General features: G+C 61.2%; 54 protein-coding genes and 2 pseudogenes (1 of these 56 only partly in view). 25 read left to right on the top strand and 31 right to left on the bottom strand.

Annotated elements, in window-relative coordinates:
• The 4 genes from ubiD to AC07YV_RS04425 all read right to left on the bottom strand — a co-directional run.
• A protein-coding gene (gene ubiD, locus AC07YV_RS04440; RefSeq protein ID WP_102699649.1) for a 4-hydroxy-3-polyprenylbenzoate decarboxylase crosses the window boundary here: on the bottom strand, nt 1–475 show its 5' portion. The gene continues 992 nt to the left of window position 1, outside the view; the window shows 475 of its 1,467 coding nt (coding positions 1–475); its start codon is at nt 473–475; its stop codon lies beyond the left edge, outside the window.
• Between the two features lie 297 nt (nt 476–772).
• Nucleotides 773–2,032, bottom strand: coding sequence for a transcription termination factor Rho (rho, locus tag AC07YV_RS04435; RefSeq protein WP_003206716.1), 1,260 nt, complete (start codon nt 2,030–2,032; stop codon nt 773–775).
• Nucleotides 2,033–2,279: 247 nt separating this feature from the next.
• Nucleotides 2,280–2,609 (bottom strand): thioredoxin TrxA, encoded by a 330-nt coding sequence (gene trxA / locus AC07YV_RS04430; protein ID WP_003206727.1) that lies wholly within the window; start codon nt 2,607–2,609, stop codon nt 2,280–2,282.
• A 121-nt stretch (nt 2,610–2,730) separates the two neighbouring features.
• Nucleotides 2,731–3,438 (bottom strand): FadR/GntR family transcriptional regulator, encoded by a 708-nt coding sequence (locus AC07YV_RS04425; RefSeq protein ID WP_102699680.1) that lies wholly within the window; start codon nt 3,436–3,438, stop codon nt 2,731–2,733.
• A gap of 256 nt (nt 3,439–3,694) precedes the next feature.
• Between AC07YV_RS04425 and AC07YV_RS04420 the strand changes: the two genes are divergently transcribed.
• From AC07YV_RS04420 to ppx, 5 genes are all read left to right on the top strand, one after another.
• Nucleotides 3,695–4,480: a transporter substrate-binding domain-containing protein gene (locus AC07YV_RS04420; RefSeq protein WP_102699651.1), complete on the top strand. Its 786-nt coding sequence runs from the start codon at nt 3,695–3,697 to the stop codon at nt 4,478–4,480.
• Between the two features lie 22 nt (nt 4,481–4,502).
• Nucleotides 4,503–5,171: an amino acid ABC transporter permease gene (locus AC07YV_RS04415; RefSeq protein WP_007978873.1), complete on the top strand. Its 669-nt coding sequence runs from the start codon at nt 4,503–4,505 to the stop codon at nt 5,169–5,171.
• Nucleotides 5,168–5,818, top strand: coding sequence for an amino acid ABC transporter permease (locus tag AC07YV_RS04410; RefSeq protein WP_102699652.1), 651 nt, complete (start codon nt 5,168–5,170; stop codon nt 5,816–5,818). The genes AC07YV_RS04415 and AC07YV_RS04410 overlap by 4 nt, the downstream gene beginning before the upstream one ends.
• Nucleotides 5,805–6,542: an amino acid ABC transporter ATP-binding protein gene (locus AC07YV_RS04405; RefSeq protein ID WP_102699653.1), complete on the top strand. Its 738-nt coding sequence runs from the start codon at nt 5,805–5,807 to the stop codon at nt 6,540–6,542. The genes AC07YV_RS04410 and AC07YV_RS04405 overlap by 14 nt, the downstream gene beginning before the upstream one ends.
• A 192-nt stretch (nt 6,543–6,734) precedes the next feature.
• Nucleotides 6,735–8,237 carry an exopolyphosphatase gene (gene ppx / locus AC07YV_RS04400; protein ID WP_102699654.1) on the top strand — a complete coding sequence of 501 codons (1,503 nt, stop codon included), beginning with the start codon at nt 6,735–6,737 and terminating at the stop codon, nt 8,235–8,237.
• A 142-nt stretch (nt 8,238–8,379) separates the two neighbouring features.
• On the opposite strand, the gene ppk1 is transcribed toward ppx, so the two are convergent.
• Together ppk1 and hemB are read right to left on the bottom strand one after the other, a co-directional pair.
• A complete protein-coding gene (gene ppk1 / locus AC07YV_RS04395) occupies nt 8,380–10,602 on the bottom strand; it encodes a polyphosphate kinase 1 (protein WP_102699655.1) in 2,223 nt (740 codons plus the stop codon).
• Between the two features lie 18 nt (nt 10,603–10,620).
• Entirely contained in the window at nt 10,621–11,634 is a 1,014-nt protein-coding gene (gene hemB / locus AC07YV_RS04390) for a porphobilinogen synthase (protein ID WP_007978864.1), read from the bottom strand.
• Between the two features lie 207 nt (nt 11,635–11,841).
• Between hemB and AC07YV_RS04385 the strand changes: the two genes are divergently transcribed.
• Nucleotides 11,842–12,474, top strand: coding sequence for a DedA family protein (locus AC07YV_RS04385; protein ID WP_007978862.1), 633 nt, complete (start codon nt 11,842–11,844; stop codon nt 12,472–12,474).
• Here the strand turns inward: AC07YV_RS04385 and AC07YV_RS04380 are convergent.
• Nucleotides 12,455–13,690, bottom strand: coding sequence for a sterol desaturase family protein (locus AC07YV_RS04380; RefSeq protein WP_102699656.1), 1,236 nt, complete (start codon nt 13,688–13,690; stop codon nt 12,455–12,457). The genes AC07YV_RS04385 and AC07YV_RS04380 overlap by 20 nt on opposite strands.
• Nucleotides 13,691–13,805: 115 nt before the next feature.
• Between AC07YV_RS04380 and elbB the strand changes: the two genes are divergently transcribed.
• The gene (gene elbB / locus AC07YV_RS04375; protein WP_007978857.1) at nt 13,806–14,474 is read left to right on the top strand and encodes an isoprenoid biosynthesis glyoxalase ElbB; all 669 of its coding nucleotides are present in this window, start codon (nt 13,806–13,808) and stop codon (nt 14,472–14,474) included.
• Nucleotides 14,475–14,559: 85 nt separating this feature from the next.
• On the opposite strand, the gene AC07YV_RS04370 is transcribed toward elbB, so the two are convergent.
• From AC07YV_RS04370 to AC07YV_RS04350, 5 genes are all read right to left on the bottom strand, one after another.
• The gene (locus AC07YV_RS04370) at nt 14,560–15,015 is read right to left on the bottom strand and encodes a YaiI/YqxD family protein (RefSeq protein ID WP_102699657.1); all 456 of its coding nucleotides are present in this window, start codon (nt 15,013–15,015) and stop codon (nt 14,560–14,562) included.
• Nucleotides 15,016–15,122: 107 nt separating this feature from the next.
• The gene (locus tag AC07YV_RS04365; RefSeq protein ID WP_102699658.1) at nt 15,123–17,021 is read right to left on the bottom strand and encodes an FTR1 family protein; all 1,899 of its coding nucleotides are present in this window, start codon (nt 17,019–17,021) and stop codon (nt 15,123–15,125) included.
• 161 nt (nt 17,022–17,182) lie between these two features.
• On the bottom strand, nt 17,183–17,815 hold the full coding sequence (rhtB, locus tag AC07YV_RS04360; RefSeq protein WP_007998964.1) for a homoserine/homoserine lactone efflux protein: 633 nt from the start codon (nt 17,813–17,815) through the stop codon (nt 17,183–17,185).
• Nucleotides 17,816–18,009: 194 nt separating this feature from the next.
• Nucleotides 18,010–18,591, bottom strand: a complete 582-nt coding sequence (locus AC07YV_RS04355) for a mechanosensitive ion channel family protein (RefSeq protein WP_007978849.1) — start codon at nt 18,589–18,591, stop codon at nt 18,010–18,012.
• Nucleotides 18,591–20,501 carry an ATP-binding cassette domain-containing protein gene (locus AC07YV_RS04350; protein WP_102699659.1) on the bottom strand — a complete coding sequence of 637 codons (1,911 nt, stop codon included), beginning with the start codon at nt 20,499–20,501 and terminating at the stop codon, nt 18,591–18,593. The genes AC07YV_RS04355 and AC07YV_RS04350 overlap by 1 nt, the downstream gene beginning before the upstream one ends.
• A 50-nt stretch (nt 20,502–20,551) precedes the next feature.
• Between AC07YV_RS04350 and AC07YV_RS04345 the strand changes: the two genes are divergently transcribed.
• Nucleotides 20,552–21,016: a TIGR02444 family protein gene (locus AC07YV_RS04345; protein ID WP_102699660.1), complete on the top strand. Its 465-nt coding sequence runs from the start codon at nt 20,552–20,554 to the stop codon at nt 21,014–21,016.
• A 209-nt stretch (nt 21,017–21,225) separates the two neighbouring features.
• On the opposite strand, the pseudogene AC07YV_RS04340 reads toward AC07YV_RS04345, so the two are convergent.
• A pseudogene (locus tag AC07YV_RS04340) lies at nt 21,226–22,227 on the bottom strand (AlgP family protein); the annotation flags it as partial.
• 192 nt (nt 22,228–22,419) lie between these two features.
• On the opposite strand from AC07YV_RS04340, the gene AC07YV_RS04335 reads away from it, so the two are divergent.
• On the top strand, nt 22,420–23,085 hold the full coding sequence (locus AC07YV_RS04335; protein WP_102699662.1) for an FKBP-type peptidyl-prolyl cis-trans isomerase: 666 nt from the start codon (nt 22,420–22,422) through the stop codon (nt 23,083–23,085).
• Nucleotides 23,086–23,145: 60 nt separating this feature from the next.
• Here AC07YV_RS04335 and AC07YV_RS04330 read toward each other — a convergent pair whose 3' ends face one another.
• The 8 genes and pseudogenes from AC07YV_RS04330 to AC07YV_RS04295 form a co-directional block, all read right to left on the bottom strand.
• Nucleotides 23,146–23,604 (bottom strand): Rsd/AlgQ family anti-sigma factor, encoded by a 459-nt coding sequence (locus AC07YV_RS04330; protein WP_015097328.1) that lies wholly within the window; start codon nt 23,602–23,604, stop codon nt 23,146–23,148.
• Between the two features lie 177 nt (nt 23,605–23,781).
• The gene (locus AC07YV_RS04325) at nt 23,782–24,333 is read right to left on the bottom strand and encodes a disulfide bond formation protein B (protein ID WP_102699663.1); all 552 of its coding nucleotides are present in this window, start codon (nt 24,331–24,333) and stop codon (nt 23,782–23,784) included.
• 263 nt (nt 24,334–24,596) lie between these two features.
• A complete protein-coding gene (locus AC07YV_RS04320; RefSeq protein ID WP_102699664.1) occupies nt 24,597–25,835 on the bottom strand; it encodes a heme biosynthesis HemY N-terminal domain-containing protein in 1,239 nt (412 codons plus the stop codon).
• Nucleotides 25,832–26,992, bottom strand: a complete 1,161-nt coding sequence (locus AC07YV_RS04315) for a uroporphyrinogen-III C-methyltransferase (RefSeq protein WP_102699665.1) — start codon at nt 26,990–26,992, stop codon at nt 25,832–25,834. The genes AC07YV_RS04320 and AC07YV_RS04315 overlap by 4 nt, the downstream gene beginning before the upstream one ends.
• Before the next feature lie 16 nt (nt 26,993–27,008).
• Entirely contained in the window at nt 27,009–27,776 is a 768-nt protein-coding gene (locus AC07YV_RS04310; protein ID WP_102699666.1) for a uroporphyrinogen-III synthase, read from the bottom strand.
• Nucleotides 27,773–28,714: a hydroxymethylbilane synthase gene (hemC, locus tag AC07YV_RS04305; protein ID WP_102673521.1), complete on the bottom strand. Its 942-nt coding sequence runs from the start codon at nt 28,712–28,714 to the stop codon at nt 27,773–27,775. The genes AC07YV_RS04310 and hemC overlap by 4 nt, the downstream gene beginning before the upstream one ends.
• A gap of 138 nt (nt 28,715–28,852) precedes the next feature.
• Entirely contained in the window at nt 28,853–29,599 is a 747-nt protein-coding gene (locus AC07YV_RS04300) for a LytR/AlgR family response regulator transcription factor (protein WP_102699667.1), read from the bottom strand.
• A pseudogene (locus tag AC07YV_RS04295) lies at nt 29,596–29,712 on the bottom strand (sensor histidine kinase); the annotation flags it as partial. The gene AC07YV_RS04300 and the pseudogene AC07YV_RS04295, both read right to left, overlap by 4 nt.
• 410 nt (nt 29,713–30,122) lie before the next feature.
• Between AC07YV_RS04295 and argH the strand changes: the two are divergent.
• Nucleotides 30,123–31,517 carry an argininosuccinate lyase gene (argH, locus tag AC07YV_RS04290; RefSeq protein WP_007978825.1) on the top strand — a complete coding sequence of 465 codons (1,395 nt, stop codon included), beginning with the start codon at nt 30,123–30,125 and terminating at the stop codon, nt 31,515–31,517.
• A gap of 111 nt (nt 31,518–31,628) precedes the next feature.
• Here the strand turns inward: argH and AC07YV_RS04285 are convergent, their stop codons facing one another.
• Nucleotides 31,629–32,288, bottom strand: a complete 660-nt coding sequence (locus tag AC07YV_RS04285) for a glutathione S-transferase family protein (RefSeq protein ID WP_102699669.1) — start codon at nt 32,286–32,288, stop codon at nt 31,629–31,631.
• Nucleotides 32,289–32,412: 124 nt separating this feature from the next.
• On the opposite strand from AC07YV_RS04285, the gene AC07YV_RS04280 reads away from it, so the two are divergent.
• The 3 genes from AC07YV_RS04280 to AC07YV_RS04270 all read left to right on the top strand — a co-directional run bounded on the left by AC07YV_RS04280 (nt 32,413) and on the right by AC07YV_RS04270 (nt 36,162).
• The gene (locus AC07YV_RS04280; RefSeq protein WP_007978820.1) at nt 32,413–32,697 is read left to right on the top strand and encodes a hypothetical protein; all 285 of its coding nucleotides are present in this window, start codon (nt 32,413–32,415) and stop codon (nt 32,695–32,697) included.
• A 181-nt stretch (nt 32,698–32,878) separates the two neighbouring features.
• Nucleotides 32,879–33,124, top strand: coding sequence for a TIGR02647 family protein (locus AC07YV_RS04275; RefSeq protein ID WP_007980796.1), 246 nt, complete (start codon nt 32,879–32,881; stop codon nt 33,122–33,124).
• A gap of 194 nt (nt 33,125–33,318) precedes the next feature.
• Complete coding sequence (locus AC07YV_RS04270) at nt 33,319–36,162, top strand: class I adenylate cyclase (RefSeq protein WP_102699670.1); 2,844 nt, start codon at nt 33,319–33,321, stop codon at nt 36,160–36,162.
• A 7-nt stretch (nt 36,163–36,169) separates the two neighbouring features.
• Here AC07YV_RS04270 and rnk read toward each other — a convergent pair whose 3' ends face one another.
• The 3 genes from rnk to cyaY form a co-directional block, all read right to left on the bottom strand.
• The gene (rnk, locus tag AC07YV_RS04265; protein ID WP_007980800.1) at nt 36,170–36,580 is read right to left on the bottom strand and encodes a nucleoside diphosphate kinase regulator; all 411 of its coding nucleotides are present in this window, start codon (nt 36,578–36,580) and stop codon (nt 36,170–36,172) included.
• Between the two features lie 263 nt (nt 36,581–36,843).
• Entirely contained in the window at nt 36,844–37,065 is a 222-nt protein-coding gene (locus tag AC07YV_RS04260; protein ID WP_015097337.1) for a DUF1289 domain-containing protein, read from the bottom strand.
• A gap of 4 nt (nt 37,066–37,069) precedes the next feature.
• Nucleotides 37,070–37,402, bottom strand: coding sequence for an iron donor protein CyaY (cyaY, locus tag AC07YV_RS04255; RefSeq protein ID WP_007980802.1), 333 nt, complete (start codon nt 37,400–37,402; stop codon nt 37,070–37,072).
• A gap of 330 nt (nt 37,403–37,732) precedes the next feature.
• Between cyaY and lptM the strand changes: the two genes are divergently transcribed.
• Genes lptM through AC07YV_RS04225 form a run of 6 tightly spaced genes read left to right on the top strand, consistent with a single transcriptional unit; the run spans nt 37,733 to nt 42,349 of the window.
• Entirely contained in the window at nt 37,733–37,909 is a 177-nt protein-coding gene (gene lptM, locus AC07YV_RS04250) for an LPS translocon maturation chaperone LptM (RefSeq protein ID WP_007980804.1), read from the top strand.
• A gap of 12 nt (nt 37,910–37,921) precedes the next feature.
• Nucleotides 37,922–39,169 carry a diaminopimelate decarboxylase gene (gene lysA / locus AC07YV_RS04245; protein ID WP_102699672.1) on the top strand — a complete coding sequence of 416 codons (1,248 nt, stop codon included), beginning with the start codon at nt 37,922–37,924 and terminating at the stop codon, nt 39,167–39,169.
• Between the two features lie 4 nt (nt 39,170–39,173).
• Nucleotides 39,174–40,004 carry a diaminopimelate epimerase gene (dapF, locus tag AC07YV_RS04240; protein WP_095964313.1) on the top strand — a complete coding sequence of 277 codons (831 nt, stop codon included), beginning with the start codon at nt 39,174–39,176 and terminating at the stop codon, nt 40,002–40,004.
• Nucleotides 40,005–40,017: 13 nt separating this feature from the next.
• A complete protein-coding gene (locus AC07YV_RS04235; protein ID WP_007980809.1) occupies nt 40,018–40,743 on the top strand; it encodes a DUF484 family protein in 726 nt (241 codons plus the stop codon).
• Between the two features lie 2 nt (nt 40,744–40,745).
• On the top strand, nt 40,746–41,645 hold the full coding sequence (xerC, locus tag AC07YV_RS04230; protein ID WP_102699673.1) for a tyrosine recombinase XerC: 900 nt from the start codon (nt 40,746–40,748) through the stop codon (nt 41,643–41,645).
• Nucleotides 41,642–42,349, top strand: coding sequence for an HAD family hydrolase (locus AC07YV_RS04225; RefSeq protein WP_102699674.1), 708 nt, complete (start codon nt 41,642–41,644; stop codon nt 42,347–42,349). Before xerC ends, AC07YV_RS04225 begins: the two co-directional genes overlap by 4 nt.
• A gap of 200 nt (nt 42,350–42,549) precedes the next feature.
• Here the strand turns inward: AC07YV_RS04225 and sutA are convergent, their stop codons facing one another.
• From sutA to glnK, 4 genes are all read right to left on the bottom strand, one after another.
• Complete coding sequence (gene sutA, locus AC07YV_RS04220; RefSeq protein WP_007989490.1) at nt 42,550–42,873, bottom strand: dormancy-specific transcriptional regulator SutA; 324 nt, start codon at nt 42,871–42,873, stop codon at nt 42,550–42,552.
• Between the two features lie 101 nt (nt 42,874–42,974).
• On the bottom strand, nt 42,975–43,400 hold the full coding sequence (locus AC07YV_RS04215; RefSeq protein WP_007980818.1) for a secondary thiamine-phosphate synthase enzyme YjbQ: 426 nt from the start codon (nt 43,398–43,400) through the stop codon (nt 42,975–42,977).
• Nucleotides 43,401–43,614: 214 nt separating this feature from the next.
• Entirely contained in the window at nt 43,615–44,952 is a 1,338-nt protein-coding gene (locus AC07YV_RS04210; protein ID WP_102699675.1) for an ammonium transporter, read from the bottom strand.
• A gap of 35 nt (nt 44,953–44,987) precedes the next feature.
• Nucleotides 44,988–45,326 (bottom strand): P-II family nitrogen regulator, encoded by a 339-nt coding sequence (gene glnK, locus AC07YV_RS04205; RefSeq protein ID WP_002555808.1) that lies wholly within the window; start codon nt 45,324–45,326, stop codon nt 44,988–44,990.
• 419 nt (nt 45,327–45,745) lie between these two features.
• Here glnK and AC07YV_RS04200 point away from each other — a divergent pair, with 419 nt between their 5' ends.
• The 3 genes from AC07YV_RS04200 (at nt 45,746) to AC07YV_RS04190 (ending at nt 48,691) form a co-directional block, all read left to right on the top strand.
• On the top strand, nt 45,746–46,006 hold the full coding sequence (locus AC07YV_RS04200) for an accessory factor UbiK family protein (RefSeq protein WP_007980822.1): 261 nt from the start codon (nt 45,746–45,748) through the stop codon (nt 46,004–46,006).
• Between the two features lie 384 nt (nt 46,007–46,390).
• The gene (locus AC07YV_RS04195) at nt 46,391–46,912 is read left to right on the top strand and encodes a BRO-N domain-containing protein (RefSeq protein WP_102699676.1); all 522 of its coding nucleotides are present in this window, start codon (nt 46,391–46,393) and stop codon (nt 46,910–46,912) included.
• Between the two features lie 285 nt (nt 46,913–47,197).
• Complete coding sequence (locus AC07YV_RS04190) at nt 47,198–48,691, top strand: YifB family Mg chelatase-like AAA ATPase (RefSeq protein WP_102699677.1); 1,494 nt, start codon at nt 47,198–47,200, stop codon at nt 48,689–48,691.
• 171 nt (nt 48,692–48,862) lie between these two features.
• On the opposite strand, the gene AC07YV_RS04185 is transcribed toward AC07YV_RS04190, so the two are convergent.
• Nucleotides 48,863–49,783 carry a LysR substrate-binding domain-containing protein gene (locus tag AC07YV_RS04185; RefSeq protein ID WP_015097348.1) on the bottom strand — a complete coding sequence of 307 codons (921 nt, stop codon included), beginning with the start codon at nt 49,781–49,783 and terminating at the stop codon, nt 48,863–48,865.
• A gap of 158 nt (nt 49,784–49,941) precedes the next feature.
• On the opposite strand from AC07YV_RS04185, the gene AC07YV_RS04180 reads away from it, so the two are divergent.
• Nucleotides 49,942–51,339, top strand: coding sequence for a NorM family multidrug efflux MATE transporter (locus tag AC07YV_RS04180; RefSeq protein WP_095964442.1), 1,398 nt, complete (start codon nt 49,942–49,944; stop codon nt 51,337–51,339).
• A 135-nt stretch (nt 51,340–51,474) separates the two neighbouring features.
• On the opposite strand, the gene AC07YV_RS04175 is transcribed toward AC07YV_RS04180, so the two are convergent.
• A complete protein-coding gene (locus AC07YV_RS04175; RefSeq protein ID WP_102699678.1) occupies nt 51,475–53,148 on the bottom strand; it encodes a putative bifunctional diguanylate cyclase/phosphodiesterase in 1,674 nt (557 codons plus the stop codon).
• A gap of 264 nt (nt 53,149–53,412) precedes the next feature.
• Between AC07YV_RS04175 and rep the strand changes: the two genes are divergently transcribed.
• Nucleotides 53,413–55,422 (top strand): DNA helicase Rep, encoded by a 2,010-nt coding sequence (rep, locus tag AC07YV_RS04170; RefSeq protein ID WP_102699679.1) that lies wholly within the window; start codon nt 53,413–53,415, stop codon nt 55,420–55,422.
• 55 nt (nt 55,423–55,477) lie between these two features.
• Nucleotides 55,478–56,050, top strand: a complete 573-nt coding sequence (locus AC07YV_RS04165) for a xanthine phosphoribosyltransferase (protein WP_007975145.1) — start codon at nt 55,478–55,480, stop codon at nt 56,048–56,050.
• Nucleotides 56,051–56,142: the final 92 nt, after the last annotated feature.

Below are 56,142 nucleotides of genomic sequence, written 5' to 3'. Positions count from 1 at the left end.
CCCAGGTGATCAGCGGCGCGACGTCGCCTGGCCAGCAGGTCTGCACCGGCAACTTCGAGAGGTCAACATCGTCGCCTTCGATGACCACTTCCTGGCAGATCGCGTCTTTGACCACCTTGGGCGCCATCGAGATGATCTTGCGGAAGATCGGCAGCTTGGACCAGGCATCCTTCAGGCCTTTCGGCGGCTCGGGTTCCTTGAGGAACGCCAGAAGCTTGCCGATCTCGCGCAGTTCGCTGACTGCTTCCGCGCCCATGCCCAGCGCTACGCGCTCAGGCGTACCGAACAGGTTGCCGAGCACCGGAATGTCAAAACCCGTGGTTTTTTCGAAAAGCAGGGCCGGGCCTTTGGCGCGCAAGGTGCGGTCGCAGACCTCGGTCATTTCCAGGACTGGGGACACCGGAACCTGAATGCGCTTGAGTTCGCCGCGCTGTTCCAGCCCGCTGATAAAGTCGCGCAAGTCGCGATACTGCATGCGTAAGCCTCGTGTTGGCCGTGGCGTTCGGGGCAGGCAGTTTAGCGCCGAACCCTTCGGTTCAGAACCACGAACTGCCACCTGATCAAAAATCGGATAGCAAAAAGCCGGGTTTCCCCGGCTCTAGTGCCCTGTATGGCTGTCTCTGTTAGTCAACTTCGGCGCCGCTAGCTCATATCCTGCGTTGCTGCTCCTCGCCATAGCGGGCTATGACTCGTCGCAGCGCCTTGGCTATGAGCCAGCGGCATCCGAATTTGAACTAACGAGACAGCCACACAGGGCACAGCCCTGCTCGACTTACTTGCGTTTCATCGACAGGAAGAACTCATCGTTGGTCTTGGTCGTTTTCAGCTTGTCGACCAGGAACTCGATGGCAGCGACTTCATCCATCGGATGCAGCAGCTTACGCAGGATCCACATACGCTGCAGCTCGTCGTCGGCGGTCAGCAACTCTTCGCGGCGGGTGCCGGAACGGTTGATGTTGATGGCCGGGAATACGCGCTTTTCAGCGATGCGGCGATCCAGAGGCAGCTCCATGTTGCCGGTGCCTTTGAATTCCTCGTAGATCACTTCGTCCATCTTCGAGCCGGTTTCAACCAGCGCGGTGGCGATGATGGTCAGCGAGCCGCCTTCTTCGATGTTCCGCGCGGCGCCGAAGAAACGTTTCGGTTTCTCCAGGGCGTGGGCATCGACACCACCGGTCAGTACCTTGCCGGAGCTCGGGATCACGGTGTTGTAGGCACGGGCCAGACGGGTGATGGAGTCGAGCAGGATCACCACGTCTTTCTTGTGCTCGACCAGGCGCTTGGCCTTCTCGATCACCATTTCGGCAACCTGCACGTGACGGGTTGGCGGCTCGTCGAACGTCGAGGCAACCACTTCGCCGCGCACGGTGCGCTGCATTTCGGTTACTTCTTCCGGACGTTCGTCGATCAGCAGCACGATCAGGTGAACTTCAGGGTTGTTACGCGCGATGTTCGCGGCAATGTTCTGCAGCATGATCGTCTTGCCCGCTTTCGGCGGAGCAACGATCAGACCGCGCTGGCCTTTACCGATCGGGGCGCACAGGTCGATGACACGACCGGTCAAGTCTTCGGTGGAACCGTTACCGGCTTCCATCTTCATGCGTACGGTCGGGAACAGCGGGGTCAGGTTCTCGAAGAGAATCTTGTTTTTCGCGTTTTCCGGACGGTCGAAGTTGATCGTGTCGACCTTGAGCAGCGCGAAATAACGCTCGCCTTCCTTTGGAGGGCGGATCTTGCCAACGATGGTGTCACCGGTGCGCAAGTTGAAACGACGGATCTGGCTCGGCGAGACGTAGATATCGTCTGGACCGGCGAGATAGGAAGCGTCAGCGGAGCGCAGGAAGCCGAAGCCGTCCTGGAGAATCTCCAGCACGCCATCACCGGAGATTTCCTCACCGCTTTTCGCGTGCTTCTTGAGCAGGGAGAAAATCACGTCCTGCTTGCGCGAACGGGCCATATTTTCTATGCCCATCTGTTCGGCCAATTCGAGCAGTTCGGTAATCGGCTTTTGCTTGAGTTCAGTCAGATTCATATAGGAATGACGTAATCATTTATGGAGGGGGGAAATTAAGCTTTTGGCTTAATGAGGCCGCGCCGCAGAGAAGGCGACAGGATCGCGTACTTATTCGAAAAGGAGTGCGTCGGCGACGGCTAGCAGGGGGCAATGGAGAAACCAGTGCGGGGCCGAATGTACCACCTGAGTTTAGGAGCGTCTAGCCCTGAATACGCAAAAAGCCCCGCTATTTGCGAGGCTTTTTCAGGACACTTTGCAGCGACGCTTAGATGTTGGCGTCGAGGAAAGCAGCCAGTTGCGACTTCGACAGTGCGCCGACCTTGGTCGCTTCAACGTTGCCGTTCTTGAACAGCATCAGGGTCGGGATACCACGCACGCCATGCTTGGCCGGGGTTTCCTGGTTTTCGTCGATGTTCAGCTTGGCGACGGTCAGCTTGCCTTTGTAGGTCTCGGCAATTTCGTCCAGAACAGGAGCGATCATTTTGCAAGGGCCGCACCACTCAGCCCAGTAATCGACCAGTACAGCGCCTTCAGCCTTGAGTACGTCGGCCTCGAAGCTAGCGTCGCTAACGTGTTTGATAAGATCGCTGCTCATGGAATTCTCCAGGGTTGTAAGCAAAAAAACGTGGCCCATCATAGCTGCCCTTCCCTCGTTCAGGAAGGTGCAGTTGATTGAGTCTCGCTATGGTGTTCCATGAGTTTGGGTATAGCCCGTGTCACGCCGTCGCGGGAGCGACGAAGGCAATTCCGGTGCGCAACGCCGCGTTGCGCACATGTTCGTGCATGGCTTTTTGCGCGGCGCCTGAGGCACGGCGAGCCAGCGCGCGAAGGATCTTGCGGTGCTCCTGCCAGGTTTCCATGGCCCGCTCGGCCCGGATGAACGGTAGTTTCTGGCTTTCCAGGAAGATATCGGCGCTGGCAGTGAGGATACTCAACATTGCCTGATTGCCGCTGGCCAGCAGGATGCGCCGGTGGAATTCGAAGTCCAGGCGCGCCGCCGCTTCGAAATCAGCGGCCTTGAGTTCGTTACGCATGGCGGCGACGTTGTCTTCCAGGGCATCGAGCTCCTCGGTGCTCAAGGTCACGGCCGCCAACCCCGCGGCAAACCCCTCCAGCGCGTAGCGCAACTGGAAGATATCCAGCGGCGAAGCCTGTGCCGCAAACGGCCAGCCCGCTGCGACCTCGCCTCGCGGCAGCTCCACCGGCGCCTGCACGAACACGCCTTTGCCCGGCTGGATGCTGATGACGCCCAGCGCACTCAGGGACGACAACGCCTCGCGCAAAGAAGCCCGGCTTACGCCCAACTGGACCGCCAGGTCCCGTTGCGAGGGCAAGGCATCCCCCGGCCCGAAGCCCTGCTCGGTAATCAGTTTGCGGATGGCTTGCAGCGCCACTTCGGGTACGGCGCGGGAGATCGAGTTCATGGTTTTCCAGACGAACCAGGCCAATGTGCGCTCAGTTGTAAAGCTATTCGCGACGCCCGGCAAGTCGTGCCCCATGGGGGTTCGGTGATTTTCCCGGCTGCGCCATCGGGGTGCGAAACACAACCTGACTGTTCAGACCAGTAAGACCGTTCGACGCCAGCAAAACCGCGCTCTGGCGCCCCCAAAACCCCATGTTGGCATGGCCCATGCTCTGTCGATCGGCAGAAATCACTTCTTGCCGATTTGGAGATTTGCCATGACCCAGCGTTTCAGCGCCCTCCTCGCCGCCCTGTTTGCCAGTCTGATGCTGACCCAGGCACCCGCCCACGCCGACGGTCTGGAGGATGTGGTCAAGCGCGGCGTCCTCAAGGTGGCCGTGCCCCAGGACTTCCCGCCCTTCGGCTCGGTCGGGCCGGACATGAAACCCCGTGGCCTCGATATCGACACCGCGAAACTGCTGGCCGACCAGCTCAAGGTCAAACTCGAACTGACCCCGGTCAACAGCACCAACCGCATCCCGTTCCTCACCACCGGCAAGGTCGACCTGGTGATCTCCAGCCTCGGCAAGAACCCGGAGCGCGAGAAGGTCATCGACTTCTCCCGCGCCTATGCGCCGTTCTACCTCGCCGTGTTCGGTCCGCCAGACGCCGACATCAAGACTCTGGACGACCTCAAGGGCAAGACCATCAGCGTCACCCGCGGCGCCATCGAAGACATCGAGCTGACCAAGGTCGCCCCCGAAGGCGTGACCATCAAGCGCTTCGAAGACAACAACTCGACCATCGCCGCGTACCTGGCGGGCCAGGTCGACCTGATCGCCAGCGGCAACGTGGTGATGGTCGCGATCAGCGAGAAAAGCCCGAAACGCGTGCCGGTGCTGAAAGTGAAGCTCAAGGATTCGCCGGTCTACGTCGGTGTGAACAAGAACGAGCCGGCGCTGCTGGACAAGGTCAACCAGATCCTCGTCACCGCCAAAAGCGACGGCGCACTGGAGAAAAACGCCCTGACCTGGCTGAAAGAACCACTGCCGGCCGACCTCTGATCTCGCGCGCAGGAGAGACGTTATGGCTTATCAGTTCGACTTCTTGCCGGTGGTGAACAACACCGATCTGTTGCTGCGCGGTGCGTTGTTCACCCTTGAACTGACCGCCATCGGCGCTGTGCTCGGTGTGGGGCTGGGCATCGTCGGGGCGCTGGTGCGGGCGTGGAACATCCGGCCTTTCGCGGGGATTTTCGCGGTCTACGTCGAGTTGATCCGCAACACGCCCTTCCTGGTGCAGTTGTTTTTCATCTTCTTCGGCTTGCCGTCCCTGGGCGTGCAGATTTCCGAATGGCAGGCGGCGGTGCTGGCGATGGTGATCAACCTCGGCGCCTATTCGACCGAGATCATCCGCGCCGGCATCCAGGCGATCCCCCGAGGTCAGCTGGAAGCCGCGGCGGCGTTGGCGATGACGCGCTTCGAAGCGTTCCGCCATGTGGTGCTGCTGCCGGCACTGGGCAAAGTCTGGCCGGCCCTGAGCAGCCAGATCATCATCGTCATGCTCGGCTCGGCGGTGTGTTCGCAGATCGCCACTGAAGAACTGAGCTTCGCCGCCAACTTCATTCAGTCGCGCAACTTCCGCGCCTTTGAAACCTACGCCCTGACGACCTTGCTCTATCTGTGCATGGCGCTGCTGATCCGCCAGTTGCTGAACTGGATAGGCCAACGGTTCATCGCAAGGAGCAGCCGATGAGTGATTTCACTTTCTGGGACATCGTGCGCAACCTGCTCACCGGCCTGCAATGGACGCTGGCGCTATCGCTGGTGGCGTTCATTGGCGGCGGGCTGATCGGCTTGCTGATCATGGTCATGCGCATCTCGGGCAAATCCCTGCCGCGCAGCTTTGCCCGCACCTACATCGAATTGTTCCAGGGCACGCCGCTGTTGATGCAGCTGTTCCTGGTGTTTTTCGGCGTGGCCCTGGCCGGACTGGAGATTTCTCCGTGGATGGCGGCGGCGATTGCCCTGACGCTGTTCACCAGCGCCTACCTGGCGGAGATCTGGCGCGGCTGCGTCGAATCGATCCCAAATGGCCAATGGGAAGCCTCGGCGAGCCTGGCGCTGAACCCGCTGGAACAATTGCGCCATGTGATCCTGCCCCAGGCATTGCGCATCGCCGTGGCGCCGACCGTGGGCTTCTCGGTGCAAGTGGTCAAGGGCACCGCCGTCACCTCGATCATCGGCTTCACCGAACTGACCAAGACCGGCGGCATGCTCGCCAACGCGACCTTCGAACCCTTCATGGTCTATGGCCTCGTCGCCCTCGGCTATTTCCTGCTCTGCTACCCCCTGTCGCTCAGTGCGCGCTATCTGGAAAGGAGACTGCATGCCTCTGCTTAGAATTTCCGCCCTGCATAAATACTACGGCGACCATCATGTGCTCAAAGGCATCGACCTGAGCATCGAGGAAGGCCAGGTGGTGGCGATCATCGGCCGCAGTGGCTCGGGCAAATCCACCCTGCTGCGCACCCTCAACGGCCTGGAGTCGATCAACGACGGTGTGATCGAAGTCGACGGCGAATACCTCGACGCCGCCCGCGCCGACCTGCGCAGCCTGCGACAGAAAGTCGGCATGGTGTTCCAGCAGTTCAACCTGTTCCCGCACCTGACCGTGGGTGAGAACGTCATGCTGGCGCCGCAAGTGGTGCAGAAGGTGCCAAAGGCCAAGGCCGCCGAACTGGCGCGACAGATGCTGGAACGGGTCGGGCTGGGGGAAAAGTTCGATGCCTTACCGGATCGACTGTCCGGCGGCCAGCAACAGCGGGTGGCGATTGCCCGTGCCCTGGCGATGTCGCCGAAAGTGTTGCTGTGCGATGAAATCACCTCGGCCCTGGACCCGGAGCTGGTCAATGAAGTGCTGAGCGTGGTCCGGCAACTGGCCAGGGAAGGCATGACACTGATCATGGTCACTCACGAAATGCGCTTCGCCCGGGAGGTTGGGGACAAGTTGGTGTTCATGCACCAGGGCAAGGTGCATGAGGTGGGGGATCCGAAAGTAGTGTTCGCCAATCCACAGACGGCGGAGCTGGCGAATTTCATCGGGACCGTGGAAGCAACGGCCTGAACCCTGGTAGGAGCTGCCGAAGGCTGCGATCTTTTGACTTTGCTTTAAAAGATCAAGATCAAAAGATCGCAGCCTTCGGCAGCTCCTACGCAAGCTCGAGCAGTGAGCCGGATCAATGCATTGAATCGTGCGCGTTGGCGGCAGCCTTTGATCGTGGCACGATGTCGAGGTTATCGACCGAGACCCCCGACCATGCCGCAATCCCAAGCCAAGAATCTGTCCCTGATCGCCGCAATCGACCTGGGCTCCAACAGCTTTCACATGGTCGTGGCCAAGGCCCAGAACGGTGAAATCCGTATTCTCGAGCGTCTCGGGGAGAAGGTTCAGCTGGCCGCCGGCATCGACGACGAGCGCCATCTCAACGAAGAATCCATGCAACGCGGGCTCGATTGCCTCAAGCGCTTTGCCCAACTGATCAACGGTATGCCCACGGGTGCTGTGCGCATCGTTGGCACCAATGCCTTGCGTGAAGCCCGCAACCGCGCCGAATTCATCCGTCGCGCCGAAGAAATTCTCGGCCACCCGGTGGAAGTCATTTCCGGTCGAGAAGAGGCGCGCCTGATCTATCTCGGCGTGTCCCACACCCTCGCCGACACCCCGGGCAAGCGCCTGGTGGCCGACATCGGCGGCGGCAGCACCGAATTCATCATTGGCCAGCGCTTCGAACCGCTGCTGCGCGAAAGCCTGCAGATGGGTTGCGTCAGCTACACCCAGCGCTATTTCAAGGACGGCAAGATCACCCCGGCCCGCTACGCCCAGGCGTACACGGCGGCGCGGCTGGAGATCATGAGCATCGAGCACGCCCTGCACCGCCTGACCTGGGATGAAGCCATCGGCTCCTCGGGCACCATCCGCGCCATCGGTCTGGCGCTGAAGGCTGGCGGCCACGGCACCGGCGAGGTCAACGCCGAAGGCCTGGCCTGGCTCAAGCGCAAACTGATGAAGCTGGGCGACGTCGAAAAAATCGACTTCGAAGGTATCAAGCCGGATCGCCGGGCGATTTTCCCGGCTGGCCTGGCCATCCTCGAAGCGATCTTTGACTCCCTCGAACTGCAACGCATGGATCACTGCGAAGGCGCCCTGCGCGAAGGCGTGCTCTATGACTTGCTGGGCCGCCATCATCACGAGGACGTGCGCGAACGCACCCTCACCTCGCTGATGGAGCGCTACCACGTCGATCAGGAACAGGCGGCACGGGTCGAGCGCAAGGCGTTGCACGCGTTTGACCAGGTGGCCGAAGACTGGGACCTGGAAGACGGTGTCTGGCGCGAACTGCTCGGCTGGGCGGCCAAGGTCCATGAAGTGGGCCTGGACATCGCCCACTACCAGTATCACAAGCACGGCGCCTACCTGATCGAGCACTCGGACCTCGCCGGGTTCTCCCGCGAAGACCAGTTGATGCTCGCGCTGCTGGTACGTGGCCACCGGCGCAATATTCCCAAGGACAAGTTCGCCGATTTCGGCGACGACGGCGTCAAGCTGATTCGCCTGTGCGTGCTACTGCGCTTTGCGATTCTGTTCCACCACATCCGCGGCACCCAGCAAATGCCCCAGGTGGAACTGAACGCCTATGGCAACCACCTGGAAGTGGTGTTCCCGGAGAACTGGCTGGACGAAAACCAGCTGACCCAAGCCGACTTTGAAATTGAAGCGCAATGGCTGACCCGGGTCGACATCGTGTTGACCGCCCGCTAAGCCACCGCCCCTTGTAGGAGCTGCCGAAGGCTGCGATCTTTTAAAGCAAAATCAAAAGATCGCAGCCTTCGGCAGCTCCTACAGGGGATGGGTCTGGCGCAAATGAAAATGGCGATCCCTGGGGATCGCCATTTTTCTTGCCTCAGCGGACCGTGAGAATCGGACTGCCCAAACGCTCCAGCAATGTCGCCTGGGCGCTGCGCGGGTTCTGGTTGCCGGTCGGTGTGTTACGGACGTAACGACCGTCCGGCTGCAGGCTCCAGCTGTGGGTGTTATCGGTCAGATAAAGCTCCAGCTCTTTCTTGACCCGCATGATCAGCTTCTTGCCTTCCACCGGGAAGCAAGTCTCGACGCGCTTGTCGAGGTTGCGTTCCATCCAGTCGGCACTGGACAGGAACATCTGCTCATCGCCGCCATTGAGGAAGTAGAAGACCCGGGTGTGCTCCAGGAAACGGCCGATGATCGAACGCACATGGATGTTGTGGGAAACCCCGGCGATGCCCGGCCGCAGGCAGCACATGCCACGCACCACCAGATCGATGCGCACGCCTGACTGGCTGGCCTTGTACAGCGCGCGGATGATCTTCGGATCGGTCAGCGAGTTGAACTTGGCGATGATGTGCGCCGGTTTGCCGTCGAGGGCGAACTGGGTTTCCCGGGCAATCATGTCCAGCATGCCCTTTTTCAAGGTGAACGGCGCGTGCAGCAGCTTCTTCATGCGCAGCGTCTTACCCATGCCGATCAACTGGCTGAACAGTTTGCCGACGTCTTCGCACAGGGCATCGTCGGAGGTCAGCAGGCTGTAGTCGGTGTACAGGCGGGCATTGCCGGCGTGGTAGTTACCCGTGCCGAGGTGCGCATAACGCACGATCTCGCCCGCTTCGCGACGCAGGATCAGCATCATCTTGGCGTGGGTCTTGAAGCCGACCACACCGTAGATCACCACCGCACCGGCCGCTTGCAGGCGGCTGGCCAGTTGCAGGTTGGACTCTTCATCGAACCGCGCACGCAATTCGATCACCGCCGTGACCTCTTTGCCGTTACGCGCCGCATCCACCAGCGCATCGACGATTTCCGAGTTGGCGCCGGAACGGTACAGCGTCTGGCGCACCGCCAGCACGTGGGGATCCTTGGCGGCCTGGCGCAGCAGGTCGACCACCGGGGTGAACGACTCGAACGGGTGCAGCAGCAGGATGTCCTGCTTGCTGATCACACTGAAAATGTTCTCGCTGTTCTGCAGCAGTTTCGGGATCTGCGGGGTGAACGGCAGGTATTGCAGCTCGCGCTGGCTGTCCAGGCCGGTGATGCTGAACAGCCGCGTCAGGTTCACCGGACCGTTGACCTGGTACAACTCGGTTTCGCTCAGGTTGAACTGCTTGAGCAGGTAGTCGGACAGGTGTTTCGGGCACGTGTCGGCCACTTCCAGGCGCACTGCGTCACCGTAGCGACGGGAGAACAGCTCGCCGCGCAAGGCGCGGGCCAGGTCTTCGACGTCTTCGGAGTCCAGCGCGAGGTCGGCGTTACGGGTCAGGCGGAACTGGTAGCACCCCTTGACCTTCATGCCCTGGAACAGGTCATCGGCGTGAGCGTGGATCATCGACGACAGGAATACATAGTTGTCGCCGGCACCGCCGACTTCTTCCGGCACCTTGATGATGCGCGGCAGCAGGCGTGGCGCCGGGATGATCGCCAAACCGGAGTCGCGACCGAAGGCGTCGATACCTTCGAGCTCGACGATAAAGTTCAGGCTCTTGTTCACCAGCAAAGGGAACGGGTGCGTAGGGTCGAGACCGATGGGGGTGATGATCGGTGCAATCTCGTCGCGGAAATAGCGGCGCACCCAGGTCTTGAGCTTGGTCGTCCAATTGCGGCGACGGATGAAGCGGACCTGATGTTTCTCCAGCTCCGGCAACAGAATGTCGTTGAGGATCGCGTACTGACGGTCGACGTGACCGTGTACCAGCTCGCTGATGCGCGCCAGTGCCTGATGCGGTTGCAGACCATCGGCGCCCGCCTGTTCACGGGCGAAGGTGATCTGCTTCTTCAGGCCGGCAACGCGAATTTCGAAGAACTCGTCCAGGTTGCTGGAGAAGATCAGCAGAAACTTCAACCGCTCCAGCAATGGGTAGGACTCGTCCAGCGCCTGCTCCAGCACGCGGATGTTGAACTGCAGTTGCGACAGTTCGCGGTGAATGTACAGGCTGCTGTCATCCAGACCGGGAATGGCCACCGCAGGCGCTGTCGCAGTAGGTTCGACGACCGCCGCGGGCGGAGCTGGCTCCAGCTCCGGCGGGGTCTCGTCGACTTGCTCCACCACAGGTTGAGCGTCTTTTACGGCAACTTCAGTGAGTACTTCGGTATTCATCGAATGTTCCTGGGAGGGCTATTTCTGCTCTCGTAACAATTGAGCGGCACGAACGGCAAAGTACGTCAGGATGCCATCGGCGCCTGCACGTTTGAAAGCGGTCAGCGACTCGAGGATAACCCCTTCGCTCAACCAGCCATTCTGGATCGCCGCCATGTGCATGGCGTATTCGCCGCTGACTTGATAGACAAACGTCGGCACTTTGAATTCTTCTTTGACCCGGCACAGGATGTCCAGGTACGGCATGCCTGGCTTGACCATGACCATATCCGCACCTTCTGACAAGTCCGCCGCGACTTCGTGCAGGGCTTCGTTGCTGTTGGCCGGGTCCATCTGATAGGAGGCCTTGTTGGCCTTGCCCAGGTTCAGCGCCGAACCGACCGCATCGCGGAACGGGCCGTAATAGGCGCTGGCGTACTTGGCCGAGTAGGCCATGATCCGCACATTGACGTGACCGGCCACCTCAAGGGCTTCGCGAATCGCCTGGATGCGACCGTCCATCATGTCCGATGGGGCCACGACCTGAGCGCCGGCCTCGGCGTGGGACAGGGCTTGCCTGACCAGTGCATCGACGGTGATGTCGTTCTGCACGTAGCCTTCTTCATCAAGAATGCCGTCCTGGCCGTGGGTGGTGAACGGATCCAGGGCCACGTCGGTGATCACGCCCAGCTCTGGGAATTGCGCACGCAGCGCACGGGTGGCGCGCTGGGCGATGCCCTCCGGGTTCCAGGCCTCTTCAGCATCCAGAGACTTGAGTTCCGAAGGCGTCACCGGGAACAGCGCCAGCGCCGGAATCCCCAGTTCGACCCACTTGGCCGCTTCCTCCAGCAACAAGTCGATGGTCAGGCGTTCGACGCCCGGCATCGAAGCCACCGCTTCGCGACGGTTTTCACCGTCCAGAACGAACACCGGCAGGATCAGGTCATCGACGGTCAGGACGTTTTCACGGACCAGTCGACGCGAGAAGTCGTCACGACGGTTGCGGCGCAGGCGGGTTGCGGGGAACAGACGGTTGGCGGGGGTAAAGCTCACGGCAGACTCCTGAGCCCGCGCAGACGGGCGAGCGTGACAGTTATAAGTGCCCATTATGACGAACGTATGACAGTTATGTGCACCCTGCGACGTGTAGCCGCATTCCATTGTCGTTGTAGGAAATGTTCACGTCGAGACACATTTGGACACTTTCCTGAATGTGTCCGAAGGGTTAGGCTGCGCGTTCATTTCGCCAGCACCCAGACAATGCTCCAACAATTTCTGCATGACTTCGGCTACTTTGCCCTTTTTCTAGGCACGTTCTTCGAAGGCGAAACCATCCTGGTACTCGCGGGCTTCCTCGCGTTCCGTGGATACATGGACATCAACCTGGTGGTGGTCGTGGCCTTCTTCGGCAGCTATGCCGGCGACCAACTGTGGTATTTCCTGGGGCGCAAGCACGGTCGAAAACTGCTGGCACGCAAGCCGCGCTGGCAGATGATGGGTGACCGGGCACTGGAACACATTCGCAAGCATCCGGACATCTGGGTACTGAGCTTCCGCTTCGTCTACGGTTTGCGTACAGTCATGCCGGTGGCCATCGGGCTGTCGGGCTATCCGCCGGGGCGTTACCTGCTGCTCAACGGCATTGGCGCGGCGATCTGGGCCGCAGCCCTGGCGGCGGCCGCTTACCATTTCGGCGCAGTGCTCGAAGGCATGCTCGGCAGTGTGAAGAAGTACGAACTTTGGGTGCTCGGCGCCCTGCTGGTCCTGGGCCTCGTGCTGTGGCTGCGCCGGCGCTTCAAGAATGCCCGCCTGGCCAAGCAGGTCTATGCCGACGAGCAGGCCCTGAAAGCTGCGCGGACCAATACCGAAGGCCCTACGACGCCAACCGAGTGATGCGGTTTCTGCAACAGTAGAGACCGATGCCGCTCAACAGGCTGTAACTGAGCAGGCCGACCCAGCCCACGGCGCTGGCCGGCCACAGCCCCACCATCGGGGCCAGCCATGCCAATGGCAGATTCGACGCCAGCCGCACCAGCTCCAGCTTCAACGCCCACGGGCGATTCTCCAGGGCTACGCCCAGCACAAACAGACCGAATACCACCGCCCCCCAGCCCAGCACCAGGGCGGCGACTGACAGCTTCGGTTCGAGATTCATCAAGTAGCTGCCCAGTGCGATATAGACGCAGAACTGCAACAGGACGTAGCGCTGCTGACGCCCGTCCAGCGGCACCTCGAATTTGCGGAACTGGCTCAGGTCCGGCTTGTTCATCGGGTATCTGGCCGCCACGTCCGCCGGGCGCCAGCCCGTGCGCATGAACCAGATCCGCAGCTTGTCCCAGGTGCTTTCGGCACGCCGCGCATCGGCCCACAACTGCGCGTAGAACTGCACGTTCGCCCACAGGGGATTCCAGCTCGCCAGCGGCGTGGTCACGCCGAAGACCACCGGCTCGTTGTCGTCTTCTTCCTGGAACGAACCAAACAGACGGTCCCAAATAATGAACACGCCGCCGTAGTTGCGATCCATGTAGAGAGCGTTCTGTGCATGGTGAGCCCGATGATTGGATGGCGTGACAAAAAACCATTCGAACCAGCCAAGCTTGGGAATGTGCCGCGTATGCACCCAGAACTGATACAGCAGGTTCAACGCCGCGACACTGACGAACACCAGCAGCGGCACGCCAAACACCGCCATTGGCAGATAGAAGATCCAGCCCAGGAGGAATCCGGTACTGGTCTGGCGCAACGCCGTGGACAGGTTGTAGTCCTCGCTCTGGTGATGCACCGAATGCGCGGCCCAGAGAATGTTGCGCTCGTGGCCCAGGCGATGCAGCCAGTAGTAGCAGAAATCGTAGAAGACGAAGGCAAACACCCAGGTCCAGACGCTGTCGGCCGACAACTCGAACAGCGCCAGATGCTTGAAGGCGAACGCGTAGGTCACCAGTCCAATGCCTTTGGTCAGCAATCCCGTGGTGGTCGACAGCACGCCGGTGCTGATGCTGTTGATCGCGTCAGCCACCCGATAGTTGCTCACCCCGCGCCTGCGGTCGGCCAGCAGCTCGAGGGCGATCAGCACAAAGAAGAACGGCACCGCGTACAGAATGAAGTCCATGACGCGCCCTGATCGGAATCCCGAGGACAAATGCTATGTGTAACCGCGAATTAACCCTATGGCAACGAGTGACAAATTAGTGGACATTTAACGCCATGAATCTGGAGAAAAGCCCATGAGCAAAAAAGTTGCAGTGATCCTTTCCGGTTGTGGCGTGTACGACGGCGCCGAGCTCCACGAGAGCGTCATCACCCTGTTGCGCCTGGATCAACGCGGGGCGCAGGTGCAGTGCTTCGCACCAAACATCGCGCAGTTGCATGTAATCAATCACCTGACCGGCGAAGAAATGCCCGAATCGCGCAACGTGCTGGTCGAGTCGGCGCGGATTGCCCGGGGCAACATCCAGGACATTCGTGACGCGAACGTCGATGACTTCGACGCGTTGATCGTGCCCGGCGGCTTCGGCTCAGCCAAGAACCTGTCCAACTTCGCCATTGAAGGCGCCGGCTGCACCGTTCAACCGGATGTCCTGGCACTGACCGAAGCCTTTGCCGAGGCCGGCAAGCCGGTGGGGTTGATGTGCATTTCCCCTGCCCTGGCGGCCAAGATCTACGGTCCCGGCGTCACCTGCACCATTGGCAATGACACCGACACCGCTGCCGCGATGAACAAGATGGGCGCGACCCATACCGACTGCGCGGTCAGTGACATCGTCGAAGACAAGGCACGCAAACTGGTGAGCACCCCGGCCTACATGCTGGCGCAATCGATCAGTGAAGTGGCGTCGGGGATCAACAAGCTGGTAGACCGGGTGCTGGAACTGACCCACGAAAACGACGCGTAAAAACAAGATCAAAAGATCGCAGCCTGCGGCAGCTCCTACAAGGGGCAGTGTGCTGCTGTAGGAGCTGCCGCAGGCTGCGATCTTTTCAGGCCTTGTGGGATAACCTGGTCAAGATCCGGTCCAGCGCATTGGCGAACGCCTGCTTCTCACGCTCGCCAAACGGCGCTGGCCCGCCCCCCATCTGCCCCTGTTCGCGCAAATCGGTAAACAGGTTGCGCACCGCCAGGCGCTCGCCCATGTTCTGCGCATCAAATTCCTTGCCCCGTGGGTCGAGCGCTGCCACGCCCTTCTTCACCAGACGATCGGCCAGCGGCACATCGCTGCAGATCACCAGTTCACCAGGCACCGCGTGCTCCACCAGGTAATCATCCGCCGCATCCGGGCCGCTCGGCACCACGATCAGCTTGACCAACGCCAGCCCCGGCTTGGTCTGCGGCTGCCCGGCCACCAGCACCACTTCGAACTGGCGCTTGAGGGCGAACTTCACCACCAGATCCTTGGCCGCCCGCGGACAGGCATCGGCATCGATCCATACACGCATGTTTTTATCCTTTCTGAAAAAGCTTCGCGAGCAGGCTCGCTCCCACAGGTACAACACGATCCTTGTGGGAGCGAGCCTGCTCGCGAAAATGAGCGCAGCGAATGCTTTTAGGAAACCTGCACCCGCTGCTTCTCAACCACCCGGCTACGACCATACAACACGACAATCGCAATGATCGCCACGGCCTGGGCGCTCAACGAATACGCATCGGCGTGGATCCCCAGCCAGTCAAAGTCAAAGAACGGCACCGGCCGCGTGCCGAAAATCCCGGCTTCCTGCAGCGCTTTCACGCCATGCCCGGCAAACACCACCGACAAGGCGCACAGCAGACCCGCGTTGATGCTGAAGAACAGCGCCAGCGGCAACTTCGCCGAACCGCGCAAAATCACCCAGGCCAGGCCGACCAGCAGCACCACCGCCGTGGCCCCACCGGCCAACACGGCGTTGTGCCCTGCGGGACCTGCCTGCAACCACAGGGTTTCGTAGAACAGAATCACCTCGAACAGTTCGCGATACACCGAGAAAAACGCCAGGGTCGCAAAGCCGAAACGCCCACCGCCCCCCACCAGGCTGGTCTTGATGTAATCCTGCCAGGCCGCCGCGTGACGACGGTCATGCATCCACACGCCCAGCCACAGCACCATGACACTGGCAAACAACGCCGTCGCGCCTTCCAACAGTTCGCGCTGCGAACCGCTGACATCGATCACATAAGCTGCCAGCGCCCAGGTGCCCAATCCGGCCAGAAATGCCAGCCCCCAACCGACGTTGACGCTGCGCACCGCCGCCTGTTGGCCCGTGTTACGCAGGAAGGCCAGGATCGCCGCCAGCACCAGGATCGCTTCCAGACCTTCGCGCAGCAGAATCAGCAAGCCGGAAATGTAACTCAGCGACCAGCTCAAACCGTCGTTGCCCAACAAGCCGGCCGATGCCTTCAACTTGTCCTTGGCCACGTCCAGGCGTTGCTCGACCTCGCTCACCGGCAAGCCGTCCTGCAACGACTGACGGTAGGCCATCAGGGATTTTTCCGTGTCTTTACGCACGTTGGCGTCAATGTTGTCCAGCGAGCTCTCGACCAGCTCGAAGCCTTCCAGATACGCCGCTACCGATAAGTCATAAGCCTGATCATGCTCGCCGGCACGATACGCCGCGATGCTCTTGTCCAGGGTGGCCGCCGTGTAGTCAAGCAGTTGCGCCGGGCCACGCTTGACCTGGGGCGGTTGCGCCCGCTGGGCACGGAAGGTCGCGGCGGCTTGCGGGCCTTCGACGGCCTGTACTTCGACCGGGGTCTGACGAGCGAGGTCGGCGATGTTGTAGGTCTTTTCAGCCTTGGCCGTCGCCGGGTCAACACTGAAACCGGCGATATAGGTGGCCAGGTCCCAACGCTGACGATCATCCAGCTGGTCGGCGAAGGCCGGCATGTCAGTGCCCTCAATGCCTTGGCCGAGGGTGCTGTAGATCGCGTAGAGGCTCAGGCGGTCCAGCCGTGAGGCATCACGCAGATCGGTCGGCGTTGGGGTCATGCCGACGCCCGCAGGGCCGTCGCCGGCCCCTGTATCGCCATGGCAGACCGAGCAATGCTGAGCGTACAGCGGCGCGCCCCGTAGCGGGTCCGGCGTAATGACCGGGGCCTGGCTGACTTCATAGGCCACGGCCAGCTTCGCCCCCAGTTGCCGGGCCTGGCGCGCGACGTCGGCACCGTCCTGATGGGCGCCGATGGAATTTCCCAGCGCGGCCAGACTTTGCTCCAGCGCGGCTTTTTCCGATGTGGCCGGCAGGGCTGCAATCAGGCTTCCCAGCGTCTTGACCGAGTCTTGCTGCGCGCGAAATCCGGCCTGGTCCGTGATGCTGCCCGCCTGCACCGTGTCCGGGTAATCCGCGCCGATGTAGTCGAGCAAGTGCAGCGCCTGCGGCGTACCTTCGACGGAGGCGGCCAGCAGTTGAAAGCTGCACGCAGCCAACAGCGGCAGCAACAGCCAGGCCAGGAAACGGGAGGGGGCAATCATGAATGAATCTCAATTGGAAATACGAAGTTACACATTGTTAACGCCTGACGGGTTTCGCTCAAGCTTTGTTGATACTTCTTCGTAATTGCATCGGTTTCGGGAACGGCTCCCCAAACGAAAAAGGCGACCATCAGGGCCGCCTTTTTTTATCAGTCGCCGTATTACACGGCGGCCCTGCGCAACGTCGCCATAAACGCCGCCGCGCCGATGAACAGCCCGGCAAAGGTCCGGTTCATGCGCTTTTGCTGTTTCGGTGTGCGCAGTAGACGCAGCACTTTGGACGCCAGACCGGTGTAGCCCGCCATGACAATCAGATCGACGCAGACCATGGTCACGCCGATCACCAGGTACTGGATCAGCAGCGGAGCATGGGGGTCGATGAACTGCGGCAACACCGCCAGCATGAACACCAGCGCCTTGGGGTTGCTGATGTTCACCAGAAAACCACGGAACACCAGGGCCATCGGCTTGCCGATCTGGCGCACCGCTGCGTCATCGCTCATATCGCTGGGCAGCGCACGCCATTGCTTGATCGCGAGGTAAACCAGGTACGCCACGCCAAACCATTTGATGGCGTAGAAGGCCGTGGCCGAAGCCGTGAGGATAGCGCCGACACCGGCACCGACGATGGCGATCTGCAAAGCCAGGCCCAGTTGCAGGCCCAGGGCATTCCAGTAGCCGCGCCAGAAGCCGTATTGCAGACCGCTGGACATCGACGCAATGGCGCCGGCACCGGGGGACAGGCTGATCACCCAGCAGGCGGCAAAAAACGCCAGCCATGTTTGAAGCTCCATTGCACACCTCGACTCGGACTCGTGACAGATGTCTAAGCTAATGCGGCTTTGGGTTGGTGACTACCGATTTTTTGTGGGGAGCCGACGATCGTTAAACGGCAAAAGCAAAAGATCGCAGCCTCCGGCAGCTCCTACATTGAAATGCGATTCCCTGTAGGAGCTGCCGAAGGCTGCGATCTTTTCCGCAAGCCTGCTTACTTTTCGAACCCGCTCGAAGGGAACACATCAGTTCCCCGCCAGCGCCGTACCGAACGCTGGAAGAACAGGCTATTGGGCACTTGCACCATGGCGCTACCGGTGCCGACTTCTTCGGCCTCGAGCAACGTGGTGTAAAGAAGATTGATCGCCACCACCCGACCTTTGACGCCGGGCTTGTCGGTGGTGTCCACCAACTCGACCACGTCACCGATGCGGAACGGGCCGACGGTAAAGATCAGGATCGCGCACAGCAGGTTCGAGAGCACGCTCCACATGGCAAAAAACGCCACCGCCGCGACCGCGACGAAACCGGACAACGCGGTCCAGAGCACCGTGGCCGATACACCGAGTCGCTCCAGCACGAAAATCAGCGCGCTGCCCATGATCAGCCAGCGCAAGCCGCCCCGCAGCGGCATCATCAATTGCGGCGGAAACGGGTAACGCTCACCGAGACGGGTCAGGCCTTTGGCGACGAAGCGCTGGGTGAAGTAGCCGGCGAGCAGGATCAGCAGGATTTGCACGCCAAGCCAGATCGGCTCGACCCACACCGCCGGCAACGGCAGTTTGAAGGCGTCCATCAGGACAGCGCCTCCAGCTCCGCCTGCATGCTTTCCAGCAATTCCAGGGCCTCCATCCACGCCTCTTCCAGCTCCGCTTCACGCACTTTCAGCCTGGCCTGCTCGGCCAGCAGATCACGCAACTCGTTCTTGCGTGCCGGCTCGTAGATGTCACTGTCGCCGAGGCTGGTATCGACCTTCGCCAGTTTTTCGTGGAGCTTGCCCAGTTCGGCTTCGAGCTTGTCAGCCTCACGCTTGTGTGGGGCCAGTTGCTGACGCAACGCCGCGGCGGCCTGACGCTGGGCTTTCTTGTCGGTCTTGTCCGGATTGACCGGGGTGCTGCTGACCGGGGCATTGCGCTGGCGATACTCCACCAGCCAGCGGGTGTAGTCCTCCAGGTCGCCGTCGAACTCCTCGACCTTGCCATCTGCCACCAGAAAGAAATTGTCGGTGGTGCTTTTGAGCAAATGACGATCGTGAGAGACCACCAGTACCGCACCACTGAACTCCTGCAAGGCCATGGTCAGCGCCAGGCGCATTTCCAGGTCCAGGTGGTTGGTCGGTTCGTCGAGCAGCAAGAGGTTCGGCCGGTCCCAGGCAATCAAGGCCAAGGCCAGGCGCGCCTTTTCACCACCGGAAAAATTCAGCACCGGCTCGTCGATCCGCGCGCCACGGAAATCGAAACCGCCGAGGAAGTCGCGCAGGGCCTGTTCACGCTCGGTCGGTGCCAGGCGCTGCAGGTGCAGCAACGGGCTGGCCTTGGAATCCAGAGAGTCGAGCTGATGCTGGGCGAAGTAACCGACCACGGTGTTCTCGCCACGGGTCAAGCGACCGGCCAATGGCGAGAGCTCACCGGCGAGGTTCTTGATCAGGGTCGATTTACCGGCACCGTTAGGGCCGAGCAGACCGATGCGCGCACCCGGGGTCAGTTGCAGCTTGACCTTCTCCAGCACGGTTTTGTCACCGTAACCCAGGCGGGCATCGGACAGGTCGATCAGCGGGCTGGAAATTTTCTGCGATTCGCGGAAGACAAAGTCGAACGGCGAATCGACGTGGGCAGCGGTCAGCTCTTCCATCCGCTCCAGGGCCTTGATCCGGCTCTGGGCCTGACGGGCCTTGGTGGCCTGGGCCTTGAAGCGGGCGATGTAGCTTTCCATGTGCGCACGTTGCGCCTGCTGCTTCTCGTACGCTTGCTGTTGCTGGGCCAGGCGTTCGGCACGGGCACGCTCGAAGGCGCTGTAGCCACCGCGGTACAGGGTGATCTTGCGCTGATCGACGTGGGCCACGTGGTCAACCACGGCATCGAGGAAGTCCCGATCGTGGGAGATCAGCATCAGGGTGCCCGGATAGCTCTTGAGCCATTCCTCAAGCCAGATGATGGCGTCGAGATCCAGGTGGTTGGTCGGTTCGTCGAGCAGCAGCAGGTCCGATGGGCACATCAAGGCCTGCGCCAGGTTCAGACGCATCCGCCAGCCACCGGAGAAATCTCCGACCTGGCGATCCATCTGCTCGTTGGTGAACCCAAGACCGGCCAGCAACTTGCGTGCCCGGGCGTCGGCGGTGTAACCGTCGGCGCTGTCGAGTTCCGAATGCAGGCGGGCCTGTGCGGCACCGTCATGGGCCGCTTCGGCTGCCGCCAGGTCGCGTTGCACCTGGCGCAGGCGCAGGTCGCCATCGAGCACGTAGTCGACCGCCAGGCGTTCGAGGGTGTCGACCTCCTGGCGCATGTGGGCGATACGCCAGTCGGCCGGCAGGAAGCAATCACCCGAGTCCGGGTGCAGCTCGCCCCGAAGCAAGGCGAACAGGCTCGATTTGCCGGCGCCATTGGCACCGATGAGGCCGGCTTTCTGGCCGGCGTGCAGGGTCAGCTCGGCGTCTTCTAGCAGACGTTGCGGGCCACGCTGTAAAGTCAGGTTCTGAAGTCGAATCATAATGGCGGCGGAGTCTACCAGCTTCGCTCGCAACTGGCGCGAGTAGCACTATGTCCTCTGACCTGTGGAGCTTTTCCCTGACCACTTACGCCCGTCCCGGTGTTGAGCAGGCATGCCTGCAATTGCAGTCGGCGGGGGTCAATGTGTGTCTGCTGCTGTGTGGTGCGTGGTTGGGACACCGAGGCGTGGCCTGCGATGAGCAGCGCTTGCAGCAACTGCGCAGTGTGGCCACCTCGTGGGACATCGAAGTCGTGCGGCCGTTGCGCACCTTGCGCACACAGTGGAAAGCCGCGGCCACGGAAGACGCCGACTTGCAGACCTTGCGTGAACAAGTGAAGGCACTCGAGCTGGAAGCCGAACGGCATCTGTTGTTGCGGCTGGAGAGTGCGGCGCAGAGTTGGCCGAAAAATGCCGAGACCGATCTGGCGGCCTGGCTGGAAGGTGCGGCGGCCGAGGCCGCCCACCTGCACCGCGACGCGCTGCATCAGCTGCGCGTCGCGGTAACCGGCACTTAGGAAGCGCTGGTTGGGGTGGTTGCTGCGATCGATGCGGCGGCCGGCGTTGGCGCTGGCGTGGCTGTCGAGGTGGCTGCTGCCAAAGTAGACGTTGCTACCGGAGCCGGGTTGGCTGGCTTGGCAGCCGGTGCGGTGGCTGGCTTGGCAACCGGAGCGGTGGCTGGCTTGGCGGCAACCGGCTTCTTCACAGCAGGTTTGGCTGCGGGTTTTGCAGCAGGTTTTGCAGCAGCAGGTTTGGCAGCTGGTTTAGCCGCAGCTGGTTTAGCAGCTGGTTTGGCCGCTGCTGGCTTGGCGGCAACGACTGGTTTTGCTGCAGCTGGTTTGGCGGCTGGTTTAGCAGCAGGTTTGGCAGCCGCTTTTACAGCAGGTTTTGCCGCTGGCTTGGCTGCTGGTTTAGCGGCCGGTTTTGCAGCGACAGGTTTTGCAGCCGGCTTGGCAGCAGGTTTCGCAGCAGCGGTGCGGGCAGCTGGTTTGGCGGCTGGTTTTGCCGCGGTTTTTGCAGCTGGTTTTGCAGCTGGTTTTGCAGCCGGTTTAGCAGCAGCGGTTTTAGCAGCGGCTGGTTTGGCAGCCGCAGTTTTTGCAGCGGCAGGACGTGCAGCGGCAGGTTTGGCAGCCGTGGTTTTAGCAGCCGGTTTTGCGGCGCTGGCAGCGGCCGGTTTTCTCGCTGCAGGTTTTGCAGCAGGTTTGGCTGCGGCGGTTTTAGCTACCGGTTTGGCAGCTGCCGGTTTTGCAGCAGCAGGCTTGGCCGGTGCTTTTGCAGCAGCCGGTTTGGCAGCGGCTTTCTTCGCAGGTGCCGCAGCAGGCTTGGCCGCGCGCAGGGACAACACCTTGCCGACAGCCTCTTGTACACGACCGACGCCCTGGGCCAGTTTCAGGCTTTCCTGGGCATCGCGCTTGAGTTGCAGAATGTAGCCGCGGGTTTCCGATTGACGATCCTTGAGGGCATCGAGCAGCTCCTCAAGATCGGTCACTGCGCCCTTGGCCTTGGCTTGCGCCTTGGCTTTTCCGGCCGCCGCAGCGTCCTGCAATTTGGTGCGGGATTTGTGCAGTTTTTCTTGCGCTTTTCCGCGCTGCTTTTCCAGTTTGGCGAGCAGTTTTTCAGCATCAGCCAAGGCTTCGGAACAAGCGGTTTCCAGATGCTCGAGCAGGCTGCCCGAGAGTTGTTGGAGCAGGTGCAATGGAGTGCTTACTGGCTTCTTGGTGGCCGACATGGTTTACCTCCTGGCTGAAGTGAGTGCGGCTCATACTAGACCTCTGCAGCAACCGCCGCTAGGGCATGTTGACACTATCGAAAGCGTTGTGTTGCAAAGGACTGAAAAACTTCTGCGTCGACGCGAAAGCAGTTCACCGTTGCGCGCATTCTCGCTGGCATAATCGTCCGCAATTCAGGTCGGAGAGTGCCCATGTCGCGCTGCCTTTTTTTATCGCTGTGCGTGTTTTTTTCGGTCGCCCAGGCCGCCGAAACAACACCGGAAAATGACGCCCACGATCTCGCTTACAGCCTGGGTGCGAGCCTTGGCGAACGCTTGCGCCAGGAGGCTCCCGACCTGCAGCTCCAGGCACTGGTCGAGGGATTGCAACAAGCCTATCAGGGCAAACCGCTGGCGCTGAAAGACGAGCAGATCCAGCAGATATTGACCGAGCATGAAGCGCGGATTGCCATGCAGTCAGCCGAGCCGCAAAGCGAATTGGCACTGGAAAAGGAACAGCGTTTTCTCGCCGCCGAGAAAGCCAAGCCTGGCGTGCGCGAACTGGCTGACGGCGTGCTGCTGACCGAGTTGACGCCGGGCGCTGGCGCCAAGGCAGGACCCAACGGCAAGGTGCAGGTGCTGTACATCGGTCGCTTGCCCGACGGTACGGTGTTCGATCAGAACAGTCAGCCTCAATGGTTCAGTCTCGACAGCGTGATCGCCGGATGGCGCAGCGCATTGCAAAACATGCCGGTCGGGGCGAAATGGCGACTGGTGATTCCATCGGCCCAGGCCTATGGCGCCGAGGGTGCCGGTGACGTGATCGCACCGTTCACACCACTGGTGTTTGAAGTCGAATTGCGCGGTGCCACCGGCTGACGACACAAACGAAAAACGGCGTGCCTTGGCACGCCGTTTCGAGATCTTGCAGAAAGCGCTTCAGGCCTGAACCGAATCGGCTTCCTTGTGGGCTGTGTGCAGCACTTCGATCAGGCAGTCTTCCAGCTCGAAGCGCTCATGCAGCAGGCCACCCAGTTCCTTGAATTTCTCGGCGACGCATTTACCTTCATCGCACAGGTCATTGAACGCGAGCAGCTTCTCGGTGATGACGTCGATGCGCGGGTAGATCGTCTCGGCGAGCTCCAGGCCACGCGTGTCGTTGAAGGCCTTGGCCTCCCCCGTCAGCTGCTCGTAGATCTCGAAGTGCCCGGCCGATACATAATCGACCAGCACGCCGCAGAACTCCTGCAAAGGCTTGCGGTTCTCACCCAACGCCTCAGGCTTTGCGCCAAGAGCGTCATAGGCCCCGATCAGTTCGTGTCGTTCCTGCAACCAGCGATCGATCAGCAGGTGCACTCCACCCCAGCGTTCCTGAGCATTCTGACAACTTTCGAGCATGGTGATCTCTCTTCCCTTGTGGGTCAGCTGCTCTATGCCCGCACGCCTCTTGTAACATCGGTGGGCGGTCAGGCAGAGCGTCATCGAGCAACATAATTCCAATGACACGTGCGGGCCAGATTATGCCCGCACGACACTGGCTTCAAGGTACGCAGGCGATAAAGTTCATACAAGTGTTTAATCGCCGGCAAAGGCCCGGTGCGACGACTCGTCGCTGAGCGGTCGCTGATAGCTGATCCAGACCAGTCGCAACGACTGGTAAACGGCCAGAATCATCATCGCGACGAAGAACAGCAGGCTCCACTCCGTGAGACTCAGGTCGAACAGCGTCCAGGAAATTTCCACACAATCGACAGCGCCCTTGAACACTTGCTGCAGGACGGAAAGCCACGGAGAACCGGCGAGCAGATCCGCCAGATGGGTCGAGCACGCTGCGGCCTGTTCCATCGGAAGGCTTTGCAACAGAACCTGCCGCCACGCCGTGACAGTGCCGGCCAGGCTGCATCCAAGACTGAGCAGCCAATACAGAACGGTTCCGATGCGACCTGGACCATGGACCGAAGCCATCAGGCAGACACCGGTCAGGAGCGCCAGACAAAACCGCTGCACCAGACACAAGCCGCAAGGCCTCAGGCCGACCGCATATTCCAGGTAGTAGGAAACGCCCAACGCCAGGGCACCCGCAATGAAAGCCATGAAAAACAAGGAGCGTGAGCAGGCCAAAGACATGGCTTATCCGTAAAAGTAGTGACAGACCGTTACGGTAGAGGAAAGCGCGGCGGCCTTTCAAGGCAGGCGCCCACGGAGACTTCAGCAGAAGTGTAGGGAAATCCCGACGCATAAGAGAGGATAAAAAGTAGTCCTCTGTAGGACTTTGCCTGCGACGAGAATGGGTAACCGAATTTCAGCGAATTATCTCACTGCGACGAGGACAATTACTTCCTCGCCGCAGTTCATCACACAGTCGCCGGAGCCTGGCCCCAGCGAATGGGTCAAGCGCGGACTGACACGGGTAGAGGGGCCGCAAGCAAGCGTTCATCCAACAATCCCAGGCCTTCCTGAAACAGCTGGTTGCTGCGCTCGGCATCACCCATTTGCGCCAACAACCGCGCCAGCTCTGCACAGGCTTCCGGATTGCGTTGTACACGCAGGCTGCTTTCCAGATAGTCCCGGGCCTTGCCCCACAAACTGTTTTGCAGGCACAGACGGCCCAGTGTCAGCAGCAGGCCCGGATCGGCCGGATGGTCCTTGAGCCAGCCTTCAGCGGCCTGCAACTGGCGGGCCGGATCATTGCCGCGCACCAGCCCGTAGAGGCGAGCCAGATGACTGTCGTAGCTGCGCTTGAGCGCGGTGCGCAGGACTTCCTCTGCTTCGACCTGAGCCCCCAGTTGCCGCAGTTGCTCGGCATAGGCGAGCACCAGTTGTGGCTCCTGGCGTTGCGCCGAGGTCAGTTGCTGCCAGGCACGTTCGAGCGCTTGCTGCCCCACCGCTCCGTTCTCTTCCCGTTGCGCCGCCAGGGACAGGTTCGCCCCCCAGGCCCGACGCTCCAGTTCTGCGAGTTCGGCCGCCGGCAGAACTTTGTCCTTGCGCAGCTCCGGCAGCAGGCGAATGACTGACGACCAGTCACCACGCTGCTGAAGCAGGCGCTGCAACTGACGCAGGGTCTGTGCATTATGAGGATGGCGCTCACGCATGGCTTGCAGGGTGGCGAGGGCGCCGTCGGTATCACCGCGGTCGGTCTGCAACTGGGCGTGGTTCAAGGCGATCGCCAACTCGGCCTGAGGCTGACGCTCCAGGGCGCGCTCCAGCAAGTTGTCGCTTTCTTCGTAATTGCCTTGTTCGTTTGCGGCACGGGCCGCACCGAGGTAGTAAAGCAACGGCTGGCGCTCGGCCTCGGCAGCCCGATGCAAGTGACGTTGCGCGCTGGCCCAGCGCCCCTCGGCCAGGTCCAGTTGACCGTGCTCGATCGCCACCTGCACCCGGCGGCTGCGGTTACGCCGCGACCACGGGTTGACCACCCCGCTGGAAGCCATCACCAGTTCGACCAGCGCCTTGATACCCCAGATCACCAACCACAGCACGGCCACCAGTGCCAAAGTAGCCCACAGGCTCGACTCATAGCGGAAGGTCTTGTAAGCAATCAGCACGTAACCGGAATGTTCGGCAATCGCCAGCCCCAGTGCAGCGGTAGCGGCAATCGCGAGGAACACGATCACATAGAGGCGCTTCATGGCGTGGCCTCCAGCGCGGTGTTCGCGGCAGGCCTGGCCATTGGCTTGACCGAGTCTTCGGCGTTGACGTTGCGCCGTTCCAGGTACCCCTGCACCGCGCTCAGGGTGCCGGTCATGTCTGGAGTGACTACGGTGACAGGTTGCCTGCTCAGCTCGGCCACCTGCTCAAGCATGACTTTGCTTTGCGAGTTGTCCGGGTTGAAGTTGCCCTTGAGGATGTCCCGCGCTTCGTCCAGCACTTGGGAGTACACCGCAGCCTGACCATTGAGTGCGGCCCACTGTGCCTGCTCCAGCGCAAGGCTCAGGGCCAGGCGCACCTGAATCAGGCTCTGGCCGGCCAACAATGGGCGAACGTTTTTATCGGCATTGAAATCGATGCGGATGTAGCGCGAAATCTGATCCCACCATTGCGCCCAGCGACTGGCACCGTCGCCATCGGCAGTCAGGCCCAGCAGCGAATCGCCACGGTCCTTGTACTCCGGTGCCAGCTCGGTGAGGCTGGCCACTTGATCGCGCAGTGCGCCCAGACGCAGAAACAGCCCGGTGCGGTCCGGTTGTTCGGTACTGCGCAAGGCAATCAGGGTCTTAGCCACCTGCTCGCGCGCGGCAAAGGAGCCCGGATCGTTCTGCTCGCGCAGGATCTCGTCGGCACCCTGGACCAGTGCCTGGGCGCTGCTGATGTCCTGCAAGGCAGACAGTCGCAGACTGGCCAGACGCAGCAAGTGCTCGGCCTCGGCCAGACGCCAGTCCTTGCGACTGGCGCCGAGTACGGTTTCCAGACGCTGGTTCAATCGCTGCTGATCACCTTGCAGCTGGATCACCAGGCGACTGCGTGCTTCCAGCTCATCGGCAGGCGGCAATTGTGCCAGGCGTGCGCTCAGGCGTTCCTCATTGAGCTTGAGGTTCTGCGCCTGGTCATTCAGCGCCTGCACCTGGCTCAGTTGCTGCTGATTGTTGGCCTGCAGGTGACGCACCTGCCAGACACCCCAACCGCCCACCGCGACACCGGCCGCGCCCAGCAACAGTGCGAGGATTGCCAGACCATTGCCTCTACGCTGCTCGGCAGCTGGTGGCGGCGGCATTTCTTCTAGAGGAGCATCAACAGGTGCATCAAGCACCGGTCGCGAGTCATCTTTAGGCAAGGCTGTTTCGCTCACGTATCCATCCTTTGCATCAGAAAACGGGTACGGGTTGCTCCCGTAACGCCGTCAGCAAGGCCGCGGCACTCGCGCCGCGACAATCCACAACTGTTTTGGCCCCGGCGGCACGCGCCAGCTCGGCAACCCTGGGGCTTGGTACAAACAACGGCAACCGCGCCAACTGCGGCCAGGCATCGCCGGCCAATTGATGCAGGTGCTCAAAACCTTGTCCACTGCTGACCACCAGCCCGTTCAGGCGTTCCGCCTGAATCCGTTGCGGCAGCACTTGCGGCGGGTAAATCGGCATTGCCCGGCGGTACAGCTCCAGATACTCGACACTAGCACCAAGCTCACGCAAACGCTCAGCCAGCAATTCGCGCCCACCCTCCCCGCGCAGGATCAGCACCCGCGCATCGGGTGGTGCGATAGCCTCGCGCAGACGGGAAAGTTCGAGCAGGGCTTCACTGTCATCGCCTTCTGCCGGGAAGCTCACATCCAATCCGTGAGACTGGAGGATCTGCGCTGTCGCCGCGCCGACGCTGAACCACTTCACAGCGGGCGGCGCTGGCCGAAACCGCTCGAGCAGTTCGACGCCGATCCGGGCGGCAGGCTTGCTGACCACGATGATTGCGCAGAACCTTTCCAGCGTCTGAATCACCTGGCGCATTGTGTCAGTCGCCGTAATCGGCACGATGTCCAAAAGCGGCAGACTGTTACTGAATATCCCCTGCTCGGCCAAAAGACTGCCCAGCGCCGCCGACTCATCGGCGGGACGTGTCAGCAGCAAGCGCCAGCCGGTCACTCGTGACCTGCCTCGCCATAGACCGCTTTGAGAATGGCGTCGGCACCCTGGCTCAGAAGGTCTTCAGCGACACGCACACCCAGTGCCTCGGCATCGCCGCGAGGGGCACGGGCTTGTGCGCTGAGCAGCAGGCCACCGGCTGGGTCGCCCACCAGCCCGCGCAACCAGAGCTGTTCACCCTCCAGCACGGCGTAGCAGGCAATCGGTACCTGGCAACCGCCATTGAGGTGCTTGTTGAGGGCACGTTCGGCGGTCACGCGGGTGGCGGTGTCCTGGTGATGCAGGGGCGCCAGCAGCGCATGGATTTCACTGTCGGCACTGCGGCATTCGATACCCACCGCGCCCTGGCCACCGGCCGGAAGGCTGTCGTCGACACTGATGGCCGAAGTGATGCGATCTTCAAAGCCCAGCCGGATCAGGCCGGCAGCGGCCAGGATGATGGCGTCGTATTCACCGGCATCGAGCTTGGCCAGGCGCGTGTTGACGTTGCCGCGCAGGAAGCGGATCTCCAGATCAGGGCGACGGGTCAGCAATTGAGCCTGGCGGCGCAGGCTGGAGGTGCCGACGATGCTGCCCTGAGGCAACTCATCCAGGCTGGTGAAGGTGTTGGAAACGAAGGCGTCGCGCGGGTCTTCCCGTTCGCAAATGCAGTACAGGCCAAGACCTTCAGGGAAGTCCATCGGCACGTCCTTCATGGAGTGCACGGCGATGTCGGCTTCATTGTCCAACAGCGCGGTTTCGAGCTCCTTGACGAACAGGCCCTTGCCGCCGATTTTCGACAGCGGTGAGTCAAGCAACTTGTCACCACGGCTGACCATGGGAACGAGGGTCACCAGCAGGCCCGGATGAGCCGCTTCAAGGCGGGCTTTGACGTATTCGGCCTGCCACAGGGCGAGAGCGCTTTTGCGGGTGGCGATGCGGATCTGGCGAGAGGACATGGATCAATCCGTACTGAATAGATACGGCGGATAATAACAGCTCAGCCAAATCCACTTTGACTTGTATCAGATACTACTCGGCCTCCCTGGCCCCGGATGTCCGGCAATCGGGTGTGAAATTCGCCTGCGCACAGCTTTTTAGAGCTGTTGCATCATCTTGCGCACGCCAGCCACATGGCGCCGGCTGACGATCAGCGCATCACCATTGAGGCCTTTGAGGAACAGCTGGAAATGCCCCAGGGGTGTGCGTTGCAGTCGCTCGATACGCTCACGGGCGACCAGTGCGTTGCGATGGATACGCACGAAACGGTCACCGAATTCGTCCTCAAGGGCCTTGAGTGGCTCATCGAGCAGCACTTCACCGCTTTCGTGACGCAAGGTTACGTATTTGTGGTCGGCAATGAAGTACACCACCTGATCCAGCGGAATCAGCTCGATCCCTTTACGGGTTCGGGCGCTGATATGGCTGCGCGGTCCGCTGCCGCTTTCGGCAGCAGGGCGGGTCAGGGCGGCGAGCTGGGCACGATTTGGGCGCTCGGCTCTCTTTAATGCGTCATGTAACTGTTCAGTTCTCACAGGTTTCACCAGATAGCCTACGGCGCTGGCCTGTAAGGCTTCCACGGCAAATTCATCGGGCCCGGCGCAGAACACCACGGCGGGCGGAGTTTCGCGTTCGCATAACCGTGCAGCCACTTGCAGGCCATCGAGGCCGGGCATGCGGATATCAAGCAGCACGATATCCGGCTTGTGGCTGTCGATCAGTGCCAACGCCTCTTCGCCATTCGTGGCACTAGGCTCCAGGACACTGTACCCCTCGAGTTCGCCAACCATTCGGCACAGGCGCTCGCGGGCCAAGGGTTCGTCATCAACGATCAGGACATTCATATTGCGCTGGATTCCTGCGTGAGTCTCGCACAAGGATAGCGTAGACAGGTGAAGTGACGTCCGTCACCGCGATCCACGCTAAGACTAGCCCGAGCGTCAAAAAGTGCCGCTGGTCCGGCGGCTAAATTTTCATCTGCCGGGCGATTGGCGGCCCAGGCCCGCATTGGCGACACATCGCCACAGGGTTTGCTGATATGCAATATGAACACCCCCCTCTTCTTATGGTCAGCGGCTGCACCGAGAAGTGCGCTGACCCTACTGTCCAACTGTAGACGGTTGCCGGGACGTTATTGCTCAATTGAAAAATATCGTTGCGCTAACGTAGGAGCGAGCTTGCTCGCGATGAGCGTTAACGATAACGCGTGCCTCCTGGATAAACGTGTCGACTTCAGGTTCATCGCGAGCAAGCTCGCTCCTACACAAAAAAACGTATCGACCAGTGTCAGCGACAGGGTTGGCAACCCTGTTATTATCCGCGCCAGCGTTCCACGCCTTCTTTCTTCAAGCCGATACGAGCGAATTCATGAGCACTGACAAGACCAATCAGTCCTGGGGCGGCCGCTTCAGTGAACCCGTCGACGCCTTCGTCGCCCGCTTCACCGCCTCCGTCACTTTCGACCAGCGCCTGTATCGCCACGACATCATGGGTTCGATCGCCCACGCCACCATGCTGGCCAAGGTCGGCGTGCTGACCGATGCCGAGCGCGACAGCATCATCGATGGCCTGAAGACCATCCAGGGTGAAATCGAGGCCGGCCAGTTCGACTGGCGCATCGACCTTGAAGACGTCCACATGAACATCGAGGCGCGGCTGACCGACCGCATCGGCGTGACCGGTAAAAAACTGCACACCGGCCGCAGCCGTAACGATCAGGTCGCCACCGACATCCGCCTGTGGTTGCGTGACGAAATCGACCTGATCCTGGCCGAAATCACCCGCCTGCAAAAAGGCTTGCTGGAGCAGGCCGAGCGCGAAGCCGCCAGCATCATGCCGGGGTTCACCCACCTGCAGACCGCCCAGCCAGTGACCTTCGGGCACCACATGCTGGCCTGGTTCGAGATGCTCAGCCGCGACTACGAGCGCCTGGTCGACTGCCGCAAGCGCACCAACCGCATGCCGCTGGGCAGCGCGGCACTGGCCGGCACCACCTACCCGATCGATCGTGAATACACCGCCCAACTGCTGGGTTTCGACGCGGTTGGCGGCAATTCGCTGGATAACGTCTCCGATCGCGATTTCGCCATCGAATTCTGCTCGGCCGCCAGCATCGCGATGATGCACCTGTCGCGCTTCTCCGAGGAGCTGGTGCTGTGGACCAGCGCGCAATTCCAGTTCATCGACCTGCCCGACCGCTTCTGCACCGGCAGCTCGATCATGCCGCAAAAGAAAAACCCGGACGTGCCGGAGCTGGTGCGCGGCAAGACCGGTCGCGTATTCGGCGCGCTGATGGGCCTGCTGACCCTGATGAAAGGCCAGCCCCTGGCCTACAACAAGGACAACCAGGAAGACAAGGAGCCGCTGTTCGACGCCGCCGACACCTTGCGCGACTCGCTGCGGGCCTTTGCCGACATGGTGCCGGCGATCAAGCCCAAGCACGCGATGATGCGCGAAGCAGCCCTGCGCGGCTTCTCCACCGCCACCGACCTGGCCGACTACCTGGTGCGTCGCGGCCTGCCATTCCGTGATTGCCACGAAATCGTCGGCCATGCCGTCAAGTACGGCGTGGACAGCGGCAAGGACCTGGCGGAAATGAGCCTGGAAGAACTGCGCAAGTTCAGCGACCAGATCGATCAGGACGTGTTCGCCGTGCTGACCCTCGAAGGCTCGGTCAATGCCCGTAACCACATCGGCGGCACCGCGCCGGCGCAGGTGAAGGCTGCCGTGGCTCGCGGTCAGGCACTGCTGGCCAGCCGCTAAATCGTCAAAAGCTTCGCGAGCAAGCCCGCTCCCACAGGTTTGATGTGAGAACCCAATCCATTGTGGGAGCGGGCTTGCTCGCGAAGGCGATCGACAGAACGCCGCAAAAATCTACTTCCTGGCCGCAATCATCGCCATGAACGCCGGCATCGCCGCCTCCTTGTCAGCCGCGATCCGCTGCACATTCGGATTCTGTTCCAGACGCTCCAGCAACGCCTTGGCCTTCGGCATTTCAGCCAACAAATCAATGCCGAACAACTTGTGCGCCACGCCACACGCCAGCGGCACGCTGTACAGGAAATACAGATCCGCCACACTCAAGCTGTCACCCGCCACGTAAGGGCTGAATTTGCCGTGCCGGCCCAGCGCAGCCATCCCCAGCAACAGTTCAGCCTTGGTTTTTTCCTTGATCGCATCCGGCAGGGTCATGCCGAAAAACGCTTCGGCGTAGCAGGCTCGCGCTGGCAGTTCGATATACAGCTCGATTTCCCTGGCCAGTGCCAGCACCTGCGCGCGCTCGAAGGGGTCGCTCGGCAGCAGCGGCGTGCCGTTGTGATTTTGCTCGAGGTACTCGAGGATTATGCTGGTTTCATTGATGAACCCCTGTTCAACGTGCAGCACCGGGACCTTTCCACGCGGGCTGATGGCCAGAGCTTCGGGGGCAGTGCCGCCATAAAACAGCACTTCTTCGAAAGGCAGTCCTTTTTCCAGCAGCGCCAGTTTGACCATGTTGTAGTAGTTACTGACGGAGAATCCATAAAGCTTGATCATCACAAAGCCTCCAGGCCGTGCGGGGTGGGCAGTGCCTGTTTATAGAACGCTCGAGGGTTTCTTGCCAGCAGCATCACGCCAATGAATACGGGTAAACTGGCCGCCTTTCCCTGAGGAGCCTGCCATGAGCGAGCCAATCGATATCGAAGACGACGAAGAAGAGTTCGCCGAAAATACCCTGATCGAAGCTATCGAAAACCAGATCGAAAGCGACAACCCGCCAGCGGCCAAGGCGACCTTCAACAAGCTGACCCTGGTGGGCTACGAGCGGGAAGAGATTCTCAACCTGATGGCTCACGTTTTGGCTGTAGAAATCGACGCGATCCTCGAAGAAGACCGCGCGTTCAACACCGAATGGTACGAAGCTGCGCTGCGCGCATTGCCCGAGTTGCCGCCGCAAAAGCAGTAAGATCAAAAGATCGCAGCCTGCGGCAGCTCCTACCTGGAATGCGATCCATGTAGGAGCTGCCGCAGGCTGCGATCTTTTTTATGCGAGGCAAAAAATCTCTGTCGCCAGCACTGGACATGCCGGACAAGCGGGTTCACCTTAGGAGCGCTGTCGTCCAATTCCTAGAAAGTCTGGAGTCCTTATGTCGCTTACCCCTGAGCTGGTTGCCGAACTGGAAGTCCTCGCACTCTTCAACCTGGACAGTTCCCAGGAAGGTCTGAAAATTCATCAGACCGCTGCCCCGAAACACATTGCCGCCGCCAAACGCCTGTTTGAAAAAGAACTGACCGATCAGCCTGATGGTGGCTACCTGACCAGCCTGGGTCGTGATGCCGCGCAAAATGTGCAAAGCGTGCTGACAATTCTTAACGCCGAAGTAACAGCCTGAATTCTGCCGCATCGCCCACGGAGACCCCGATCCAGGGATTTCCGCGGGCACATCCCCCCCTGATTTCTGTCTCCACCGATAAAAATCTGACGCCAGAAAAATAAATCAGCTTAAAAGTCCTCGCCTCAAGGCGCTAAACTGCCCCTCATCCGAAAAGCCCCACGTCCGAGCCCTGCGAGCCGGTTTGAGCTGACATGACGCGCACCCATGAAATCCGCCCCGATCTGGACGAGGGAATCGACCGCAAGGTTCTCAGCCAGCTGCGCGCACGCTTTCTGAAACTTAACGAAGGGCGCATGGCTCGCGCCATGGAAGGCTTGTCGACCCGCCAGCAAGGGGTCCTGACCTTGCTGCCGCTGTTTTTCCACGTTAATCATCCGCTATTGCCCGGCTACGTTTCCGGCAGTACGCCGGCGGGGCTGTCGAATTTCGAACCGGACGCCAATGTCCTCGCAGAAGCCCAGCGCCTGACCCGCTCGTTTTCCTACAAGCCTCGCCACGGCAGCAACCCGCCGAGGCCGATTCACGGGCTGTTCCTGATGGGCAGCCTCGGCACCCTGGCCCAGGCCGACCAGAGCGACATGGATGTGTGGGTCTGCCATGGGCCGGACCTGACCGAGAACGAACTCGCCGAACTGCGCAAAAAATGCCAGCTGCTGGAAGCCTGGGCCGCCAGCCAAGGCGCCGAAGCGCACTTTTTCCTGATCGAACCGACCCGTTTCGTCCGTGGCGAGCGCGATACCCAGCTGAGTTCGGAGGATTGCGGCACTACCCAGCACTACCTGTTGCTGGACGAGTTTTACCGCACCGCGATCTGGCTGGCCGGGCGTACGCCGATCTGGTGGCTGGTGCCGGTCTACGAAGAATCGAGCTACGACCGCTACACCCATACCTTGATCTCCAAACGCTTTATCCGCGCCGATGAAACCCTCGACCTCGGCAACCTGGCCTTTATCCCGCCCGGCGAATTTATCGGCGCCGGGCTCTGGCAGTTGTTCAAGGGCATCGAGTCGCCCTACAAGTCGGTACTCAAGCTGCTGCTGACCGAGGTCTATGCCAGCGAACACCCCAGGGTCCATTGCCTGAGCCTGCGCTTCAAGCAAGCGGTGTTCGCCAACCGGCTCGACCTCGACGAGCTGGACCCGTACGTGGTGGTGTACCGGCGCATCGAGGAGTACCTGATCGCCCGTAATGAACCGGATCGGCTGGAACTGGTGCGTCGCGCGCTGTACCTGAAGGTCAATCGCAAACTGACCGGCAGCAGCCGCACCCAGAGCTGGCAACGCTCTTTGCTCGAGCGCCTAGCCCATGAATGGCGCTGGGACCAGCGCCAACTGGCCCTGCTCGATAGCCGCAGCCAGTGGAAAGTCCGCCAGGTCGGCTCCGAGCGGCGGGCGCTGGTCAATGAACTGAACTACAGCTACCGCTTCCTCACCCAGTTTGCCCGACAGGAGCAAACGGTCAGCCGCATCAACAAGCGCGACCTGAGCGTGCTCGGGCGTCGGCTATACGCCGCTTTCGAGCGCAAGGCCGGCAAAGTCGAATTCATCAACCCCGGGATCGCCCCGGACCTGGCTGAAGACACCCTGACGCTGGTGCACGCGCCGAACAGGAAAGAACCGGGGCAAAGCCAGTGGGGTGTGTACAACGGCAGCCTGACGGCGCTGGAGTGGGAACATTTCGCGCCGATCAAACGCAGCCGTCACTTGCTCGAGCTGCTGACCTGGTGCCACCGCAATGGCGTAATCGACAGCAGTACCCGCCTGGCCCTGCACCCTGGCACCAGCGACTTGAGCGAGTTCGAGCTGTTCAACCTGCTCGGCAGCCTGCAACAGACTATCGCCCTGCCCTTGCCCACCGTCGCCGAAGAACCTCTGTTGCGCGCCAGCGTGCCGAGTGAAGTGCTGATTCTGGTGAATGTCGGTATCGATCCGCTCAAGCACCATCGCGACCTGAACATCCTGATGACCACCGAGCGCACCGATTCCCTGAGCTACGCCGGGGTTCGGGAGAACCTGGTGCTGACGCTGGACCAGGTCACGCTCAATAGCTGGAACGAAGTGCTGGTGGCTCGCTACGACGGCCCCCATGCCCTGCTCGACTGCATTCGCGACTATCTCAACAACCTGCCAGCCGGGCCGCAACAGCCGAAGCTGAGGGTGCGCTGTTTCTGCCATAACCGCGCGCAGTTCATCGCCCAACGGGTGGAAGACATCCTCGACACCGCGCAGAACCTGCTGCTGAGCCGGCTCAATCACCGCTACCTGATCCAGGTCCAGCAGCACTACCACGTGCTGGAGCTGGTGCCGGGACAGGTCCAGCACATCGCACTGGCCACCCTGCCGGCGTTGATCGACTACCTGGGTGAAGACATGGCGAGCTACAGCCCGCTTCACCTGGACCCAAACGCACTGGAAGAGCACGACCTTGCGCTGTTCCTGCCAACGGGCCAGCCGGACTGCATTCAAGTGTTCTATCGGGTCAACGAAGATCAGGCTGATCTGTACGTGCTCGATGAATTCAATGCCCTGTGGCAACAACGCCTGCCCTTGCACGACGAGCAAAGCCTGCTGGTGCCACTGCAGCGCTTCCTGCAATCGATCCAGTACCGTCGCGATGCCCTGTTGCCGATGGACGCTGCCCAACCCTTGAACCTCGACACCCGGTATTGCCAGTTGCTGCCGTCAGGCCCTGGTCGGGCACGCCGCATTGAAGCCCGGCCGGTACCGCAGACGCCAGCGAACAAACCGTTTTACGACGTACAGGCGATCGTCGGCAAAGCCGCACCGGGTCAGGTGCAGGTGACGTTGTATTGCAATCAACGGGAGTTTTCCGAACTGGAGCATGGCGACCAGCTGTTCAGCGTGGTCGCCCGGGAAATCGTCGGGCAGCGCCGGGAAACCGAACGCTACCGCTGCTACATCACCGACCTCGACCTGTCAGGCCTGCTCGGCGAAGGGCAGAGTTCCACCCATTTGTACCTGCGTTACAAGGCAGACCTGGAGCAGGCATTGAACGAGGCGCTCGATCAGGTCTGAGGGGATGTCACTCCGGGAACGCGCCGCCATTGGCCGGCTGCGATTCGACTTCCAGCAGCGTCAGCTTCAGGGTCTTGCCGCCCGGAGCCGGCCAGTCGATGTGCTGGCCAACCTTCAGGCCGAGCAGCGCGCTGCCCACTGGCGCCAGGATCGAGACCTTGCCTTCGTCGGCATTCGCATCCTTGGGGTACACCAGGGTCAGGTGGTAGTCCTTGCCACTGCCTTCTTCCCGGCAATGCACACGGGAATTCATGGTCACGACATCCGCCGGCACTTCATCGTGGCCGACCACGGTATCGGCGCGATCCAGTTCGGTTTGCAACGCAATAACGCCCGGCAGCGTGTCGTCCAGGCTGTCGATCAGACGCTCCAGACGCTGGACGTCCAGACGGGTAAGGGTGATGGAAGGTGCGGTCATGATCTGGGCAGACTCCTTTCTTCTGCACGAAAAAAGCAAAACCCCGCCAGAAAAAGGCGGGGTTTTCACAAGCCTCGATGGGTTGAGGCGTATCTGGACACTATCACAGCTCAAAAAATATACAAGCCGGGGCCGGATGCCAGCACCGCCCCCTGTAGGAGCTGCCGAAGGCTGCGATCTTTTGATCTGGATTTTTGGCGGCTCTGGAGGTGCAGAAGACGCTGAAGATCAAAAGATCGCAGCCTCGCTTCGCTCGACAGCTCCTACAGGGCGGTGGCTTTGCGCTCAGAGGCCTGGGCGCAAATGACACGGCGGCGATCATCGTCCGCCGAGCGCCATTCGCGGATGTCTTCGACATGGCGGAAGCAGCCCAGGCAGACTTTCTGCTCGTCCAGCCGACACACACCGCTGCACGGCGACGGCACCGCCGGGCTGACATTGCTGTAGAGCGGCTTCGGTGGGCGGACAGACGCAGGCTGGGTCACGATCTCACAGGCCTTCGAAATCGAGCTCGACACCGGCCTGCTGCTGGACGATACGCTCAAGCATTTCACCCAACTGCTCTTCACTCTTGTCGCACATCCAGCGCTCGCTTTCTTCGTCGTAGTCGAAGTGGAAACCACCGGACACCGCCGCCAGCCACAGCTGACGCAGCGGCTCCTGGCGACTGAAGATCAACTGGCTGCCGTTCTCGAACTTGACGGTCAGCACACCGGCCGAGCTTTCGAGGTCGATATCCAGGTCGCTGTCGTCAAAGATGTCCTCCAGGGTTTGCTGGGTGGCATCGACCAGGTCGTGGAAACGCGCTTCGGACAAACTCATTACGGCAACCTCAAAAAATGTCTGATCAGGCTCAAGCGCCGCAAGATACGACCGAGCCCTGCTGAATGCAAAGAATAACGACCGCGGGCCGATATCAATAGGTCAAGTGCTGTACCTGTGGGAGCGGGCTTGCTCGCGAATGCGGTGTGTCAGTCGACATCCGCATTGGCTGATGCAGCGCTTTCGCGAGCAAGCCCGCTCCCACAATGGATTGCACTTATGTTACGGACATCGGCCCAACCCCCGCCGGACGGGCGGTCCGTTGCATAGGCAAGCTGCCGGGTGGCCGGTATACTCCGGCGCAATTAATGCATTTTCAAGGATTTCGCCATGAAGCGCCTGATCTCTTCCCTTGCTGCGCTCCTCGCGGTTGCCTGCCTTGTGTCGGCCTGCGGTCAAAAAGGCCCGCTGTACCTGCCCGATGAAGACCAGGACCCTGTCGAGCAAGCCAAGTCGTCGCAGCAGCAGCCTGCCTCCAAAGCACACAAGCACGACGTCTACCAATAATAAGGGAACCTCATGGACGCTTTTAACTACCGTGACGGTGAACTGTTCGCGGAAGGTGTTGCCCTGTCTGCCATCGCCGAGCGCTTTGGTACACCGACCTACGTTTACTCCCGTGCACACATCGAAGCCCAGTACCTGGCTTATGCCGATGCGCTGGCTGGCACGCCGCACCTGGTGTGCTTCGCAGTCAAGGCCAACTCCAACCTGGGCGTCCTGAATGTCCTGGCGCGTCTGGGCGCCGGTTTCGACATCGTCTCCCGTGGTGAACTGGAGCGTGTACTGGCCGCTGGCGGCAGCGCCGACAAGATCGTGTTCTCCGGCGTCGGCAAGACCCGTGACGACATGCGTCGCGCCCTGGAAGTCGGCGTGCACTGCTTCAACGTCGAATCCACCGACGAGCTCGAACGCCTGCAAGTGGTCGCTGCCGAACTGGGCGTTCGCGCGCCGATTTCGTTGCGCGTCAACCCGGACGTCGATGCCGGCACCCACCCGTACATTTCCACCGGTCTGAAAGAGAACAAGTTCGGCATCGCCATCGCCGATGCCGAAGACGTGTACGTACGCGCCGCGCAGTTGCCGAACCTGGAAGTGGTCGGCGTCGATTGCCACATCGGTTCGCAACTGACCACCCTGCCGCCGTTCATCGACGCCCTCGACCGCCTGCTGGGCCTGGTCGACCGCCTCGGCGATTGCGGCATCTACCTGCGCCACATCGATCTCGGTGGTGGCCTGGGCGTGCGCTACAAGGACGAAGAGCCACCACTGGCTGCCGACTACATCAAGGCCGTGCGTGAACGCCTCGATGGTCGCGACCTGGCGCTGGTGTTCGAGCCGGGCCGCTTCATCGTCGCCAACGCCGGTGTATTGCTGACCCAGGTCGAATACCTCAAGCACACCGAGCACAAAGACTTCGCCATCGTCGACGCCGCCATGAACGACCTGATCCGCCCGGCGCTGTACCAGGCCTGGATGGACGTCACGGCCGTGCGCCCGCGTCAATCGGCGGCCCGCGCCTACGACATCGTCGGCCCGATCTGCGAGACCGGCGACTTCCTGGCCAAGGATCGTCAGCTGGCCCTTGAAGAAGGCGACCTGCTGGCCGTGCATTCGGCCGGTGCCTACGGGTTTGTCATGAGTTCCAACTACAACACCCGCGGCCGTAGCGCTGAAGTGTTGGTGGACGGTGATCAGGCATTTGAAGTGCGTCGCCGTGAAACGGTAGCCGAGTTGTTTGCTGGCGAAAGCCTGCTGCCGGAGTAAAACCATGCTGCTGCGTTTTACCAAGATGCACGGCCTGGGCAATGACTTCATGGTCCTCGACCTGGTCAGCCAGCACGCGCACATCCTGCCCAAGCATGCCAAGCAATGGGGCGACCGGCACACCGGCATCGGTTTCGACCAGTTGCTGATCGTCGAGGCACCGAGCAATCCGGACGTGGATTTCCGCTACCGGATCTTCAACGCCGACGGCTCCGAAGTGGAACAGTGCGGCAACGGTGCGCGCTGCTTCGCCCGCTTCGTACTCGACAAGCGCCTGACCGCAAAACGGCTGATTCGGGTCGAGACCAAAAGCGGCATTATCGAGCTCGACGTGCGTAACGACGGCCAGATCAGCGTGAACATGGGCGCCCCGCGCCTGGTGCCGGCGGATATTCCGTTCCAGGCACCGGAGCAGGCCAAGAGTTATCAGGTCGACGTCGACGGCACCCCGGTCGATCTGGCCGCCGTGTCCATGGGCAACCCCCATGCCGTGCTGCGGGTCAGCGATATCAACAACGCGCCGGTGCATGAACTGGGACCGAAAATCGAACATCACCCGCGCTTTCCGGCACGGGTTAATGTCGGTTTTCTCCAGGTCATCGACCGGAGCCGCGCGCAGTTGCGCGTCTGGGAACGTGGAGCCGGGGAAACCCAGGCTTGCGGAACCGGCGCCTGTGCCGCCGCAGTGGCCGCGATCAGCCAGGGGTGGATGGATTCACCGCTATTGATCGACTTGCCTGGCGGGCGCTTGTCCATCGAATGGGCAGGCCCTGGCCAGCCGGTGATGATGACCGGCCCGGCAGTGCGCGTATACGAAGGACAAGTGCGTCTTTGAGTGAGCGAAATCCATGACAGACAAGCCTCAGGTACCCGCACGACAAGCTGACGAATCACCGTCCGAAAGCCTGGAGGCGGCGGCTGTTGCCGCGTACCTGGAGGCTCATCCGGACTTCTTCGTCGAGCACGAAGAGCTGCTCCCGTCCCTGCGTATTCCCCATCGACGCGGCGATACCGTGTCGCTGGTGGAGCGTCAGATGACCATTCTGCGCGACCGCAACATTGAACTGCGTCATCGCCTGTCGCATTTGATGGACGTGGCCCGGGACAACGACCGGCTGTTCGAAAAGACCCGTCGCCTGATCCTCGCGCTGATGGACGCCGCCAGCCTGGAAGACGTGGTGATGTGCGTCGAAGACAGCCTGCGCCAGGAATTCCAGGTGCCCTTCGTCAGCCTCATCCTGCTCGGCGACAACGCCATGCCGGTGGGCCGCTGGGCCACTCACGCGGAAGCGCAAGTGGCCATCGGCGGTTTGCTCTCGGAAGACAAAAGCGTCAGCGGCAGCCTGCGCGAGCATGAGCTGGACTTCCTGTTCGGCGAAGAACAGCGCAAGCAGATCGGCTCCACCGCGGTCGTCGCCATCAGCCACCAGGGCATCCACGGCATCCTGGCCATCGCCAGCCGTGATCCGCAGCACTACAAAAGCTCGGTGGGCACCTTGTTCCTGAGCTATATCGCTGAAGTCATGGGTCGCGTGTTGCCACGGGTCAACAATTCCCTGCGCTCGGTACGCTGAACATGGAACGACAACTGGACGCTTACTGCGAACACCTGCGCAGTGAGCGGCAGGTGTCGCCGCACACGCTGTCGGCCTACCGCCGCGACCTCGATAAAGTGCTGGGCTGGTGCGTCAAACAGAACATCGGCAGTTGGGCGGCGCTGGACATCCAGCGCCTGCGCAGCCTGATTGCCCGCCTGCACGCCCAAGGGCAATCATCCCGCAGCCTGGCGCGATTGCTGTCGGCCGTTCGCGGGCTCTATCACTACCTCAATCGCGAAGGCCTGTGCGACCACGATCCGGCCAATGGCCTGGCGCCGCCGAAAGGTGAACGCCGCCTGCCGAAAACCCTCGACACAGACCGCGCCCTGCAACTGCTGGAAGGTGGTGTGGAGGATGACTTTCTGGCACGTCGGGACCAGGCGATTCTGGAGTTGTTCTACTCTTCCGGGCTGCGGCTGTCGGAGCTGACAGGACTCAATCTCGATCAACTCGACCTCGCCGACGGCATGGTCCAGGTGCTCGGCAAAGGCAGCAAGACCCGCCTGCTGCCGGTGGGGAAAAAAGCCCGCGAAGCGCTGGAGCAGTGGCTGCCACTGCGGGCCATGGCCAACCCGGTGGACGATGCGGTGTTCGTCAGCCAACAGGGTCGACGTCTCGGCCCCCGAACGATCCAGGTGCGGGTCAAGGCTGCCGGCGAGCGCGAACTGGGACAGAACCTGCATCCGCACATGCTGCGGCACTCCTTCGCCAGCCATTTGCTGGAATCCTCCCAGGACCTGCGCGCGGTGCAGGAACTGCTCGGACACTCGGACATCAAGACCACGCAGATCTACACCCATCTGGACTTCCAGCACCTGGCCACGGTCTACGACAGCGCCCACCCACGGGCCAAACGCATTAAGGGCGACGATTCATGAGCATTCAGTTGATCACCTTCGACCTCGACGACACCTTGTGGGACACCGCACCCGTCATCGTCAGCGCCGAAGCCATATTGCGTGCATGGCTGACCGAACATGCGCCCAACCTGGGGGCGGTGCCGGTGGAACATTTGTGGGCCATACGCGAACGCATCCTGAGCATCGAGCCGAACCTCAAGCACCGCATCAGCGCCTTGCGCCGGCGCGTGTTGTTCCAGGCCCTGGAAGAAGCCGGATATCCCCATGCTGAAGCGTCGGACCTGGCCGATCAGAGTTTCGAAGTGTTTCTGCATGCCCGGCATCAGCTGGAAATATTTCCGGAGGTGCAACCGACCCTGGAGTTGCTGGCCAACCATTACGCCCTCGGCGTGGTCACCAATGGCAACGCCGATGTGCGTCGGCTGGGGCTGGCGGACTACTTCAAGTTTGCGTTGTGCGCCGAAGACATCGGCATCGCCAAACCTGATGCACGGCTGTTCCATGAAGCCTTGCAACGCGGCGGCGCGACGGCTGATACGGCGGTGCATATTGGCGATCATCCGGGCGATGACATAGCCGGTGCGCAACAAGCGGGGATGCGGGCGATCTGGTTCAACCCGGCGGGCAAGGTCTGGGAAGCGGAACGATTGCCGGATGCCGAGATTTGCAGCCTGACCGAATTGCCGGCGTTGTTGGCGCGGTGGAACAAGGCTTCGGCCTGACGAAGAAACCTGTGGGAGCGAGCTTGCTCGCGATGAGGGCTTAACATTCAAAATAATGTTGCCTGACACTCCGCCATCGTCGGATCGCCGCCCGGAGCAAGCTCGCTCCCACAGGGATCACCACAGGTTTCATATTTTTTGTTCCGGGCATGAAAAAGCCCGCAGCGACGGCGGGCTTTTTCAGCAAGCGGGTAGCAGGCTCAGATAGGCCGGCTGCCGTACTTGTTATCCGGCTTCTTGGGAGGATCGGCGACCACATTGGCCTCCACTTCCTGCACCTTGCCACCACGCGCAAGGAACTCTTCCATGGCCTTGGCCAGGGCATCGCGTTCCTTGTTCTTGGCTTCGACACTCGGCAGCTCATCGACCGATACCGCTGCCTTGGCCTTGCCTTTGGCGGCCGGAACCGGCGCATCACCGCCGTCGTCTTCAGCGACGTCTTCCGCCGCTGCTTCCAGACCTTCTTCGGTTTCGTCGTCGTCGCCTACTTCGAGGTCGTCGTTTTCCAGATCATCGTCGCTCATGTTCTACCTCATGACTTGCGAAAAGCAGATTAGTTATAGCCCAGCTTTGCCCTCTGTCGAAGGCTGCCGGAAAAAAATCAACAGCCGCTGCTGACCAGCGGTTATGCCTCTTCACCGTGCACGGTGGCGAGGACTTTACGGGCACCGCCATGATCGCGGTGCTCGCCCAGGTAAACGCCTTGCCAGGTTCCCAACGCCAGCCGGCCTGCCGAAATCGGCAAACAGAGCTGACAGCCAAGCACGCTGGCCTTGAAGTGCGCCGGGAGGTCGTCCTGGCCTTCGTCGTTATGCTCATAGCCGTCTGTTCCTTGTGGGATCAGACGATTGAAAAACCGTTCGAAGTCGCGACGTACCGCCGGATCGGCGTTCTCGTTGATGGTCAACGACGCCGAGGTATGCTGCAGCCACAAGTGCAACAGACCGACCCGACACGCCTTGAGTTCAGGCAGGCCGGCGAGTAACTCGTCCGTTACCAGGTGAAAGCCTCGGGGCCTCGCCCGCAAGGTAATCAGAGTCTGTTGCCACATACAGTTCTCCGCACGTTCGGGGCGCATTCTAGCGCGCTCTGGGAAAAAACAAAGGCCCTAATATTCCTTCAATCATGTAAGCCATCGACCGCACAAAAACACCCGACGTAAACATCTTAAAACCTGTAGGAAAAAACCTTCCAGCTCACCCTGCAATGACAAATTTCAGACAAAAAAATGCCCGGCAAGCCGGGCAAGTTTTTTATGCGCGTGCTTACAAGTTGTAGCCGCGTTCGTTGTGAAGCGCCAGATCGATGCCGACCGCCTCTTCTTCTTCATTGATGCGCAGACCCATGACCGCATCCAGCACCTTGAGGATGATGTACGTGGCGATCGCGGTGTAGATCACCGTGAAACCTACGCCTTTGCACTGAATCCACACTTGTGCGGCGATGTCGGTCACGGTGCCGAAGCCACCCAGGGACGGCGCGGCGAACACACCGGTCAGGATTGCGCCGAGAATACCGCCGATACCGTGTACGCCGAAGGCGTCCAGGGAGTCGTCATAGCCGAGCTTGCGTTTCAGGGTGGTGGCGCAGAAGAAGCACACCACGCCAGCCGCCAGACCGATGACCAGCGCGCCCATCGGGCCAACGGTGCCGGCAGCCGGGGTAATTGCCACCAGACCGGCAACCACGCCCGAAGCGATGCCCAGTGCGCTAGGTTTGCCATGGGTGACCCACTCGGCAAACATCCAGCCCAGCGCAGCAGCGGCAGTCGCGATTTGCGTCACCAGCATCGCCATACCGGCGGTGCCGTTGGCCGCAGCGGCGGAACCGGCGTTGAAACCGAACCAGCCGACCCACAGCATGGCCGCGCCCATCAGGGTATAACCGAGGTTGTGCGGTGCCATCGGCGTGGTCGGGAAGCCCTTGCGCTTGCCCAGCACCAGGCAGGCAATCAGACCGGCCACACCGGCGTTGATGTGCACCACGGTGCCGCCGGCGAAGTCCAGAACGCCCCAGTCCCACATCAGGCCGCCGTTACCGGACCAGACCATGTGCGCAATCGGCGCGTAAACCAGGGTGAACCAGATGCCCATGAAGACCAGCATCGCGGAGAACTTCATCCGCTCGGCGAAGGCACCGACGATCAGCGCCGGCGTGATGATGGCGAAGGTCATCTGGAAGGTGATGAACACCGCTTCAGGGAACAGCGCCGCAGGACCGGTCAGGCTAGCTGGCGTGACACCGGCCAGGAATGCCTTGCCCATGCCGCCGAAGAACGAGTTGAAGTTGACGACGCCCTGCTCCATGCCGGTGGTGTCGAACGCGATGCTGTAGCCATAGATGACCCACAGGACGCTGATCAGACCGGTAATGGCGAAGCACTGCATCATCACGGAAAGAATGTTTTTCGACCGGACCATGCCGCCGTAGAACAGCGCGAGGCCGGGAATGGTCATGAACAGCACCAAGGCTGTAGAGGTCAACATCCAGGCAGTGTCGCCAGAGTTGAGGACCGGGGCCGCCACTTCGTCTGCCGCCAAAGCAAGGCTGGGCATTACGATGGACAACAGGGCTCCTAGCCCTGCGAATTTACGCAGAGTCATATTGTTTTCTCCTGGGGCGTTGGGTTTGTGGCGGCTTAGATAGCGTCGGTATCGGTTTCGCCGGTACGGATGCGAATCGCCTGTTCCAGATTGACCACGAAGATCTTGCCGTCACCGATCTTGCCGGTGTTGGCAGCCTTGGTGATGGCCTCGATTACCCGGTCCAGATCCTTGTCGTCGATGGCGACGTCGATCTTCACCTTGGGCAGGAAATCGACCACGTATTCCGCGCCGCGATACAGCTCGGTGTGCCCCTTCTGCCGGCCAAAGCCTTTGACTTCAGTGACGGTAATGCCCTGCACGCCGATCTCGGACAGCGACTCGCGTACGTCGTCCAGCTTGAACGGCTTGATGATGGCAGTGACTAGCTTCATGAAAACTCTCTCCCGAATTGGTGGACTTGCCCCAGGAAAACAAACCCGTCTCAAGTCTAAGCGCAGTGCCTGGCTTTGTAACGCATCGTCGGCCTTACCTGCCCGTCCGACGCCAGCTAACCGCTCCTTGCGAAGCACTCCCCGTGATTCGCCTGGCGCACTGCATTCGTCACAGCGACTGCATCAGTGCATGGGTCACCAGCATCTAAGCAGAAAGCTTGCCATCTCCACAAAACTGACTGTTTTCAAGTCTTTACCGGCGGATGGCGGATACTTCGCGACAACACCCGGCACGTTACGCACAACAACGGTGCGACGCCGCCCGTCCCGATGCGCGAAAACCGTGCACCCTTTGCCCGCGCAAATGACTATAGACACTGCGTGATACACTGCCCGTCATTGTTTCCAGGACATTGCCCATGCTCGCGCCAAAAGACTTCCTCGACGCCCTGACCGGCACCGCCTCCCGCCTCTTCAGCGGTGACACCCCCCTGCCGAAAGCCGAAATCGAAAGCCAGTTCAAAATGTTGCTGCAGAGCGGCTTCAGCAAGCTGGATCTGGTGAGCCGGGAAGAGTTCGATAGCCAGATGGTTGTACTGGCACGCACGCGGGCGCGGCTGGAGGCTCTTGAAACGAAGGTCGCGGAGATGGAAGCGAAGCTCAACCCGCCAACCGAGTAACCCATCAATCCCGCTTTGAAACACAGCCCCCTGTAGGAGCTGCCGAAGGCTGCGATCTTTTGATCCCAAGCCCCGCAAAAATCCCGGCAACGTCCTACAAACATCACACCGCCGTCCGATTGCGTCGCCAGGTATCCGGTCTCTAAGCTCATCCCCGCTGAATGTTCAGCACTGGGTTTGGCGACCTGAATAGCATGTGACGCACAGTGACCACGTTCGATATCGGGCATTTTCCCTTTCGAATTATGGCGGCTGGGCGTGGGAGACCTTCGGGTCTGCCGGTTTTTCGCATGCACCGGTTCGCCAACCCGCGCACAGCTGCCACCCTTATTGTTTGGCGACGATAAGCGGCAGTGTCCTTCATGCGATTTTGGGTACTACAACATGGACGAAAACTATCTAACACCTCACATCTTCACCCGCCACAAACTCCACCTCCACGCCCTCCTCCTGCAAAACCAACCCTGGTTCAGCGCCCGCGACCTCGGCCGATTACTACGCATCCATCTCAACGACCGCCAACTCCGAAAACTCGACCCCGACCAATACCAAACCACCCAAACCCTCATCCACGGTCACATCGAAAACACCCTGCTGATCAGCGAATCCGGTGTCTACGCCATGCTCGTCTACCACTACTGCCCCGAATACCGAGCCTTGCGTGAATGGCTCACCCACGAAGTCGTCCCCGCCCTGCGGGACGCCCAACACCCCACCACAACCGAACGCCCACAACTGAGCCTGCTCAATTGGCCGGAAATGTCGTTGAGCCTGCTGCACTGGAATAACCAGCCGTGGATTCGGTTGCAGGACGTGCCGCAGATGCTGCCTGACCACGAACGACCACAGCATGCGGTGAGCGAGCCGTGGTGGAGGCGAGCTTCGCGGGTACTGCAACCGCGCTGAGCCCAAAGAAGTCACTCATGTGGCACCCACCCTGTGCAGAAACAGACCGAGCGGTGAATGACCTGTGGCGAGGGAGCTTGCTCCCGTTGGGTCGCGAAGCGGCCCCAAAAGAGGGACGGCTACGCCGTCCAACGGGAGCAAGCTCCCTCGCCACAGGGTGGTGACTGTCGGTCTCGCAACATCCGGTGAATGTTTGCCGCCCCAGCCACCACACCGCAACGCCCTCCCACGACTACCCTTCAAAAACCCGCAGGAAGCGGCCCCCATTTAGCTCAAGGAACGCCCATGTCCCTCTCCATCGTCCACAGCCGCGCCCAGATCGGCGTGGAGGCACCCGCCGTCACCGTAGAAGTTCATCTGGCCAACGGCCTGCCATCCCTGACCATGGTCGGCCTGCCCGAGGCGGCGGTGAAGGAAAGCAAGGACCGGGTGCGCAGTGCGATCATCAATTCGGGGCTGCAATTTCCGGCGCGGCGGATCACGCTGAATCTGGCGCCGGCGGATTTGCCCAAGGATGGCGGGCGCTTCGATCTGGCGATCGCCCTGGGGATTCTCTCGGCCAGCGTGCAGGTGCCGACGCTGACACTGGATGACGTGGAGTGTTTGGGGGAGTTGGCCCTGTCCGGTGCGGTACGGGCAGTTCGAGGGGTGTTGCCGGCGGCGTTGGCGGCGCGCAAGGCCGGGCGCTGGCTGATGGTGCCACGGGCGAACGCTGAGGAAGCGTGCCTGGCGTCGGGACTGAAAGTGATTGCTGTTGACCATTTGCTGGAGGCCGTCGCGCATTTCAACGGGCATACACCGATCGAGCCTTACGCTTCCGATGGACTGCTCTGCGCCAGCAAACCTTATCCCGACCTGAATGAAGTGCAAGGGCAGCTGGCGGCCAAGCGTGCGCTGCTGATTGCGGCTGCAGGCGCTCACAACCTGTTGCTCAGTGGTCCCCCGGGGACCGGAAAAACCTTGCTGGCGAGTCGTTTGCCAGGGCTGCTGCCGCCGCTGACCGAAAGCGAGGCGCTGGAAGTGGCGGCGATTCAATCGGTCACCAGTTGTGTGCCCTTGCGTCACTGGCCACAGCGCCCCTTTCGCCAGCCCCATCACTCCGCCTCTGGCCCCGCCTTAGTGGGTGGCGGCTCGAAACCGCAGCCGGGTGAAATTACCCTCGCCCACCACGGCGTCCTGTTTCTTGATGAGCTTCCCGAGTTTGAACGCAGAGTCTTGGAAGTCCTGAGGGAGCCGATGGAATCCGGGCATATCGTCATCTCGCGGGCGAAAGATCGCGTGCGTTTTCCGGCGCGTTTTCAGTTGGTGGCGGCGATGAATCCGTGTCCCTGTGGATATCTTGGCGAGCCAAGCGGGCGCTGCTCCTGCACGCCGGACATGGTGCAGCGTTATCGCAACAAGCTGTCGGGGCCGCTGCTCGATCGCATCGACCTGCATCTGACTGTCGCCCGGGAAGCCACGGCGTTGAATCCCAAAGTGAAGCCAGGCGAGAACAGCGCCAGTGCTGCGGTGCTTGTCGCCGAGGCTCGTGAGCGCCAGCAGAACCGCCAGGGTTGTGCCAATGCGTTTCTCGATCTGCCGGGTCTGCGCCGGCACTGCGAGTTATCCACAGCCGATGAGCACTGGCTGGAATCCGCCTGTGAACGACTGACCCTGTCACTGCGTTCGGCGCACCGTTTGCTCAAGGTGGCGCGGACGCTGGCGGATCTGGAACAGGTTGATGCGATCAGCCGTGAGCATTTGGCGGAGGCGTTGCAGTATCGGCCGGCCACGCAGTAAGTATGGAAACCGAGTCGCGCCCTTCGCGGGCAAGCCCGCTCCCACAGGTTCGGCGTCGTTTATCCTGTGGGAGCGGGCTTGCTCGCGAAGACTAATTCAGCCGCACCTCAATGAAAGCGTTCAACCTCGGAGGGCAAGACCGCCGCCAACCTCTCCGGCGGCTCCATCCTTTCAACTCAAGTGCACGACATCCGGCAATTCCATGGACCGGACTTCGTTTTGCAGAAAGTCGCTGAGCCGGCGCATGCGTTCGCCGCCGGGACGGGTTTTCGGCCATACGAGGTAGTAACACAGGCCGCTGGCCACCGCTGTCGGCCACGGCAGGCTCAAGCGGCCCTGAGCCACGTCCTCCGCGACCATCAGCAGATCGCCCATGGACACGCCATAACCTCGCGCGGCGGCGATCATGCCCAGTTCCAGGGTATCGAACACCTGCCCGCCCTTGAGCGACACCTGTTCGGCCAGGCCCATGCGCTCCAGCCAGTTGCGCCAGTCGCGGCGATCCGGTGTCGGGTGCAGCAACTCGGTGTTGCTCAGGCGCTCGACATCCCAGGGCTGGTCGCCCCGCAGGTTGGGCGCGCCGACCGGGATCAACTCCTCGGGGAACAGGTAACTCGCCTCCCAGTCCGGAGGGAAATGTCCGTTGCTCAACAGCACCGCACAGTCGAACGGCTCGTCGTTGAAATCCACGGAATCGACGTCCATCCACGCACTGGTCAGCTGCACTTCGTTGCCCGGTTGCAGATGGCGGAAGCGACTGAGGCGCGCCAGCAACCAGCGCATGGTCAGGGTCGACGGGGCTTTCATGCGCAGGATGTCGTCTTCGGCGCGCAAGGTATTGCAGGCGCGCTCCAGGGCGGTGAAGCCCTCGCGAATACCCGGCAACAGCAAACGGGCCGACTCGGTCAGTTGCAGGTTGCGGCCACTGCGGTGAAACAAGCGGCAGGCAAAATGCTCTTCGAGCGTACGAATGTGCCGGCTGACCGCACTTTGAGTAATCGACAGCTCTTCCGCGGCCCGGGTAAACGACGTGTGTCGCGCCGCCGCTTCAAATGCGCGCAGGGCATACAAGGGAGGAAGACGACGCGACATCAGGAAAGCTCCTACAGCGGTTTTGGGATACCCTAGCAGAAACTATCCAGCATGAGTTTGAATCATGCTACCCATCCTTTTTATCCCTTTGTGCAAACGCCGCAGAGCGCCGAGAATCGACGCTTTCCTGTCCACTTCCAGAATCGAGCGTGATGACCATGCAGCATCCAGCACGTACAGAACTCTGGGCCATCCTGCGGCTGGCGGGGCCGCTGATTGCCTCGCAGTTGGCGCACATGCTGATGGTCCTCACCGACACCCTGATGATGGCGCGCCTGAGTCCCGAGGCGCTGGCCGGTGGCGGGCTCGGCGCGGCGACCTATTCGTTCGTGTCGATTTTCTGCATCGGCGTGATTGCTGCCGTCGGCACACTGGTGGCGATCCGTCAGGGAGCCGGCGACATTCTCGGGGCGACCCGGCTGACCCAGGCCGGGTTGTGGCTGGCATGGCTGATGGCGCTGGTCGCCGGTTTGCTGCTATGGAACCTCAAACCGGTGCTGCTGCTGTTCGGCCAGACCGAAAGCAATGTCCAGATGGCCGGGCAGTTTTTGATCTTCCTGCCGTTCGCCCTGCCCGGCTACCTGAGCTTCATGGCCCTGCGCGGGTTCACCAGCGCCATTGGCCGTGCGACACCGGTGATGGTCATCAGCCTGGGCGGGACCGTGGCCAACTTCCTGCTCAACTATGCGCTGATTACCGGCATGTTCGGCCTGCCGAAGCTGGGGCTGATGGGCATCGGGCTGGTCACGGCGATTGTCGCCAACCTGATGGCCCTGGCGTTGGCGTGGCACATTCGTCGGCATCCGGCTTATGAGGCTTATCCGCTGCGTCAGGGCCTGTCGCGGCTGAACCGCCAGTACCTGAAGGAGTTGTGGCGCCTGGGCCTGCCGATTGGCGGCACCTACGCGGTGGAAGTCGGGCTGTTTGCCTTCGCCGCGCTGTGCATGGGCACCATGGGCAGCACGCAACTGGGCGCACACCAGATCGCCCTGCAAATCGTCTCGGTGGCGTTCATGGTGCCGGCGGGGATTTCCTATGCGATCACCATGCGCATCGGTCAACACTACGGCGCCGGGCAACTGCTGGATGCGCGGCTGGCCGGGCGGGTCGGCATTGCGTTCGGGGCGGCGGCGATGCTGTGTTTCGCCATGGTCTTCTGGTTGTTGCCGAATCAGTTGGTCGGTTTGTTTCTCGACCACAACGACCCGGCGTTCCGCGATGTCATCAACCTCGCCGTGAGCCTGCTGGCGGTGGCGGCATGGTTCGAGCTGTTCGACGGCACGCAAACCATCGCCATGGGCTGCATTCGCGGGCTCAAGGATGCCAAGACCACGTTCCTGGTGGGTTTGGGTTGCTATTGGCTGATTGGCGCTCCGGCGGCGTGGTGGATGGCGTTCCACCTGGACTGGGGGCCAACGGGTGTCTGGTGGGGCCTGGCGTTGGGGCTGGCGTGTGCGGCGGTGAGCTTGACGCTGGGGTTTGAGTGGAAGATGAAGCGGATGATCAAACGCGAAACGACGTCAGAGCAGCGCTTCGAAGTCGCTCAGCCTGACTGAGATCCCTTGTAGGAGCGAGCCCGCTCGCGATAAACCCGAGAACGCCGCGGGGCACCTGCCAACCAGCGTTATCGTTGACGACCATCGCGAGCAAGCTCGCTCCTACAGGGTTCGGTGGCAACCAATTACTCGTGATCAGATCACGACTTCCAGCGGCGGCTGCTGGCTGGAGCCAAACATCAGATACTCCACCAGCTCGGCCAACGGCAATGGCCTGCTGATCAAATACCCCTGCACCTGATCGCACTCGAACCCGCGCAGCAGATCCAGCTGCTCCGGTGTCTCCACACCTTCGGCGACCACCTCAAGGTTGAGGTTGTGCGCCAGGTTGATCATCGCGTGGACCAGTTTGCGGTTTTCCTCACGCTGCTCCATGCCGCCGACAAAGCTCTTGTCGATCTTCAGCAAAGTGATCGGCAGGCTGTTGAGGTGCACGAACGACGAGAAGCCGGTGCCGAAATCGTCGAGGGAGAAGCGCACACCGAGGCGCCCGAGGGCGTCCATGGTCTGCTTGACCAGGTCGCTGCGGCGCATCACGGCGGTTTCGGTCAGTTCGAACTCCAGCCACTGCGCCTCGACGCCGCGCTCGGCAATCAAGCGGCTCAGGGTCGAGAGCAACTGGCTGTCCTGGAACTGCCGGAATGACAGGTTGATCGCCATGTGCAACGGCGGCAAACCCAGCTCAAGCAGCGCCTGCATGTCGCGCAAGGCCCGGGAAATCACCCAGTAGCCCAGCGGCACGATCAGGCCGCTTTGCTCGGCCAGCGGCACGAATTCGCTCGGTGGCAGCAAGCCGCGCTCGGCATGGCGCCAGCGCACCAACGCTTCGAGGCCGACGATCTGTCCGTCTTCAAGGTTCAGCCGTGGCTGGTAGTGCAGTTCCAGCTCATCGCGGCGCAGTGCCCGGCGCAGTTCGGTTTCGAGGTCGGCGATGCTGCGGGCATTGCGATTGATGCGTTCGTTGAAAATGTGAAAGGTGCAGCCTTGGGTGCTTTTGGCCTGCTGCATGGCGATGTGCGCGTGCCACATCAGCGGGTCCGCACCAGCCTGGGCCCGGGCGTGGGCGATGCCCAGGCTGGAGCCGATCAACAGGCTTTCGCCGTCGATCCAATAGGGCTCGGCCAGCGCTTCGCTGATGCGCTCGGCCATCCACTCGGCACGCTGGGGTGCGCGACGGGTGTCGATCAGCAGCGCGAATTCATCACTGCCCAGGCGCGCGAGTTGATCGCCGGCTTCAAGCTGACTCTTGAGCCGCGCCACCACTTGCAGGATCAGGCGGTCACCGGCCTGATGGCCGAGGGCGTCGTTGGCGTAACGGAAATTGTCGAGGTCGAGATGACCGAGAGCCAGGCCGCGACCGTCGTTTTCCGCCAGCCGCGCCGTCAACAGGGTCTGAAAGCCCTGGCGGTTGGCGATGCCGGTGAGCGGATCTTGCTCGGCCAGGCGTTGCAGGGTGTTTTCCAGCACGCCACGTTCGCGCACATGGCGCAGGCAACGGCGCAACATGCCCGGATCGAGATGATCGCGCACCAGCCAGTCGCTTACACCGTCGGGCGGGGTCAGCGGCTCATGGTCGAGCAGCAACACCGTCGGCAGGCTGCAACGGCCCGGCGCCGGTTGAAGTTGCGGGATGGTCAATAACACCGCGCTGCGGTTGTCATCGAACAGGCTGCTGACCGACTCCCAACTCGGCGCGCTGATGAGCACGGCCGAGCTCCCCATCGGAGCCAGACACTCGCGCAACAACGCTGCCCACGCTGGCTCTTCGGCCAGTAGCAGCAAACGCAAGGGTTCGACAGGCGTAGACAAGCTAGCTCCCTAGACTCTGCAAAGATGTAGGCGACGGGCATTATGCCGTCCCGATGACCAATGACAATGACATCAGTTATCAAAACGAGCCCTTTGTATCTGGAATTACGAACATTAGCCGCAAATTCGTTGCGCATCCTGCGTGAAAGTAACAAAACCGGCAATTGCAGATAGCGCGGTACGTCACAAGTCGGACAGAGCAGCACAATTCGCTGAGCCTGTTAAAATGCCGGCCCATTTCGTGACTGACTCCTGAATTTACCTATGTCCCGACTCAATCCCCGGCAGCAAGAAGCCGTGAGCTACGTCGGCGGCCCTCTTTTGGTGCTCGCCGGTGCAGGCTCCGGCAAGACCAGTGTGATCACGCGCAAAATCGCGCACCTGATCCAGAGCTGCGGCATCCGCGCCCAGTACATCGTCGCCATGACCTTTACCAACAAGGCCGCCCGCGAGATGAAGGAACGGGTCGGCACCCTGCTGCGTGCCGGTGAAGGTCGCGGGCTGACGGTCTGCACCTTCCACAACCTGGGCCTGAACATCATCCGCAAGGAACACGTGCGGCTGGGCTACAAACCGGGCTTCTCGATCTTCGACGAGACCGACGTCAAAGCCCTGATGACCGACATCATGCAGAAGGAATACTCGGGCGACGACGGTGTCGACGAGATCAAGAACATGATCGGCGCCTGGAAAAACGACCTGATCCTGCCGGCCCAGGCCCTGGAAAACGCGCGCAATCCCAAGGAGCAGACCGCCGCCATCGTCTACACCCACTACCAGCGCACGCTCAAGGCGTTCAACGCAGTGGACTTCGACGACCTGATCCTGCTGCCGGTGAAGCTGTTCGAAGAGCACGCCGACATCCTGGAAAAGTGGCAGAACAAGGTGCGCTACCTGCTGGTCGACGAATACCAGGACACCAACGCCAGCCAGTATTTGCTGGTGAAAATGCTCATCGGCAAACGCAACCAGTTCACCGTGGTGGGCGACGACGACCAGTCGATCTACGCCTGGCGCGGTGCCCGCCCGGAAAACCTGATGCTGCTCAAGGAGGACTACCCGTCCTTGAAAGTGGTGATGCTGGAGCAGAACTACCGCTCCACCAGCCGCATCCTGCGCTGCGCCAACGTGCTGATCTCGAACAACCCCCACGAATTCGAAAAGCAGCTGTGGAGTGAAATGGGGCACGGCGACGAGATCCGCGTGATCCGCTGCCGCAACGAGGACGCCGAGGCCGAGCGTGTGGCCATGGAAATCCTCAGCCTGCACTTGCGCACCGACCGTCCGTACAGTGATTTCGCGATCCTCTATCGCGGCAACTACCAGGCCAAGCTGATCGAGCTGAAATTGCAGCACCACCAGGTGCCGTATCGCCTGTCCGGCGGCAACAGCTTTTTCGGCCGTCAGGAAGTGAAGGACCTGATGGCCTACTTCCGCCTGATCGTGAACCCGGATGACGACAACGCCTTCCTGCGGGTAATCAACGTGCCGCGCCGCGAGATCGGCTCGACCACGCTGGAGAAGCTCGGCAACTATGCCACCGAGCGCAAGATCTCGATGTACGCCGCCACCGACGAAATCGGCCTGGGCGAGCATCTGGACAGCCGCTTCACCGATCGCCTGTCGCGCTTCAAGCGCTTCATGGACAGGGTTCGCGAGCAGTGCGCCGGTGAAGACCCGATCTCCGCCCTGCGCAGCATGGTCATGGACATCGACTACGAGAACTGGCTGCGCACCAACAGCTCCAGCGACAAGGCCGCCGATTACCGCATGGGTAACGTCTGGTTCCTGATCGAGGCGCTGAAGAACACCCTGGAAAAAGACGAAGAAGGCGAAATGACCGTCGAGGACGCCATCGGCAAACTCGTCCTGCGTGACATGCTCGAGCGTCAGCAGGAAGAGGAAGACGGTGCCGAAGGCGTGCAGATGATGACCCTGCATGCGTCCAAGGGCCTGGAATTCCCCTACGTGTTCATCATGGGCATGGAGGAGGAAATCCTCCCGCACCGTTCCAGTATCGAGGCCGACACCATCGAAGAAGAACGTCGCCTGGCCTACGTGGGCATTACCCGCGCGCGCCAGACCCTGGCCTTCACCTTCGCCGCCAAGCGCAAGCAGTACGGCGAGATCATCGATTGCGCGCCGAGCCGCTTCCTCGATGAGTTGCCACCGGACGATCTGGCCTGGGAAGGCAACGACGACACACCGACCGAAGTCAAAGCCGTGCGGGGCAACAACGCATTGGCAGATATACGCGCGATGTTAAAGCGCTAGAATTGACCACTTTTATATGACCTTCGGCGCACAGGCGCCAAAAGAGGACAGCTTCATGGAAGCCCTGCACCAGAAAATTCGCGAACAAGGCATTGTGCTTTCCGACCAGGTCCTGAAGGTCGACGCCTTTCTGAACCACCAGATCGACCCGGCCCTGATGAAGCTGATCGGCGACGAATTCGCCACGCTGTTCAAGGACTCGGGCATCACCAAGATCGTCACCATCGAAGCCTCGGGCATCGCCCCGGCGATCATGACCGGCCTGAACCTCGGTGTGCCGGTGATCTTCGCCCGCAAGCACCAGTCCCTGACCCTGACCGAAAACCTGCTGTCGGCGACCGTGTACTCGTTCACCAAGCAGACCGAAAGCACCGTGGCGATCTCCCCGCGCCACCTGACCAGCAGTGACCGCGTGCTGATCATCGATGACTTTTTGGCCAACGGTAAGGCGTCCCAGGCGCTGATTTCGATCATCAAGCAGGCCGGCGCGACCGTGGCGGGCCTGGGCATCGTGATCGAGAAGTCGTTCCAGGGCGGCCGTGCGGAGCTGGATTCGCAGGGTTATCGCGTGGAGTCGTTGGCCCGTGTGAAGTCGCTGGCCGATGGTGTCGTGACCTTTATCGAGTAAAGCCGCCACACCGCAATTCCCCCTGTGGGAGCGGGCTTGCTCGCGAAGGCGGTGTGTCAGTCGACTGATTTTTGACTGATACACCGCCTTCG

The sequence above is a fragment of the Pseudomonas sp. GW456-E7 genome (assembly GCF_059424105.1).
Note: the sequence above shows the minus strand (reverse complement) of the source record. Positions and strands in the feature narration are given on the sequence as shown.

Coding starts and splice junctions, on each gene's coding strand:
- AC07YV_RS04405 (WP_102699653.1), top strand. CDS start 5,805: ATGCCTCTGCTTAGAATTTCCGCCCTGCATAAATACTACGGCGACCAT.
- AC07YV_RS04355 (WP_007978849.1), bottom strand. CDS start 18,591: ATGGACGCCTTCAAACTGCCGTTGCCGGCGGTGTGGGTCGAGCCGATC.
- sutA (WP_007989490.1), bottom strand. CDS start 42,873: ATGAGCGACGATGATCTGGAAAACGACGACCTCGAAGTAGGCGACGAC.
- cyaY (WP_007980802.1), bottom strand. CDS start 37,402: ATGAGTTTGTCCGAAGCGCGTTTCCACGACCTGGTCGATGCCACCCAG.
- AC07YV_RS04420 (WP_102699651.1), top strand. CDS start 3,695: ATGACCCAGCGTTTCAGCGCCCTCCTCGCCGCCCTGTTTGCCAGTCTG.
- AC07YV_RS04330 (WP_015097328.1), bottom strand. CDS start 23,604: ATGCTCGAAAGTTGTCAGAATGCTCAGGAACGCTGGGGTGGAGTGCAC.
- elbB (WP_007978857.1), top strand. CDS start 13,806: ATGAGCAAAAAAGTTGCAGTGATCCTTTCCGGTTGTGGCGTGTACGAC.
- AC07YV_RS04235 (WP_007980809.1), top strand. CDS start 40,018: ATGACAGACAAGCCTCAGGTACCCGCACGACAAGCTGACGAATCACCG.
- glnK (WP_002555808.1), bottom strand. CDS start 45,326: ATGAAGCTAGTCACTGCCATCATCAAGCCGTTCAAGCTGGACGACGTA.
- ppk1 (WP_102699655.1), bottom strand. CDS start 10,602: ATGAATACCGAAGTACTCACTGAAGTTGCCGTAAAAGACGCTCAACCT.
- AC07YV_RS04370 (WP_102699657.1), bottom strand. CDS start 15,015: ATGCGTGTATGGATCGATGCCGATGCCTGTCCGCGGGCGGCCAAGGAT.
- AC07YV_RS04350 (WP_102699659.1), bottom strand. CDS start 20,501: ATGATTCGACTTCAGAACCTGACTTTACAGCGTGGCCCGCAACGTCTG.
- ppx (WP_102699654.1), top strand. CDS start 6,735: ATGCCGCAATCCCAAGCCAAGAATCTGTCCCTGATCGCCGCAATCGAC.
- AC07YV_RS04425 (WP_102699680.1), bottom strand. CDS start 3,438: ATGAACTCGATCTCCCGCGCCGTACCCGAAGTGGCGCTGCAAGCCATC.
- AC07YV_RS04195 (WP_102699676.1), top strand. CDS start 46,391: ATGGACGAAAACTATCTAACACCTCACATCTTCACCCGCCACAAACTC.
- rep (WP_102699679.1), top strand. CDS start 53,413: ATGTCCCGACTCAATCCCCGGCAGCAAGAAGCCGTGAGCTACGTCGGC.
- AC07YV_RS04300 (WP_102699667.1), bottom strand. CDS start 29,599: ATGAATGTCCTGATCGTTGATGACGAACCCTTGGCCCGCGAGCGCCTG.
- AC07YV_RS04410 (WP_102699652.1), top strand. CDS start 5,168: ATGAGTGATTTCACTTTCTGGGACATCGTGCGCAACCTGCTCACCGGC.
- AC07YV_RS04335 (WP_102699662.1), top strand. CDS start 22,420: ATGTCGCGCTGCCTTTTTTTATCGCTGTGCGTGTTTTTTTCGGTCGCC.
- argH (WP_007978825.1), top strand. CDS start 30,123: ATGAGCACTGACAAGACCAATCAGTCCTGGGGCGGCCGCTTCAGTGAA.
- AC07YV_RS04270 (WP_102699670.1), top strand. CDS start 33,319: ATGACGCGCACCCATGAAATCCGCCCCGATCTGGACGAGGGAATCGAC.
- AC07YV_RS04190 (WP_102699677.1), top strand. CDS start 47,198: ATGTCCCTCTCCATCGTCCACAGCCGCGCCCAGATCGGCGTGGAGGCA.
- rho (WP_003206716.1), bottom strand. CDS start 2,032: ATGAATCTGACTGAACTCAAGCAAAAGCCGATTACCGAACTGCTCGAA.
- lptM (WP_007980804.1), top strand. CDS start 37,733: ATGAAGCGCCTGATCTCTTCCCTTGCTGCGCTCCTCGCGGTTGCCTGC.
- AC07YV_RS04415 (WP_007978873.1), top strand. CDS start 4,503: ATGGCTTATCAGTTCGACTTCTTGCCGGTGGTGAACAACACCGATCTG.
- AC07YV_RS04275 (WP_007980796.1), top strand. CDS start 32,879: ATGTCGCTTACCCCTGAGCTGGTTGCCGAACTGGAAGTCCTCGCACTC.
- AC07YV_RS04320 (WP_102699664.1), bottom strand. CDS start 25,835: ATGAAGCGCCTCTATGTGATCGTGTTCCTCGCGATTGCCGCTACCGCT.
- AC07YV_RS04215 (WP_007980818.1), bottom strand. CDS start 43,400: ATGTGGCAACAGACTCTGATTACCTTGCGGGCGAGGCCCCGAGGCTTT.
- AC07YV_RS04380 (WP_102699656.1), bottom strand. CDS start 13,690: ATGGACTTCATTCTGTACGCGGTGCCGTTCTTCTTTGTGCTGATCGCC.
- lysA (WP_102699672.1), top strand. CDS start 37,922: ATGGACGCTTTTAACTACCGTGACGGTGAACTGTTCGCGGAAGGTGTT.
- dapF (WP_095964313.1), top strand. CDS start 39,174: ATGCTGCTGCGTTTTACCAAGATGCACGGCCTGGGCAATGACTTCATG.
- hemC (WP_102673521.1), bottom strand. CDS start 28,714: ATGTCCTCTCGCCAGATCCGCATCGCCACCCGCAAAAGCGCTCTCGCC.
- AC07YV_RS04325 (WP_102699663.1), bottom strand. CDS start 24,333: ATGTCTTTGGCCTGCTCACGCTCCTTGTTTTTCATGGCTTTCATTGCG.
- AC07YV_RS04210 (WP_102699675.1), bottom strand. CDS start 44,952: ATGACTCTGCGTAAATTCGCAGGGCTAGGAGCCCTGTTGTCCATCGTA.
- AC07YV_RS04285 (WP_102699669.1), bottom strand. CDS start 32,288: ATGATCAAGCTTTATGGATTCTCCGTCAGTAACTACTACAACATGGTC.
- AC07YV_RS04200 (WP_007980822.1), top strand. CDS start 45,746: ATGCTCGCGCCAAAAGACTTCCTCGACGCCCTGACCGGCACCGCCTCC.
- AC07YV_RS04185 (WP_015097348.1), bottom strand. CDS start 49,783: ATGTCGCGTCGTCTTCCTCCCTTGTATGCCCTGCGCGCATTTGAAGCG.
- AC07YV_RS04225 (WP_102699674.1), top strand. CDS start 41,642: ATGAGCATTCAGTTGATCACCTTCGACCTCGACGACACCTTGTGGGAC.
- xerC (WP_102699673.1), top strand. CDS start 40,746: ATGGAACGACAACTGGACGCTTACTGCGAACACCTGCGCAGTGAGCGG.
- rnk (WP_007980800.1), bottom strand. CDS start 36,580: ATGACCGCACCTTCCATCACCCTTACCCGTCTGGACGTCCAGCGTCTG.
- AC07YV_RS04365 (WP_102699658.1), bottom strand. CDS start 17,021: ATGATTGCCCCCTCCCGTTTCCTGGCCTGGCTGTTGCTGCCGCTGTTG.
- AC07YV_RS04345 (WP_102699660.1), top strand. CDS start 20,552: ATGTCCTCTGACCTGTGGAGCTTTTCCCTGACCACTTACGCCCGTCCC.
- AC07YV_RS04165 (WP_007975145.1), top strand. CDS start 55,478: ATGGAAGCCCTGCACCAGAAAATTCGCGAACAAGGCATTGTGCTTTCC.
- rhtB (WP_007998964.1), bottom strand. CDS start 17,815: ATGGAGCTTCAAACATGGCTGGCGTTTTTTGCCGCCTGCTGGGTGATC.
- trxA (WP_003206727.1), bottom strand. CDS start 2,609: ATGAGCAGCGATCTTATCAAACACGTTAGCGACGCTAGCTTCGAGGCC.
- AC07YV_RS04180 (WP_095964442.1), top strand. CDS start 49,942: ATGCAGCATCCAGCACGTACAGAACTCTGGGCCATCCTGCGGCTGGCG.
- AC07YV_RS04280 (WP_007978820.1), top strand. CDS start 32,413: ATGAGCGAGCCAATCGATATCGAAGACGACGAAGAAGAGTTCGCCGAA.
- AC07YV_RS04385 (WP_007978862.1), top strand. CDS start 11,842: ATGCTCCAACAATTTCTGCATGACTTCGGCTACTTTGCCCTTTTTCTA.